At 66.1% G+C, this 57,443-nt stretch carries 47 protein-coding genes and 1 other RNA gene; 24 read left to right on the plus strand and 24 right to left on the minus strand.

All coding sequences use genetic code 11. From position 1 onward, the window contains the following. The 3 genes from ACYPXD_RS07340 to ACYPXD_RS07350 form a co-directional block, all read left to right on the plus strand. A partial coding sequence (locus ACYPXD_RS07340) for an aldehyde dehydrogenase family protein (RefSeq protein ID WP_459709180.1) occupies positions 1–1,247 on the plus strand: 1,247 nt, incomplete at its 5' end. 104 nt (positions 1,248–1,351) lie between these two features. After that, the gene (locus ACYPXD_RS07345; protein ID WP_459709182.1) at positions 1,352–2,110 is read left to right on the plus strand and encodes an SDR family oxidoreductase; all 759 of its coding nucleotides are present in this window, start codon (positions 1,352–1,354) and stop codon (positions 2,108–2,110) included. Positions 2,111–2,170: 60 nt separating this feature from the next. Continuing rightward, positions 2,171–3,490 (plus strand): MFS transporter, encoded by a 1,320-nt coding sequence (locus tag ACYPXD_RS07350; protein WP_459709185.1) that lies wholly within the window; start codon positions 2,171–2,173, stop codon positions 3,488–3,490. A 111-nt stretch (positions 3,491–3,601) separates the two neighbouring features. On the opposite strand, the gene ACYPXD_RS07355 is transcribed toward ACYPXD_RS07350, so the two are convergent. From ACYPXD_RS07355 to hemC, 3 genes are read right to left on the minus strand one after another with little or no spacing between them, the layout of a single operon-like run. Then, positions 3,602–4,792 (minus strand): heme biosynthesis HemY N-terminal domain-containing protein, encoded by a 1,191-nt coding sequence (locus ACYPXD_RS07355; RefSeq protein WP_459709188.1) that lies wholly within the window; start codon positions 4,790–4,792, stop codon positions 3,602–3,604. Positions 4,793–4,794: 2 nt separating this feature from the next. After that, the gene (gene hemDX, locus ACYPXD_RS07360) at positions 4,795–6,891 is read right to left on the minus strand and encodes a fused uroporphyrinogen-III synthase HemD/membrane protein HemX (protein WP_459709191.1); all 2,097 of its coding nucleotides are present in this window, start codon (positions 6,889–6,891) and stop codon (positions 4,795–4,797) included. After that, complete coding sequence (hemC, locus tag ACYPXD_RS07365; RefSeq protein ID WP_459709194.1) at positions 6,891–7,874, minus strand: hydroxymethylbilane synthase; 984 nt, start codon at positions 7,872–7,874, stop codon at positions 6,891–6,893. The genes hemDX and hemC overlap by 1 nt, the downstream gene beginning before the upstream one ends. A gap of 366 nt (positions 7,875–8,240) precedes the next feature. Here hemC and ppc point away from each other — a divergent pair, with 366 nt between their 5' ends. Then, positions 8,241–11,534, plus strand: a complete 3,294-nt coding sequence (gene ppc, locus ACYPXD_RS07370; protein ID WP_459709196.1) for a phosphoenolpyruvate carboxylase — start codon at positions 8,241–8,243, stop codon at positions 11,532–11,534. A 113-nt stretch (positions 11,535–11,647) separates the two neighbouring features. Here the strand turns inward: ppc and ACYPXD_RS07375 are convergent, their stop codons facing one another. Next, the gene (locus ACYPXD_RS07375; protein ID WP_459709199.1) at positions 11,648–12,709 is read right to left on the minus strand and encodes a methyltransferase; all 1,062 of its coding nucleotides are present in this window, start codon (positions 12,707–12,709) and stop codon (positions 11,648–11,650) included. Positions 12,710–12,940: 231 nt separating this feature from the next. Beyond that, entirely contained in the window at positions 12,941–13,693 is a 753-nt protein-coding gene (locus ACYPXD_RS07380) for a class I SAM-dependent methyltransferase (RefSeq protein WP_459709201.1), read from the minus strand. Between the two features lie 260 nt (positions 13,694–13,953). Here ACYPXD_RS07380 and ACYPXD_RS07385 point away from each other — a divergent pair, with 260 nt between their 5' ends. Further along, positions 13,954–14,826, plus strand: coding sequence for a helix-turn-helix transcriptional regulator (locus ACYPXD_RS07385; protein WP_459709203.1), 873 nt, complete (start codon positions 13,954–13,956; stop codon positions 14,824–14,826). A 222-nt stretch (positions 14,827–15,048) separates the two neighbouring features. Further along, a complete protein-coding gene (argH, locus tag ACYPXD_RS07390) occupies positions 15,049–16,455 on the plus strand; it encodes an argininosuccinate lyase (protein WP_459709207.1) in 1,407 nt (468 codons plus the stop codon). Between the two features lies 1 nt (position 16,456). Here argH and ACYPXD_RS07395 read toward each other — a convergent pair whose 3' ends face one another. The 5 genes from ACYPXD_RS07395 to apbC all read right to left on the minus strand — a co-directional run bounded on the left by ACYPXD_RS07395 (position 16,457) and on the right by apbC (position 22,209). Continuing rightward, complete coding sequence (locus ACYPXD_RS07395; protein WP_459709210.1) at positions 16,457–17,242, minus strand: lysozyme inhibitor LprI family protein; 786 nt, start codon at positions 17,240–17,242, stop codon at positions 16,457–16,459. 14 nt (positions 17,243–17,256) lie between these two features. Next, entirely contained in the window at positions 17,257–19,539 is a 2,283-nt protein-coding gene (locus ACYPXD_RS07400) for an Orn/Lys/Arg family decarboxylase (RefSeq protein ID WP_459709213.1), read from the minus strand. 90 nt (positions 19,540–19,629) lie between these two features. Further along, positions 19,630–20,199 carry a dCTP deaminase gene (gene dcd / locus ACYPXD_RS07405; RefSeq protein ID WP_459709217.1) on the minus strand — a complete coding sequence of 190 codons (570 nt, stop codon included), beginning with the start codon at positions 20,197–20,199 and terminating at the stop codon, positions 19,630–19,632. Positions 20,200–20,395: 196 nt separating this feature from the next. After that, positions 20,396–20,941, minus strand: a complete 546-nt coding sequence (locus ACYPXD_RS07410) for a superoxide dismutase family protein (RefSeq protein ID WP_459709219.1) — start codon at positions 20,939–20,941, stop codon at positions 20,396–20,398. Positions 20,942–21,120: 179 nt separating this feature from the next. Further along, on the minus strand, positions 21,121–22,209 hold the full coding sequence (gene apbC / locus ACYPXD_RS07415) for an iron-sulfur cluster carrier protein ApbC (protein ID WP_459709221.1): 1,089 nt from the start codon (positions 22,207–22,209) through the stop codon (positions 21,121–21,123). A gap of 337 nt (positions 22,210–22,546) precedes the next feature. On the opposite strand from apbC, the gene ACYPXD_RS07420 reads away from it, so the two are divergent. Further along, complete coding sequence (locus ACYPXD_RS07420) at positions 22,547–23,209, plus strand: OmpA family protein (RefSeq protein WP_075156555.1); 663 nt, start codon at positions 22,547–22,549, stop codon at positions 23,207–23,209. Positions 23,210–23,709: 500 nt separating this feature from the next. Here the strand turns inward: ACYPXD_RS07420 and ACYPXD_RS07425 are convergent, their stop codons facing one another. Continuing rightward, positions 23,710–24,486: a hypothetical protein gene (locus ACYPXD_RS07425; protein ID WP_459709224.1), complete on the minus strand. Its 777-nt coding sequence runs from the start codon at positions 24,484–24,486 to the stop codon at positions 23,710–23,712. Between the two features lie 430 nt (positions 24,487–24,916). Between ACYPXD_RS07425 and metG the strand changes: the two genes are divergently transcribed. Next, the gene (gene metG, locus ACYPXD_RS07430; RefSeq protein ID WP_459709547.1) at positions 24,917–27,109 is read left to right on the plus strand and encodes a methionine--tRNA ligase; all 2,193 of its coding nucleotides are present in this window, start codon (positions 24,917–24,919) and stop codon (positions 27,107–27,109) included. 76 nt (positions 27,110–27,185) lie between these two features. Here the strand turns inward: metG and ACYPXD_RS07435 are convergent, their stop codons facing one another. The 3 genes from ACYPXD_RS07435 to ACYPXD_RS07445 all read right to left on the minus strand — a co-directional run bounded on the left by ACYPXD_RS07435 (position 27,186) and on the right by ACYPXD_RS07445 (position 35,037). After that, entirely contained in the window at positions 27,186–28,226 is a 1,041-nt protein-coding gene (locus ACYPXD_RS07435; RefSeq protein ID WP_459709226.1) for a D-cysteine desulfhydrase family protein, read from the minus strand. A 68-nt stretch (positions 28,227–28,294) separates the two neighbouring features. Next, entirely contained in the window at positions 28,295–33,259 is a 4,965-nt protein-coding gene (locus ACYPXD_RS07440; protein WP_459709228.1) for a translocation/assembly module TamB domain-containing protein, read from the minus strand. 29 nt (positions 33,260–33,288) lie between these two features. Further along, positions 33,289–35,037, minus strand: coding sequence for an autotransporter assembly complex protein TamA (locus tag ACYPXD_RS07445; protein WP_459709549.1), 1,749 nt, complete (start codon positions 35,035–35,037; stop codon positions 33,289–33,291). Positions 35,038–35,548: 511 nt separating this feature from the next. Between ACYPXD_RS07445 and ACYPXD_RS07450 the strand changes: the two genes are divergently transcribed. From ACYPXD_RS07450 to panD, 4 genes are all read left to right on the plus strand, one after another. Next, entirely contained in the window at positions 35,549–35,734 is a 186-nt protein-coding gene (locus ACYPXD_RS07450; RefSeq protein ID WP_075156545.1) for a DUF3460 family protein, read from the plus strand. A gap of 113 nt (positions 35,735–35,847) precedes the next feature. Then, the gene (locus ACYPXD_RS07455; protein WP_459709551.1) at positions 35,848–36,690 is read left to right on the plus strand and encodes a segregation and condensation protein A; all 843 of its coding nucleotides are present in this window, start codon (positions 35,848–35,850) and stop codon (positions 36,688–36,690) included. A 203-nt stretch (positions 36,691–36,893) separates the two neighbouring features. Further along, entirely contained in the window at positions 36,894–37,727 is an 834-nt protein-coding gene (panC, locus tag ACYPXD_RS07460) for a pantoate--beta-alanine ligase (protein WP_459709231.1), read from the plus strand. Between the two features lie 89 nt (positions 37,728–37,816). Then, positions 37,817–38,203 carry an aspartate 1-decarboxylase gene (gene panD, locus ACYPXD_RS07465; protein WP_075156543.1) on the plus strand — a complete coding sequence of 129 codons (387 nt, stop codon included), beginning with the start codon at positions 37,817–37,819 and terminating at the stop codon, positions 38,201–38,203. A 31-nt stretch (positions 38,204–38,234) separates the two neighbouring features. On the opposite strand, the gene ACYPXD_RS07470 is transcribed toward panD, so the two are convergent. Next, complete coding sequence (locus tag ACYPXD_RS07470) at positions 38,235–38,864, minus strand: ParA family protein (protein WP_459709233.1); 630 nt, start codon at positions 38,862–38,864, stop codon at positions 38,235–38,237. A gap of 188 nt (positions 38,865–39,052) precedes the next feature. On the opposite strand from ACYPXD_RS07470, the gene ACYPXD_RS07475 reads away from it, so the two are divergent. Continuing rightward, positions 39,053–39,469: a PaaI family thioesterase gene (locus ACYPXD_RS07475; protein ID WP_459709235.1), complete on the plus strand. Its 417-nt coding sequence runs from the start codon at positions 39,053–39,055 to the stop codon at positions 39,467–39,469. 87 nt (positions 39,470–39,556) lie between these two features. On the opposite strand, the gene ACYPXD_RS07480 is transcribed toward ACYPXD_RS07475, so the two are convergent. Together ACYPXD_RS07480 and ACYPXD_RS07485 are read right to left on the minus strand one after the other, a co-directional pair. After that, on the minus strand, positions 39,557–40,000 hold the full coding sequence (locus tag ACYPXD_RS07480; protein WP_459709237.1) for a DoxX family protein: 444 nt from the start codon (positions 39,998–40,000) through the stop codon (positions 39,557–39,559). 149 nt (positions 40,001–40,149) lie between these two features. Next, positions 40,150–41,670, minus strand: a complete 1,521-nt coding sequence (locus tag ACYPXD_RS07485) for a cobyric acid synthase (protein WP_459709553.1) — start codon at positions 41,668–41,670, stop codon at positions 40,150–40,152. 182 nt (positions 41,671–41,852) lie between these two features. On the opposite strand from ACYPXD_RS07485, the gene cobU reads away from it, so the two are divergent. From cobU to ACYPXD_RS07510, 5 genes are all read left to right on the plus strand, one after another. Beyond that, positions 41,853–42,443, plus strand: coding sequence for a bifunctional adenosylcobinamide kinase/adenosylcobinamide-phosphate guanylyltransferase (cobU, locus tag ACYPXD_RS07490; protein ID WP_459709239.1), 591 nt, complete (start codon positions 41,853–41,855; stop codon positions 42,441–42,443). Between the two features lie 3 nt (positions 42,444–42,446). Beyond that, the gene (gene cbiB, locus ACYPXD_RS07495; RefSeq protein ID WP_459709241.1) at positions 42,447–43,385 is read left to right on the plus strand and encodes an adenosylcobinamide-phosphate synthase CbiB; all 939 of its coding nucleotides are present in this window, start codon (positions 42,447–42,449) and stop codon (positions 43,383–43,385) included. A 33-nt stretch (positions 43,386–43,418) separates the two neighbouring features. Further along, entirely contained in the window at positions 43,419–44,456 is a 1,038-nt protein-coding gene (cobD, locus tag ACYPXD_RS07500; RefSeq protein ID WP_459709244.1) for a threonine-phosphate decarboxylase CobD, read from the plus strand. Between the two features lie 4 nt (positions 44,457–44,460). Next, positions 44,461–45,372 carry a cobalamin-binding protein gene (locus ACYPXD_RS07505; RefSeq protein WP_459709246.1) on the plus strand — a complete coding sequence of 304 codons (912 nt, stop codon included), beginning with the start codon at positions 44,461–44,463 and terminating at the stop codon, positions 45,370–45,372. Positions 45,373–45,493: 121 nt separating this feature from the next. Next, the gene (locus ACYPXD_RS07510; protein ID WP_459709248.1) at positions 45,494–45,700 is read left to right on the plus strand and encodes a hypothetical protein; all 207 of its coding nucleotides are present in this window, start codon (positions 45,494–45,496) and stop codon (positions 45,698–45,700) included. Here the strand turns inward: ACYPXD_RS07510 and cobC are convergent. The 5 genes from cobC to ACYPXD_RS07535 form a co-directional block, all read right to left on the minus strand. Beyond that, positions 45,697–46,287: an alpha-ribazole phosphatase family protein gene (cobC, locus tag ACYPXD_RS07515; RefSeq protein WP_459709251.1), complete on the minus strand. Its 591-nt coding sequence runs from the start codon at positions 46,285–46,287 to the stop codon at positions 45,697–45,699. The two genes, ACYPXD_RS07510 and cobC, sit on opposite strands and share 4 nt — an antisense overlap. Then, a complete protein-coding gene (locus ACYPXD_RS07520; protein WP_459709253.1) occupies positions 46,272–47,030 on the minus strand; it encodes an adenosylcobinamide-GDP ribazoletransferase in 759 nt (252 codons plus the stop codon). The genes cobC and ACYPXD_RS07520 overlap by 16 nt, the downstream gene beginning before the upstream one ends. Before the next feature lie 168 nt (positions 47,031–47,198). Beyond that, positions 47,199–48,251, minus strand: coding sequence for a nicotinate-nucleotide--dimethylbenzimidazole phosphoribosyltransferase (gene cobT / locus ACYPXD_RS07525; RefSeq protein ID WP_459709257.1), 1,053 nt, complete (start codon positions 48,249–48,251; stop codon positions 47,199–47,201). Between the two features lie 22 nt (positions 48,252–48,273). Next, entirely contained in the window at positions 48,274–49,182 is a 909-nt protein-coding gene (locus tag ACYPXD_RS07530; RefSeq protein WP_459709555.1) for an ABC transporter ATP-binding protein, read from the minus strand. Then, complete coding sequence (locus ACYPXD_RS07535; RefSeq protein ID WP_459709259.1) at positions 49,182–50,195, minus strand: FecCD family ABC transporter permease; 1,014 nt, start codon at positions 50,193–50,195, stop codon at positions 49,182–49,184. Before ACYPXD_RS07535 ends, ACYPXD_RS07530 begins: the two co-directional genes overlap by 1 nt. A gap of 673 nt (positions 50,196–50,868) precedes the next feature. Here ACYPXD_RS07535 and ACYPXD_RS07540 point away from each other — a divergent pair. The 5 genes from ACYPXD_RS07540 (at position 50,869) to ACYPXD_RS07560 (ending at position 53,290) form a co-directional block, all read left to right on the plus strand. Then, positions 50,869–51,231 carry an ATPase gene (locus tag ACYPXD_RS07540; protein WP_459709261.1) on the plus strand — a complete coding sequence of 121 codons (363 nt, stop codon included), beginning with the start codon at positions 50,869–50,871 and terminating at the stop codon, positions 51,229–51,231. Then, complete coding sequence (locus tag ACYPXD_RS07545; RefSeq protein WP_459709263.1) at positions 51,228–51,542, plus strand: cell division protein ZapA; 315 nt, start codon at positions 51,228–51,230, stop codon at positions 51,540–51,542. Before ACYPXD_RS07540 ends, ACYPXD_RS07545 begins: the two co-directional genes overlap by 4 nt. A gap of 73 nt (positions 51,543–51,615) precedes the next feature. After that, positions 51,616–51,797, plus strand: a non-coding RNA gene (ssrS, locus tag ACYPXD_RS07550) — 6S RNA. 131 nt (positions 51,798–51,928) lie between these two features. Beyond that, the gene (locus tag ACYPXD_RS07555; RefSeq protein WP_459709265.1) at positions 51,929–52,399 is read left to right on the plus strand and encodes an EVE domain-containing protein; all 471 of its coding nucleotides are present in this window, start codon (positions 51,929–51,931) and stop codon (positions 52,397–52,399) included. Between the two features lie 156 nt (positions 52,400–52,555). Continuing rightward, positions 52,556–53,290 (plus strand): SIMPL domain-containing protein, encoded by a 735-nt coding sequence (locus tag ACYPXD_RS07560; protein ID WP_459709267.1) that lies wholly within the window; start codon positions 52,556–52,558, stop codon positions 53,288–53,290. Positions 53,291–53,434: 144 nt separating this feature from the next. Here ACYPXD_RS07560 and lgt read toward each other — a convergent pair whose 3' ends face one another. After that, the gene (gene lgt, locus ACYPXD_RS07565; RefSeq protein WP_459709269.1) at positions 53,435–54,340 is read right to left on the minus strand and encodes a prolipoprotein diacylglyceryl transferase; all 906 of its coding nucleotides are present in this window, start codon (positions 54,338–54,340) and stop codon (positions 53,435–53,437) included. 7 nt (positions 54,341–54,347) lie between these two features. Next, the gene (locus tag ACYPXD_RS07570; RefSeq protein ID WP_459709271.1) at positions 54,348–55,448 is read right to left on the minus strand and encodes a LysR family transcriptional regulator; all 1,101 of its coding nucleotides are present in this window, start codon (positions 55,446–55,448) and stop codon (positions 54,348–54,350) included. A 179-nt stretch (positions 55,449–55,627) separates the two neighbouring features. Between ACYPXD_RS07570 and ilvD the strand changes: the two genes are divergently transcribed. Then, on the plus strand, positions 55,628–57,301 hold the full coding sequence (ilvD, locus tag ACYPXD_RS07575; RefSeq protein WP_459709273.1) for a dihydroxy-acid dehydratase: 1,674 nt from the start codon (positions 55,628–55,630) through the stop codon (positions 57,299–57,301). Positions 57,302–57,443: the final 142 nt, after the last annotated feature.

A 57,443-nucleotide genomic window follows, 5' to 3' on the forward strand; every position in this document is an offset into this window, starting at 1 on the left:
AGCGCGGGCGCCTGCTCTACCGGCTCGCGATGCTCGCCAGCGCCTGCCACGAGGAGCTGGCGCAGCTCGAAGCGCGCGACACCGGCAAGCCGCTGCGCCAGGCGCGCGCGGACGCCGCGGCGCTTGCCCGCTACTTCGAGTTCTATGCGGGCGCCGCCGACAAGCTGCACGGCGAGACGCTGCCGTACCAGGCCGGCTACACGGTGTTCACGATCCGCGAGCCGCATGGCGTAACCGGCCATATCGTGCCGTGGAATTACCCTATGCAGATCTTCGGCCGCAGTGCCGGCGCGGCGCTCGCCGCGGGCAACGCGTGTGTCGTGAAGCCCGCCGAAGACGCCTGCCTGTCGGTGTTGCGCGTTGCCGAACTCGCCGCCGAAGCGGGCCTGCCGGCCGGCGCGCTCAATATCGTCACCGGCTACGGCCACGAAGCGGGCGCGGCGCTCGCGCGGCATGCGGGCATCGACCATATCTCGTTCACCGGTTCGCCGGAAACGGGCAAGCTCGTCGCGCAGATGGCCGCCGAGAACCATGTGCCGGTGACGCTCGAACTCGGCGGCAAATCGCCGCAAATCGTGTTCGCCGATGCGGATTTCGAGGCGGCGCTGCCGGTGCTCGTGTCCGCGATCGTGCAGAACGCCGGACAGACCTGTTCGGCAGGCAGCCGCGTGCTGATCGAACGAGCCGCCTATGAGCCATTGCTCGACCGGCTCGCGACCGCGTTCAATGCGTTGCGCGTGGGGCCGTCGCATGCGGATCTCGACTGCGGGCCGCTCATCAGCGCGAAACAGCAGCAGCGCGTGTGGGACTTTCTCTCCGATGCACAGCACGACGGCATCGCGATGGCCGCGCAAGGTCATGTGATTGCCGAAGCGCCGGAAAGCGGCTTCTATCAGGCGCCGACGCTCCTGCGCGACGTGCCGCCGCCGCATCGGCTCGCGCGCGAGGAAGTGTTCGGGCCCGTCCTCGCCGCGCTGCCGTTCGCCGACGAAGACGAGGCGCTCGCGCTGGCGAACGGCACCCCGTACGGGCTCGTTGCCGGCATCTGGACGCGCGACGGCGCGCGGCAATTGCGCGTTGCGCGGCGCGTACGCTCGGGGCAGGTGTTTATCAACAACTATGGCGCGGGCGGCGGCGTCGAATTGCCGTTTGGCGGCGTCAAGCACTCGGGACATGGCCGGGAGAAAGGCTTCGAGGCGCTTTACGGATTCACGGTGCTGAAGACCGTCGCGATCCGGCACGGATGACGGCGTACGGCGGGAGCGTGCTCCCGTCAGAACGCCGGAGACAGGACACAAGGCAGCACGCTGAAGCGCAACCATGAAGCACAACAAACAACCTTGGAGACATCATGCGACTGACAGGCAAAACTGCCGTCGTCACGGGCGGCGGCTCGGGCTTCGGCGAAGGCATTGCAAAGACCTATGCGCGTGAAGGCGCGAACGTCGTCGTCAACGATCTCAACGGCGCCGCGGCCGAACGCGTCGCAAGCGAGATCGCGCTGGCGGGCGGCAAGGCGATCGCGGTGAGCGGCGACATCACGCGCGGCGAGGACTGGCAGCAGTTGCGCCGCGCCGCGCTCGAAGACTTCGGCAGCGTCGAGATCATCGTCAACAATGCGGGCACCACGCATCGCAACAAGCCCGTGCTCGACGTCAGCGAAGCCGAGTTCGACCGCGTCTACGCGGTCAACGTCAAAGGCATCTACTGGAGCGTGCGCGAGTTCGTGCCGTATTTCCGCGAGCGCGGCGGCGGCGTGTTCGTCAATATCGCATCGACCGCGGGCGTGCGGCCGCGGCCCGGGCTCGTCTGGTACAACGGCAGCAAGGGCGCGGTGATCGTCGCGAGCAAGTCGCTGGCGGTCGAACTCGGGGCGGACCGCATCCGCGTGAATTGCGTGAACCCGGTGATCGGCGAAACCGCGTTGTTGCCCGAATTCATGGGCATGGAAGACACGCCCGAAAACCGCCGCACATTCCTCGCGACGATTCCGCTGGGCCGCTTTTCGACACCGCAGGACATCGCGAACGCGTGCGTCTTTCTCGCGTCCGACGAAGCCGCATTCGTTACCGGCGTGTGCCTCGAAGTGGACGGCGGACGCTGCGTGTAAAGGCGACATGAGGAGGCGACATGAAGAGGCGACACGACGACACTACACGAGGAGACGACCATGGCCAGTCCAGCGAATCCGCTTCATTCGCCCGGCGCGGGAGCGCCGCCCTCCACTTTCAAAGAAGCGACGTACCGGAAGGTGGCGTGGCGCCTCACGCCGCTTCTGATGCTCTGCTACGTGGTCGCCTACCTCGACCGCGTCAACGTCGGCTTCGCGAAGCTGCAGATGCAGGCTGACCTCAACCTCAGCGACGCGGTATATGGCTTCGGCGCGGGCATCTTCTTTCTCGGCTATTTCATCTTCGAAATTCCGAGCAACATTATTCTTCACCGCGTCGGCGCGCGCGTCTGGATCGCGCGCATCATGGTCTCGTGGGGCATCATCTCCGCGCTCACGATGTTCGTCACCACGCCAACCCTATTCTACGTGATGCGCTTTCTGCTCGGCCTCGCCGAAGCGGGCTTTTTCCCCGGCATCATCCTCTATCTGACGTACTGGTATCCCGCGCATCGGCGCGGCCGCATGACGACGTGGTTCATGACCGCAATCGCGTTATCAGGCGTGATCGGCGGCCCGATCTCGGGCTATATCCTGAAGGCGTGCGACGGCTTGAACGGCTGGCATGGCTGGCAGTGGCTGTTCCTGCTCGAAGGGCTGCCGTCGATCGTCGTCGGCATCGTCGTATTTATCGTGCTCGACGACCGCATCGGCAAAGCGCAGTGGCTCAGCGCCGAAGAGCGTCAACTGCTCGAACGCAATATCGCCGCCGAAGACGCGACAAAAGAAGACCCGTCGATCGGCACCGTGCTTGCGAGTCCGCGCGTGTGGCTGATGAGCCTCATTTATTTTTCGTTCGTCATCGGCCTCTATGGCGTGAGCTTCTGGCTGCCCACCATCATCAAGGCGACCGGCGTCACCGACGCGTTCGCGATCGGCCTGCTGTCGGCCATTCCGTTCGCGGCGGCGGTCGTCGCGATGGTGCTCGTGTCGCGCAGCGCGGACCGCACGCGCGAGCGGCGCTGGCACGTCGCGATTCCGGCGTTCGCCGGTGCGCTCGGACTCGTGCTGTCGGTGCTCTGGGCGCAAAGCACGCTGCTCGCGATGATCTCGCTCACGCTCGCGACGATGGGCATTCTGACCACCCTGCCGCTCTTCTGGAGCCTGCCCACCGCGTTTCTCGCGGGCACCGGCGCGGCCGCCGGCATCGCGATGATCAACTCGATCGGCAATCTCGCGGGTTTTCTCGGCCCGTATGCGGTGGGCTGGCTCAAAGAGACGACCGCGGCGAACGCCACGGGCATGTATCTGCTAGCGGCGTTTATGTTGCTCGGCGGGTTGCTCGCGGTCGGCGTGCCGAAGCGGCTCGTGAACCGGTAGCAAAAACCCGGCGGCCGTAGCAACGGACCACCGGGTTTTGTTCGACCGACGCGGTTCGATATGAGCGGCAAGCTCGCCAGCCGTGTTGCCGCTATTTTGCCGCCGTTTCGTTCAAGTCACATTCATCGCCAGCGCACTCTCGCGATAGTGTTCGCTGGCTTTCGCCGAATCGCCGAGCTGTTCGTGCAGTCGCGCAAGCGCGCGATGCGAGCGGATTTTCAGTGTCTCGTTGTCGGCACTCTTGAGCGCGGCTTCGAGGAACGACTGCGCCTTGCCCCACAACTGCTGATGCAGGCACAGCCGGCCGAGCGTAAACAGCAGATCGGCGTCGTCGGGGCGCTCCTTCTGCCATCCTTCGGCCTTCTGAATGAGCGGCAGCGCATCGCCGCCCGCGGTATCCGGATAGCGGCGCAGCAGCCGCGCGTCCCAGTTCTGCGCGAGCGCTTCCTCGACGATCTTGCGCGCTTCCTGCGGACGGTTCAGCGCGACCAGCAATTCGGCGGCGAGATCGGCAAGGCGCGGCGAATGCCGTTCCGTGGGCGACAAGGCGTTCCACAGCTCGAGCAGCGCATCGCCGTTATGACGGCGGTCACGCAGCAGGTTCTCGGCCGCGAGCTGCCGCAGCCGCACGGCGACCGCCGGATGAATCGCCTCGCGCTTTTCGAGCGTCTTCACGAGCTTCAGCACTTCGCCCCAATTCTTCAGCTGTTGCTGCGCGCGCAGCGCGATCTGCTGCGCGTGGATGCGCCGCCCGCCCTGCGACTGCATTTCGAGCAGCGCCGCAAGCGCGCCGTCCGCGTCGCGGCCATCCGCACGCATATCGGCGGTCGCCATCAGACGCGCGTCCTGCCAGTCGGGCGAATCGATCCTGGCGAGCCATTCGTCGCGGCGCGCATACTCGTGCATACGGTGTGCGGCATTTGCGGCGATCAGGCCGGCCGCCCCGCGGTTCTCGTCATGCGCGAGCGAATCGCGCGCCGCCTTTTCCGCGCGCGAAAAACGCCCCGCGTACAGATTGCCGATCGCCTCGCGCAATGCCGTATGCGCCTTCGCGATACGCGTGCGCGCACGATACGCGGCCACGCGCTGCGGCATGCGCCAGATATTGCGGACGATGCGCGTGGCCGCATACAGCACGATAAACACGACGACCAGCGCCACGATAAACAGATTCAGCGAGATATCGACGCGATACGGCGGATAGACGATCAGCACCTGCCCCGTATCGAAACGCCCGGCCAGCGCGAGCACGACCGCGATCACGAACAGGAAAGCGAGCCACAGGAGTCCTCGAAGCGCCATCGTCAACTCCGGCTACGGTATTGATGAACGGCTTGCAGGCTCGTGTCGAGGTTCGGCACTTCGACCGCGCCCGACGCATCGTCGACCTCCTTCACGAGGCCGCGCACGGTCTGCGTGTTTTTCGACGACGCATCGAAATAATGCGCGAGCGTCGCGTCGGCCGCGTGCAGGTCCGAGCGCAGCGTCGTCTGGTTGCGTGCGAGCAGCGCGAGGCGCGCGGACAGCAGGCGCAGCTTCAGGTTCTCGCGCAGGAAGTAGCCCTGATCCGGCGCCACCATCAAGGCGTCGGCATTGTCGATGCGGCGCACCTGCACGAGGCTCGCGAGCTGCTGACCGATGCCCGATACGAAGCCCTGCCACCACACTTTCCAGCGCGGTTCGCCCGTTGCGGCGGCGACCTTGCCGGTGTCGGCGGGTTCGGACGCGTGCGGCGTCGCATGCGCGATCGGCGCTTCGCCGGCAAGCGGCAGGCTGTCGACCATTTCGATCGCGTTGTCGAGCTTGATGGCGAGACCCGTCAGATCGGTGGACGGCGCGGCCTTCAGCTTGTCGATGTCCTGACCGATCGCCTTGCGCACCGCGAGCGCCTGCGGGTTGTCCGAGGCGGCAAGGCGCGTATCGGCGCTTTGCAGCGCGAAAAGCGCGAGCTGCGTGTTGCCGGTGAGTTGCAGCTGCTCGCTCGCGCTCGACAGCATCTGGCCGACTTCGGCCATGGTCCAGTCGTCGCGATTGCGTGCGAGATCCGAATATTGCTGCTGCAGCGCCTGCTGCGCATTCTGCGCGTCGGCGAGCTTGCCTTCGAGCTGCGACATCTGCGTATCGATGCCGCGTACCGTCGCGAGCGCCTGCTCGGTCTTCACGCGCAGTTCGGACGTTTGCGCGTCGTTGACCTGCTGGCGCTTCGTCAAGTCCTGATCGAGGCGGATCAGCTTGCGGTTCAACATAATGCCGCCCGCGGCCGCCGCCAGCACCACGACGATAATGACGAACCACAACAGCCCGATGCCGCCGCGACGGCGCGGGGGTTGCGCCTCGTACGGCGTGAACGGCTGGTTCGGCGGCAGTGGCTTTGCGGCCGCCGGCGGCGAAGAAGGGTTCGTGGATGCGGTCGAATCAGTCATGCGTGCTTGAGCCGGGTTGGTCTGAACCGGTTGAACTTCGGGAAGCGCGACGGCGGACAGCAACGCGCGGGCAATACGTTCGTCACCCGCGCCGGACACCGTAATGCTATCAAAACCCAATGCCCGCGCGGTCTCGGCGATGCGCGGATGGGGCGCGACGAACGGCGCGCGTTTCAATTGAGCGATTTCGCCGGCGGTCAGATGGTCGCGCGCAAGCTCGCTCAGATTGCGCACGCCTTCGGAACTCGTGACGAGCCAGACGTGCGGTTCGCCTGCCAGCAACGCATGAACGCGTTCCCACGTGCGCACCGACGGCTCCGGCACGATGCGCCGGTACGCCGCCACGGCCTCGACTTCGGCGCCCGCTTCGCGCAAGCGATCGGCGAGCCATTCGCGGCCGCCGTCGCCGCGCACGATCAGCACGCGCTTGCCCTCGAACGCGTTCGCGCCGAGCGTCGCTTCGAGAGCGGCATAGAGGCCTTCGGAATCGAAGCGCCCGCCGTCGATGTCACGGCCGTTGCCGTCGGCGCTGGTTTGGCTGCTTTCGTTGCCGCTTTCGTTACCGCTGCCGCCTTTGTTATCGCTGCCGCTTTTGCCGCTGTTGCCATTGTCATCGCCGACGCTGCCATGCGCAGCCGGGCTGATTACCCGATACGCGGGCGCTTCGACGCCGCGCCGCGCGAGCGCCGCGACGCTGCCCGGCCCCACGACACCGATCGGCAACGCATGCGGCCAGATCGCGTCGAAGCGCGCGAACGCGCAATCGATCGCGTTCGGCGAGACGAACACGACCAGCGCGTAATTCGCGAGCGAAGCAAACGCGGCATCGAGCGGCGCGGCGTCCGCGACGGGCGCGATGTCGATCAGCGGGAAAGCGACCGTGTCGACGCCTTCGGCGGCGAGGCGCGCGGCCAATGCTTCGGACTGGCCCGCGGGCCGCGTGAGGACGACGGTCAGGCGTCCTGTCGCGCGTTCCATCACGTATCGGACGCGGAATCGTCCGCGCTGCTGAGCGAGCGCACGATCTCGAGCGCGCCCTGGCTTTCGAGTTCGCGCGCGACTTCGCGGCCCAGTTCGATCGCGCTCTCGACGGTCGACGCGGGCGACGAGCCGTGCGCATGCAGCACGCGCTGGCCGTCCGGCGTCGCGACGAGCGCGCGCAGATGCAAGGCGCCGTCATGCCACGTCGCATACGCCGCGAGCGGCACCTGGCAGCTGCCGCCCAGCGCGCGCGACACCATCCGTTCCGCTTCGACCGCGGCCGCCGTATGGTCGTGATGGAGCGGCGCAAGCCACGCGGCGAGGTCCGCGCGATCGGCGCGAATCTCGATGCCGAGCGCGCCCTGGCCCGCGGCGGGGAGGCTATCGAGCGGATCGAGCAGCCCGCGGATGCGGTTCGCGAGGCCAAGGCGCTTCAAGCCCGCCGCCGCGAGAATGATCGCCGCGTAGTCGCCGCGATCGAGCTTCGCGAGACGCGTATCGAGGTTGCCGCGCAACGGCTTGACGATCAGGTCGGGAAAGCGTGCGCGCAGATTCGCCTCGCGCCGCAGGCTCGATGTGCCGACCACGCTGCCCGGCGGCAGCGCGGACAGCGCGTCGTAGCTGTTCGATACGAATGCGTCGCGCGCGTCCTCGCGTTCGAGGATCGTGCTCAACGCGAAGCCCGGCGGCAATTCCATCGGCACATCTTTCAGCGAATGCACGGCCAGATCCGCGCGGCCGTCCGCCAGCGCGTTTTCGAGTTCCTTGACGAAAAGCCCCTTGCCGCCGACCTTCGAGAGCGTGCGATCGAGAATCTGATCGCCGCGTGTGGTGAGCCCGAGAATTTTGACGTCGCAGGATGGATATAATTTGTGCAGCGCACACCGCACATGCTCGGCCTGCCACATCGCAAGGCGGCTTTCACGCGAGGCGATCACGAGCGTGCTGGGTGGGGTCGCTGAGAGCGTCTCGGGATTCATTGCTGAGTCAAAAGTGAATGACGGGATCGATAAAAAACAATGTTAGCACGCGCTTAAGCGCTGGCCCCGCGGTTCTGCCGCGCTCTGTCGTCCGGCCGCGCAGCCTTGCCCGACAACGCAAATACGGAGGAGACAGCGCACCCGCGCATTGCGTGACGCATTGCGCAATCCACGCGCATCGATCAGCATGAAAACCACATCGGGCAATACACGTGCACGGTCGTTCGCGCGCCCGCACGCGGCCTGCGCGATGATGCGATGCATTGCCGCCGGCAGCAGCAGGATGCGGCAACATCATGCAGCACCCGCAGTGGCAGTTCCTCTCTCTTTAGACCTATAGACCCTGGCTTTCCAAGGAAACCCATCGTGACGTCTTCCGGATCGGCGCGCCGCGCGCGCCGCAATACTGCATCGCTTGAAAGCGGCATCGAACCCGCCGCTCGCGCGCTCGCGCAATCGGCCGCGGCTGCTGAAGCGGCCCCGGCCAACGGCAATGGCAATGGCAATGGCAGCGCCAACGGCGCGAGCGCCGGCCGCGCGCAACGAACCACCCAGGCAGCACGCATCGAGAAAGCGGACAGGACCGCCAGGCCGGTCAAGCCGCCGAAGGCCGTGCAGCCCGCCAAGGTCGCCAAAGCCGTTAAAGCCGCCCAATCCGCCCCCGCGGATAAGCACCTCGCCGACAAAGAAAAAGCGCACAAAGGCAAGCACGCCAAACCGGCCGCCAACGGCGCCGCCGGACCCGCGGCCACGCTCGCCGGTCAAAGCCGCGCGAAGCCGCGCCAGGCGGCCCGCGCCAACGCGCTCGACGGCGCCACCGCCACGCTCGCCGCGGCCGCGCCGAAAGACGGCCGCACGCGCGAAGACAAGGACCAGCCGCTTTTCGAAGACATCCGCTATCTGGGCCGTCTACTCGGCGACGTCGTGCGCGAGCAGGAAGGCGATGCGGTGTTCGACGTCGTCGAAACGATCCGCCAGACGGCCGTGCGCTTTCGCCGCGAGGACGACAGCGTCGCCGCCCAGGCGCTCGACAAGAAATTGCGCGCGCTGAATCCCGCGCAGACCGTCAGCGTCGTGCGCGCATTCAGCTTTTTCTCGCACCTCGCGAATATCGCGGAAGATCGCCATCACAACCGGCGGCGCCGGATTCACGAGCTGGCGGGTTCGTCCGCGCAGCCGGGCACGGTCGCGCATGCGCTCGAGCGGCTCGACAAGGCCGGCGCCGCGCCGACACCGGTCGTGCAGCAGTTCTTCGACGACGCGCTGATCGTTCCCGTGCTGACCGCGCATCCCACCGAGGTTCAGCGCAAGAGCATTCTCGATGCGCAGCACGATATCGCGCGCCTGCTGGCCGAACGCGACCAGCCGCTGACCGCGCGCGAGCGCGCGCAAAACGACGCGCTGCTGCGCGCGCGCGTCACGTCGCTGTGGCAAACGCGAATGTTGCGCGACTCGCGCCTGACCGTCGCCGACGAAATCGAAAATGCGCTGTCGTATTACCGCGCGACGTTCCTCGCCGAAATTCCCGCGCTCTATGCGGATATCGAAGCGGCGCTTGCCGAGCATGGCCTCGCCTCGCGTCTGCCGCCGTTCTTCCAGATGGGCAGCTGGATCGGCGGCGACCGCGACGGCAATCCGAACGTGACGGCCGAAACGCTCGAGCTCGCGATTTCGCGTCAGGCGGCCGTGATTTTCGAGCATTACCTCGAAGAGATTCACCAGCTCGGCGCCGAACTCGCGGTGTCGTACCTGCTCGCCGGCAGCAGCGACGCCTTGAAGGCATTGGCCGACGCGTCGCCGGACCGCTCGCCGCATCGCGTCGACGAGCCGTACCGTCGCGCACTGATCGGCGTCTACGCGCGCATGGCGGCCACCGCGCGCGAGCGCCTCGGCGAAGGCGTCGTCGCGATGCGGCAGGCGAGCCGCGATGCGCAACCGTACGCCGACGCCGACGAGTTCGTGCGCGATCTCGACGTGCTGACCGAATCGCTCGCGCAGCATCACGGCGAATCGCTCGCGACACCGCGGCTATCGCCGCTCGTACGCGCCGCCGAAGTGTTCGGCTTCCATCTCGCGTCGATCGATCTGCGCCAAAGCTCCGACGTACACGAAGCGGTGATCGCGGAACTGCTGCGGCGCGCGGGCGTGGTGGAAAACTATGCAGCGCTGTCTGAAGCCGAAAAGCTCGAAGTACTGCTCGCCGAGCTGGCGCAGCCGCGCCTGTTGCGTTCGCCGTACATCGACTATTCGGATCTCGTCAAAAGCGAGCTCGGCGTGCTCGAGGAAGCGCGCGTGGTCCGCCAGAAATTCGGCATTCGCGCGGTGCGCAACTACATCATTTCGCACACCGAGACGGTCAGCGATCTGATCGAAGTGATGCTGCTGCAGAAGGAAACCGGTCTGCTGCAAGGCCTCTTCGGCGCCGCGCATGCGCCGGCTCGCGCGGGCCTGATGGTCATTCCGCTCTTCGAGACGATCCCCGACCTGCGCAACGCGCCGCACATCATGCGCGACCTGATGGCGCTGCCCGGCGTCGAGGCGATCATCGAGCATCAGGGCAACGAGCAGGAAGTGATGCTCGGCTACTCGGACAGCAACAAGGACGGCGGCTTTCTGACGTCGAACTGGGAGCTGTACCGCGCGGAGCTCGCGCTCGTATCGCTCTTCAACGAACGCGGCGTCACGCTGCGGCTTTTCCACGGCCGCGGCGGTACGGTCGGCCGCGGCGGCGGCCCGACCTACCAGGCAATTCTGTCGCAGCCGCCGGGCACCGTCGACGGGCAGATCCGCCTCACCGAGCAGGGCGAAGTGATCGCGAGCAAGTTCGGCAATCCGGAGATCGGCCGGCGCAATCTCGAAACCGTGATCGCGGCCACGCTCGAAGCGTCGCTCGCGCCGCACGGCCATGCGCCGGCGCAGTTGCCCGCGCAACTGTCCGTCTTCGAGGAAACCATGCAAAGCCTCTCCGATGCGGCGATGCAGGCGTACCGCGCGCTCGTCTACGAGACGCCCGGCTTTGTCGACTACTTCTTCGCGTCGACGCCGATCACGGAAATCGCCGAGCTCAATATCGGCAGCCGGCCTGCGTCGCGCAAGCTGCAAGACCCGAAGAACCGCAAGATCGAAGACCTGCGCGCGATTCCATGGGGCTTTTCGTGGGGACAATGCCGCTTGCTGCTGACGGGCTGGTATGGCTTCGGCAGCGCGATCGGCGGCTGGCTCGAGGCATCGGCCAACGACAGCGAACGCACGCGCCGCGTGCAGCAGCTGCGCCAGATGCACAAGACGTGGCCGTTCTTTTCGAACCTGCTGTCGAACATGGACATGGTGCTCGCGAAGACCGACCTTGCGGTCGCGTCGCGTTACGCACAGCTCGTCGAAGACAAAAAACTGCGCAAGCTCGTATTCGAGCGCATCGTCGCGGAATGGGAGCGCACGTCGAACGTCCTGTCGGAAATCACCGGCAAGAAAGATCGGCTCGCCGATAATCCGCTGCTCGCGCGCTCGATCAAGAACCGCTTCCCCTATCTCGATCCGCTGAACCATCTGCAGGTCGAGTTGCTGAAGCGCCATCGCGCGGGCGACAAGAACACGCGTTTGCGGCGCGGCATTCATTTGACGATCAACGGAATCGCAGCCGGTTTGCGCAATACCGGTTAAGTACGGCTTCCGCGGTTATCGTTGCAAGGCACGCGGTGGCGCACACGCACCGCGTGCCTTTTTGCTTTTCCGCCGTCCTGCGAAGGGAGCGGACGAGCGGCTGCCGCAACCGTCTATCGCTTTCTGGCCTCGATCACGGTGGTGGTGCCGAGCGGCGAAACGACCTCGGCGGTCGCCGATCGAACGAGCCCCACGTGGCCGAGCAGCCGCTCGAAATCCTGCATGGTTCGCTCGCGGGCCCCGAAGTGGACGAGCATATTCAGATCCTGCAGCATCACGCGCGGCTCGTTGCCGTGCGGCTTGACCACCATCTCGATCACCGCGAGCCGGCTGTCCGGCCGCATGGCCCGTGCGCAGTTCGCGAGAATCTCCACACATCGTTCGTCGTTCCAGTCGTGCAGGATGTGCTTCAGCATGTAGAGATCGAACCCTGCGGGAACGTCTTTGAAGAAGTCTCCGCCGACAAACGAGAGCCGCGGCGCCAACGCGGTATTGACCGGATCGCGCGACGACTGCTCGACCGATGCGGGCGTATCCATCACGACGCCGTTCAAATGCGGCGTCTTCGCCAGCATCGGCCTGATCAGTTCGCCGGAGCCACCGCCGATATCCGCGACGGTGGCGATCGACGATGTGTCGATCGCTTGCGCGATCTGTTCGCCCACCGCATCCGATATGTCGGTCATCGCCCGAATCAGTACGGCGAGATCGGCCGGCGCACGACCGAGGTAGTCCCAAAAGTTTTCGCCTAGCGCCGCGGTATCCTGAGCGGCGCCGCTACGGATCGCCATCGGAAGCCGCCCCCAGATCTGCCAGGTGGCGGGGCCGCCCAGCAGACGCGACAGGCCGCGCACCGAGCCCGGCGCGCCTTCTTCGAGGGTCCGCAGCAGCGGCGTCGATGAATAGCGGGCGTTGGCATCGACGGTCACGAGTTCGAGCGGCACGGCGGCGTTCATCAAGCGGCGTGTCGTCTCTTCATCGGCTTCGATGCGCCGCGCGATGTCCGCGGCCGCCAGCGGACCGCTCGCGAGATGATCGGCAATGCCGAATTCGGCGAACGTGCGCACGACCTGACTGACAGCGAACCCATAAATCATCTGCATCATGCGCTCGGTGTTCGGGTCGAGCGCATGAGGCGGGCGTTGCAATGGCGGCTTCAAGGAGCTTGCACTCATTTACGTGTTCCCCACGGGAGAGGTTGGGACAGGAGGACCCTGTTCAGACACCGGCGCGATACAAAGTGATGAAGCGAATCGTGTAACCGGTGAACCCGTACTATGAGACGCGTGCTGTCGGTCCCTCGCTGCGTGCCGCGAAGCGGCACGTCAACGGGCGAACCAATATTGAGTGATGCGCTTGCCTGAGATAACGAGGTTCTTCCCTCTATTGCAAACTCGCGAACTTCGTTAATGCGCTTCGATCATCAGCGTATCGAGTTCGAAAGACCCATCCGTCTGCACCGCGAAGTACTCCCTCACTTCCTCCGGCGCGCTCTCCCACAGCGAACGGATTGCACTGACGCGCAGCGGCGGCGTGCGCATCCGCGTCACCCATGCGTCGAATTCGATCGGCAGCCGCCAGCGCTCTCTGACCTTCGCGGTAAAACCGGCCCGCTCGAAGAACGCCAGCCATTCGTCGGCGCGGTAGTCGCGGATATGCGATCCGTCGCGCAGCACCTCGACCGCCTGCAAGTGCGTATCGACAAGCGGATGATCGGCGCCCGCGATATCGATAAAGAGCGCATGGCCACCGGGCTTCAGCACGCGCCGCGCTTCGGCGAGCGCCTGTGGCACGTCGTGCCAGTGATGCGCGCTGAAGCGGCTCACCACCCAGTCGAACGAAGCATCGTCGAAAGGCAGGCTTTCGGCGGCGCCCTGCTGCGTGCGGATATTGGCCAGACCGCGATCGATCGCGGCCGTGTCGACTGTGGCGAGCATCGGGCCCGCAAGGTCGTACGCGACCACCGACTCGGCGTGCGGCGCCACCGCAAAGCTTGCGTGGCCCGCGCCGCAGCCCATGTCGAGCACGGCGCCTTTCGGCGCTTTGGCGACGAGTTCCGCGAGCGTTTGCAGATCCTTGCCCGTCGCGTGGACCGTGCTCGTCAGGTAGTGGGCGGCGGTCGCGCCGAATGCCTCGGCGACCTGGTCTCGATGTCTCATGGTTGACTCCTTGCTGGTTTCCTGGCCCGCGATTGGTGCTTCACGGTTCTGGTATGACGCATTTGTAAGGTATGCGTAAAATGTCGGCCCCTTGCGTGCGCGCTCTCGTATGCGTGGTGCGGACGCTTTCGTACGAATCGCCTTCGATGGCGCCGCGCGGCGCGCGCACGCGTGGCCCGAATCGCTACAATAGAGCGCCGCCTGTACCGGTACAAGGCAAGCAGCTATTCTGGTATCGACAACACCTGCCTCCCCCGCCCATGACCTCGCCGTCCGACGCCCCGACACCCGAACCACAGCAGGAACCTGAGCAGCAACCTGAGCACGACCCCGCGTACGACACAACGCCCGCGCTCGATGCGACGCCCGCCCGCGCGCTCGGCGACTTCATCCGCGCGCATCGCGAACGGCTTTCGCCGCTCGCGGTCGGCTTGCCGCCGGGCCCGCGCCGCCGCACGCCCGGGTTGCGCCGCGAGGAAGTCGCGCAGCTGTGCGGCGTGAGTCCGACGTGGTACACGTGGATCGAACAAGGGCGTCCGGTGTCGGCCTCGGCCGATGCGCTGGCGCGCATCGCGGTGGCCCTGCAGCTGTCGCGCGCCGAACGTGCGTATCTGTTCGAGCTCGCGGCGCAGCGCGACCCGGCCGAACCCGACACGGGCGGCACCGACGCGCCCGCCATGCTGCTCAAGACCGTCCAGCTCGTCCAGTCGCCTGCCTACGTGCTCGACCGCCAATGGAACGCGATCGCATGGAACGCGCCGGCGGCGGACCTGTTCGTCGGCTGGCTCGACGACGACCACGACCGCAATCTGCTGCGCTATACGTTCCTGTCGCCGGTCGGGCATGCGCTGATCGTCGACTGGGAATCGCGCGCGCAGCGCCTCGCCGCCGAATTCCGCGCGGACTCGATCCGCCATCTGAACGATGCGCCGACGCGCGCGCTGATCGACGCGCTGGTCGGCGAAAGCGATGCATTCGCGCATTTCTGGGCATCGCAGGACGTCGGCGAGCGCGAAGGCGGCCGCCGCGAGTTCGACCATCCGCGCCATGGGCGCATCGCCTACGATCAGATCACGTTCAAGCCCGCGCATCGCGAGGACTTGAAGCTTGTGGTGCTGGTGCGCGAAGGCTAACGGCCGGGCGGAACACGACCCACTGACGCGGCTCGCCAGGCGCGCCGCGATTGCCACGCGAAGCAGATTTCTGCTCGCCGGATGCTAAAATCTGCTTTTTCGCCAACGCGCGCGGCGCAAATCTGCTCCACAGGCAGAATGCAAGCAGAATGATCGGGCACCCACGCGCCGCGCCGTCCGTGTTCCTCCACCCGCATTGATCGCCACTCGCGTCCTCACATCATGACGTCCCAACTGCACAAAAAAGGCGAAGCCTGGTCGGCTCGCTTCTCGGAGCCGATGTCGGAACTCGTCAAGCGCTATACGTCGTCGGTTTTCTTCGACAAGCGTCTCGCGTTCGTCGATATCGAAGGGTCGCTTGCGCATGCATCGATGCTCGCCGCGCAGAAAATCATCTCCGCCGCCGACCTCGCGGCCATCGAGCGCGGCATGGCGCAGATCAAGGGTGAAATCGAGCGCGGCGAATTCGAATGGCTGCTCGATCTCGAAGACGTGCATCTGAATATCGAGGCGCGCCTCACGGCGCTGATCGGCGATGCAGGCAAGCGCCTGCATACGGGCCGCTCGCGCAACGACCAGGTCGCCACCGACATCCGCCTCTGGCTGCGCGGCGAAATCGACCGCATCGGCGGCCTGCTGAAGGATCTGCGCGGCGCGCTGATCGACCTCGCGGAACAGAACGCCGCCACGATCATGCCGGGCTTCACGCATCTGCAGGTCGCGCAGCCGGTCACGTTCGGGCACCACCTGCTCGCCTACGTCGAAATGTTTTCGCGCGACGCCGAGCGCATGCGCGATTGCCGTACGCGCGTGAACCGCCTGCCGCTCGGCGCGGCGGCGCTCGCGGGCACCAGCTATCCGATCGACCGCCATGCGGTGGCGAAGACGCTCGGCTTCGACGGCATCTGCGCGAACTCGCTCGACGCGGTATCCGACCGCGACTTCGCGATCGAATTCACGGCGGCCGCGGCGCTCGTCATGACGCACGTCTCGCGCTTCTCCGAAGAACTCGTGCTGTGGATGAGCCCGCGCGTCGGCTTTATCGATCTCGCCGACCGCTTCTGCACGGGCTCGTCGATCATGCCGCAGAAGAAGAACCCTGACGTGCCCGAACTCGCGCGCGGCAAGACGGGCCGCGTGAACGGCCATCTGATGGCGCTGCTCACGCTGATGAAAGGCCAGCCGCTCGCCTACAACAAGGACAACCAGGAAGACAAGGAACCGCTGTTCGATACCGTCGATACGGTGGCGGATACGCTGCGCATCTTCGCGGAAATGGTGGCCGGCATCACGGTCAAGCCGCAGACAATGCGCGCCGCCGCCCTGCAAGGTTTCTCGACGGCAACCGACCTCGCCGACTACCTCGTCAAGCGCGGCCTGCCGTTCCGCGATGCGCACGAAGCGGTCGCGCATGCGGTGCGGATCTGCGTCGATCGCAACTGCGATCTCGCGGACCTCTCGCTCGACGAAATGAAGCGCGAACTGCCGAACGTCGCGCATCTGATCGGCGACGATGTGTTCGAGTATCTGACGCTCGAGGGCTCGGTCGCGAGCCGCAACCATCCGGGCGGCACGGCGCCGGATCAGGTGCGCGCGGCAGTCAAGGCTGCGCGCGCGGCGTTGAAATAAGCTAGTCGTTGCCCGCCGTCTCGGCGAGCTTCTTCAGCGTCGCGACGCGCGCGCCGATCAGATCGATGCGCTGACGCGCATCGCCGAGCGGCGCGGTGGCATCGCGATACGCGAGCCACGCCTGTTGCGCGCGCCACAGCACCGGCCACGAGCGCTGCGGCATCTTGTTCACGAGGCGCCGGTAGTACTGGTTGACGTCGGCGCTCGCATGCACGCACTGCGGGTCGGCCAGACAGGCGCGCAGCGGCGGCGCATCGAGCCCGCCCGTCCTTGCAACGACCGCGCGCAACGCAAGCGCGCGATCGCGCACCGGCTGCAAACGCAAATCGCCTTCCGAGAGCTGGTAGCGTGTGCCGTGCGTCGTCGCGGTGACGGCGGCGAGCATCTGCATCTCCGCTTCGCGCCATGCCTTCCAGCTGTCTTCGCTCGCTTGCCAGCGCTTGCGCTGCGCGGGCGGCACTTTCGCGAGCAGCGTCTGGAACGATTGATCGATCGACGCTTGCCATGCAAGCCGCGCCGTATCCATGCACTGCAGTTGCCCCGACGTCGACGACATGTCGGCGCGCGCGAGGCACGTGCGCATGGCCGCATCGATCGGATCGGCCGCGGCCACTTCGGCAAGCGCGGCCGACGGCCACGCGGCAAGGCCAACCCATACCGCAGCAGCAACTGATATCGCAGCCGCCGATGCCCGCGCCAATCTCGCCAACCACGCGCGACCGACCGCGACCGCCGGCGCCACTGCCAAACCCGTCAAACCCGTCAAACCCATCGCACCCTTCACCATCCGCCTGCCCGCCGTCAGTTGCGCACGCAATCGACGAAGTACTCGACGCGGCCGTTGATCACTTCGCCGACCAGCCCGTGGATATCGGTGTGGAAACCCGGGAAGCGCTCGTTGAATTCGCGCGCGAACTGCAGATAGCTGACGATCGTCCGGTTGAAACGCTCGCCCGGGATCAGCAGCGGAATACCCGGCGGATACGGCGTGAGCAGGATCGACGTGACGCGGCCTTCGAGTTCGTCGATCGGCACCCGGTCGATCTCGCGGTGCGCGAGCTTCGCGAACGCGTCGGACGGCTTCATCGCGGGCTCCATGTTCGACAGGTACATCTCGGTCGTGAGGCGCGCGATGTCGTTCGCGCGGTAGACGCTGTGAATCTGCTCGCACAGATCGCGCAGGCCGATGCGCTCATAGGCCGGATGCTGCGCGACGAATTCGGGCAGCACGCGCCACAGCGGCTGGTTGTTGTCGTAGTCGTCCTTGAACTGCTGAAGTTCGGTGACCATCGAGTTCCAGCGACCCTTCGTGATGCCGATCGTGAACATGATGAAGAACGAGTAGAGCCCCGTCTTCTCGACAATGATGCCGTGCTCGGCCAGATACTTCGTGACGATCGCGGCCGGAATGCCGGTTTCGCCGAACTCGCCGTCCACCGTGAGCCCCGGCGTGATGATCGTGGCCTTGATCGGATCGAGCATGTTGAAGTTGTCGGCGAGCGCGCCGAAGCCGTGCCAGTGATCGTTCGGGCGCAGCATCCAGTCTTCGCGCGAGCCGATGCCCTCTTCGGCGAGTTCGTCCGGGCCCCAGACCTTGAAAAACCAGTCGGCGCCGAATTCGTCGTCGACCTTGCGCATCGCGCGGCGGAAGTCGAGCGCCTCGGCAATCGATTCCTCGACCAGCGCCGGGCCGCCCGGCGGCTCCATCATCGCCGCGGCCACGTCGCACGACGCAATGATCGCGTACTGCGGACTCGTCGACGTATGCATCAGGTACGCCTCGTTGAAGCGATGGCGGTCGAACGTGCTGTTCTCCGAGTCCTGCACGAGAATCTGCGACGCTTGCGAGATGCCCGCGAGCAGCTTGTGCGTGGAGTGCGTCGCGAACACGAGCGCGCCGGTGCGCGGGCGGCCTGCGCCGATCGCGTGCATGTCCTGATAGAACTCGTGGAACTCGGCGTGCGGCAGCCACGCTTCGTCGAAATGCAGCGTGTCGAGCAGATCGCCCAACAGGTCCTTGATCATCTCGACGTTGTAGATCACGCCGTCGTACGTGCTTTGCGTGATGGTCAGAATGCGCGGCTTGAGGTTCGGGTTCTTCGCCAGCGCCTCGCGTGCGAACGGGTTCGCCTCGATCTTCTTGCGAATGTTTTCCGGCTTGAACTCGTCGCGCGGAATCGGCCCGATGATGCCGAAATGATTGCGCGTCGGCGTGAGAAACACCGGAATCGCGTGCGTCATGGTGATCGCGTGCAGGATCGACTTGTGGCAATTGCGGTCGACCAGCACGATGTCGCCCGGCGCGACCGTCGCATGCCAGACGATCTTGTTCGACGTCGACGTGCCGTTGGTCACGAAAAACAGATGGTCGGCGCTGAAGATGCGCGCCGCGTTGCGCTCCGATGCGGCGACCGGGCCCGTGTGATCGAGCAGCTGGCCGAGTTCGTCGACCGCATTGCAGACGTCCGCGCGCAGCATGTTCTCGCCGAAGAACTGGTGGAACATCTGGCCGAGCGGGTTCTTCAGGAATGCGACGCCGCCCGAGTGACCCGGGCAGTGCCACGAATACGAACCTTCTTCGGCATACTGCACGAGCTCCTTGAAGAACGGCGGCGCGAGCGAATCGAGATACACCTTCGCTTCGCGAATGATGTGCCGCGCAACGAATTCCGGCGTGTCCTCGAACATGTGAATGAAGCCGTGCAACTCGCGCAGGATGTCGTTGGGCAGGTGGCGCGAGGTGCGCGTCTCGCCGTACAGGAAGATCGGAATATCGGCGTTGCGGCGTCGCACCGCGGCGACAAAAGCGCGCAGGTCGACGATCGCCGGCGCGAGCTCGGGCGCGTCGCTGTCGGTCGTGTTTTCGACGTACGGCAAGAGCTCGTCGTCGTCGATCGACAGGATGAAGCACGAGGCGCGGCTCGACTGCTGCGCGAACGAGGTCAGATCGCCATAGCTCGTCAGCCCGAGCACTTCCGCGCCTTCTTTCTCGATCGCTTCGGCAAGCGCCCGGATGCCGGAACCCGAGATGTTCTCGGAGCGGAAATCTTCGTCGATGATGACGACGGGAAAACGAAACTTCATGGGGCGATTCTCCAAAAAGAACGACCGCTGCCTGTCCATGTTGTCAGCAGCGGTCCCCGTATTGCGGTCAGTCAGCGCGCGATGGGAGCGTCACGTTTTCGGCAACGTCACGCCGTGCTGACCTTGGTATTTGCCGCCGCGATCCGCGTACGACACGTCACAAATTTCGTCGCTCTCGAAAAACAGCACCTGCGCGACCCCTTCGTTCGCGTAGATTTTCGCAGGCAACGGTGTCGTATTCGAGAACTCGAGCGTGACGTGCCCTTCCCACTCCGGCTCGAACGGCGTCACGTTGACGATGATGCCGCAGCGCGCATACGTCGACTTGCCGAGACACACGGTCAGCACGCTGCGCGGAATGCGGAAGTACTCGACGGTGCGCGCGAGCGCGAACGAGTTCGGCGGGATGATACAGACATCGCCCTTGAAATCGACAAACGACTTCTCGTCGAAGTTCTTCGGATCGACGATCGTCGAATTGATGTTCGTGAAAATCTTGAATTCGTCTGCGCAGCGGATATCGTAGCCGTAGCTCGACGTGCCGTAGCTGACGATCTTGCGGCCGTCCTCGGACGTACGGATCTGCGACGGCTCGAACGGCTCGATCATCTTGTGCCCGGCGGCCATGCGCCGGATCCACTTGTCGGACTTGATGCTCATAGGGTGAACGCTGACGTGACGGTGGTAACGGGTAGACCCGGGGGTTTCACCAGAGGTAAAACCGGGGATGAACGCCGCGCCGGGCCGGTTTTCGAAAGCCTTGCCGGTGCCGGATGCGGGATCGGACAGGCCTCGACCGGCGGCCGCGGTCGGACGAAAGGCGCTTATTTTACGCGAAGGGAGCGGGGCGCCGCGCTTACTGCGTGCGGATCAATCCGCACGCGATCGCCGAGCCTGGGCCGCGCTGCGGATACGCGTAAGGGTCGGTCGGATCGTGATGCAGCAGCACCGAGCGCTGCAGCACCGAGCGCACGCCGTCGAGCGAGACGTCCGGCGCGACGATAAAGCCCGTTGCGCCACCGGTGCTGTCGGCGTGGATGTTGCCGAGGTCGCCCTCGACGCGTGCGCCGTTCTTCAGACGCTCGGCGGCCGGCGAGAAGACGGCGCCGGCGCTCGAGCCGTCGGCGGCGTTGCAATCGCCGCGCTCATGCACCTGCAAGGCGTGATCGCTGCCGGGCGGCAAGCCGATCAGGTTGTAGGTGACCTGCACGCCGTCCGAACGCTCGATGAACGTGACGGTGCCGCGCGCCTGGTTGCCGAGCGTAGGCAGCAGTTGCGCGACCGCCCGCTTCTCCTGCGGTTGCAGGAAGGACGTGCAGCCGGCGAGCAGCACGCCAGTGGCAGCCATGACGATAAGCGCTATGAAGGCTTGCATCGCACGGCCGTCGATTCGTTTTCTCATGCGATCCTCTTGTCGAGCGCCGGCCACCCCTGCGGCCGCCTTGCCAGACCTGATGAAGACCACATGATACCGCGAGCAGCCTTGCAAAACGCCGTACGAGGCGTCCGGACCGCTCGCGCACGGCTCGCGATACACGCGTGCCGCGCACGAACGCGAAAGGCCTGCATGCCCGATCGGGCTCAGGTGTTCTGCACGACGATCGTCGGGAACTTCGACGACATGTCGCGCGCCCGCTCGGCGATATGGATCGCGACCTTGCGCGCGATGCTGCGATAGATTTCGGCGACGCGGCCCTCCGGATCGGCGACGACGGGCGGCTTGCCGGAGTCGGACTGCTCGCGAATCGCGATATCGAGCGGCAGGCTGCCGAGCACATCGACACCGTACTCCTTGCCCATGCGCTCGCCGCCGCCCGCGCCGAAGATATGCTCTTCGTGACCGCAGTTCGAACAGATATGCACGGCCATGTTTTCGACGATGCCGAGAATCGGAATGCCCACTTTCTCGAACATCTTGAGGCCCTTCTTCGCGTCGAGCAGCGCGATGTCCTGCGGGGTCGTGACGATCACCGCGCCCGTCACCGGCACGCGCTGCGAGAGCGTCAGCTGGATGTCGCCGGTACCCGGCGGCATGTCGACGATCAGGTAATCGAGCTCGCGCCAGTTCGTCTGGCGCAGCAGCTGTTCGAGCGCGGAGGTGGCCATCGGGCCGCGCCACACCATCGGGTTGTCCTGCTCGATCAGAAAGCCGATTGAATTCGCCTGCATGCCGTAGCCCGTGAGCGGATGCATCGACTGGCCGTCGGGCGACTCGGGGCGGCCCGTGATGCCGAGCATCATCGGCAGCGACGGGCCGTAGATGTCCGCATCGAGAATGCCGACCGACGCGCCTTCGCTGGCGAGCGCAAGCGCCAGATTGACCGCGGTCGTGCTCTTGCCGACGCCGCCCTTGCCCGACGCGACGGCGACGATGTTCTTCACGTTCGGCAGCAGCTTCACGCCGCGCTGCACGGTATGCGCGGCGATCTCCTGCGACACCTGCACCTCGGTTTGGGCGACGCCCGGCACCGCGGCGAGCGCGCCGGCGACAAGCGCGCGGATCGCGTCGAACTGCCGTTTGGCCGGATAGCCGAGCACCACATCGACGCTGACCGTGGCGCCCTCGACCTTGATGTTCTTAAAGCTCTTCGCGGCGGCGAACGGCCGACCCGTGTTGGGGTCGGTGATGGCCGCGAGAGCGGCATCCACCTGGGCCCGATCGATACTCATTGAGACTCCGTGGGAACGCTGGGCGCGCGGCGGAATCGAAATTTCGCCAGCGGCCGGAATTGAAATAAATTGTTATCCAGGATTGCGTAAAACCGGTCGCGCAGGCACGCTTGCCGCGCGACCAGCAAGAGGGCCGAATCGCTGGTGCTTCAATCGTCATTGTAGTGGCTGGTGTCGGCACATGCCGGAAGACCCTTTTTGGTTGTCGGTCCGCGCATGAGTGGGCGCGATGCGGCTTCGGGCCGGGCTCTTGCCCGGCGCGACAAGACCGCCACCGCCGCCGCATGCCAGCCGTCTCTTGTTGCCGGCTTGTTTGACTCAAAGAAAGGACCTGAAAATGAATGCGAAAATCATGACTCGCCTCTCCGTAATCGCCATCGCGGGCGCGCTCGTCACCGGCTGCGCCACGCAGCAAGGCACCAACACGGCGGTCGGCACGGGCGTCGGCGCGGGCACGGGCGCCGCGCTTGGCGCGATCTTCGGCGGCGGCAAGGGCGCGGCCATCGGCGCCGGTGTCGGCGCGGCCGTCGGCGGCATCACGGGCTACAACTGGGAGAAGATCCATAACAAGCTCTCCGGTGCGACGAAGGGTACGGGCACGCAGATCACCGAGCAGCCGGACGGCTCGCTCAAGCTGAACATCCCAAGCTCGGTCACGTTCGATACGAACAGCTACGCGATCAAGCCGTCGTTCCAGCCGGTGCTCGCCCAGGTTGCGCAAACGCTGAACCAGAACCCGGAAGTGATCGCGCAAGTGGTCGGCCATACGGACAGCACGGGTCAGGCGGCCTACAACCAGACGCTATCGGTGAACCGCGCGGAAAGCGTGACCAGCTACCTTGCCTCGCAAGGCGTCGCGCCGCAGCGTCTGTCGGCGACCGGCATGGGTGCAAGCCAGCCGATCGCGGACAACAACACGGAGGCGGGCCGCGCGGCCAACCGCCGCGTCGAAATCTATCTGCGCGCAACGGCGCAGCCGGGTCAGGCGCGTCCGCAATAACCGCAATAAGCGCATTAGCCGCAGTAACGATCGGGAGCGGGCGGCGCGGGCAAGTTGCCGGGAGATCGGTAAGACGACTCGGCCGGATCGCCCGGAAGCCTTGGCTGCAGGGGTTTTCCGCCGCCCGAAAAAGCGGGACTGAAGGGTTCGTCTAAGGCGAACGAAAATTTTTCGAACTCTTGGGCTCGACCGCTGTCTTTATTAACGGTACGTGTGCGGTTCGTCCGCCGCGTCACCATTCTCCTCTTGTCGTTGTTGCTCCGGGGCCCATTAGCCCCGGTTTTTTTTGGTGCGTCCGGACCGCTGAAAGCCTTTGCCGGCGCCGCTGCGCGGCCCTTCGGCGAAGCCTGGCGGAACGCCTCCCACGCATGTGTGCCGGACGGCGACACAGCATCAGCCGGCCGGTCCCCGCCTTCCCTCTTTCTGCGCATCCGCCCAATTATCGGGACGGACACGCCGAGAACCCGTTTGGGAGAATGAAAGCCTTCGGCATCGCGAACCTATTTCGCGAGCCGTCTGAGGTTCGCGCGTGCACGCGCCTGGCTCAGCCGCTTCAGGACGCTGTTTTCGTGCGGGTCGCCGTAGTGGAACAGCGCCGTGCTGCGAATGCTGGTCGGCAGGCAGGCCTCGTTCGCATGCAGCGAGCGCATTCCCCAGAAGAAATAGATATTGCCCGGTTCGAGCGGCACCGGCTTCGCGCCGAGCCGGCGCTGCACCGCCGGCGCGCGCCAGAAGCGGCAGGCGGTCCGGCTTTCGATAATCGCCTTCTCGAGAATGTTCAGCATGACCGGGCCGCGTACATGCCGCATGTTCGGGTACATCACGAGGTCGCCGCGCGGTTCGTTCGGCTGGTTCGGAATCAGCACGGGAACCAGTGCGGTCACCACATACGAGTCGTAGTGGAACAGGTTCGCGTGACGCAGGCCGTGCGTGCCGGCCAGCACGCGCAGCACGGGCAGGATCCGCTTGCTGAGCGGGTCTTCGTGCATCGCACGGTGGTAAAGACCCTCGAGCACCATCCGGAAGCCGCGCGCGCTGAAGATCGCGTTGAGCGGGCTGTCGGCGATCCAGTCCTGACCGCGCAGGCCGAAGTACTGGCCGCCGCGCTCGACGAGCTCGGCGGTGATGAATTCCCGCATCGGCGCGAGCACCGAATCGGGCACGACATTGTGCAGGACGCCGAACCCCTGCTGATTGATCGACGTGAACAGGTTCTCCACGTCCGTCATGTCGACGGACGCAAGCAGCTCGTGATCGAGCGCCGCATTGGCCATCATTCTTAACTCCTTCGTTCGCGTCACGCGGCGCTCCCGCTGCGCGCGTAACGTGGCGACCGGATCAACGCGGTTGATGCCGGCTCGCTTATCGGTGACTTCGGTTGACTATGGCGGACCGCATGGGAAGCGCGAATCGCATAAGAAGCGGAATGCATACGAACAGTAAGATCGCGCATGGGGCCGCACTGTGCGCTCGCCAACGCAGGCGGGGGGAACAAACCGATGACGCGTGGAATAACGCGGTCTCGCGCACGTTGTCGAGCAACCGTTTCCGACGGCAACGCGCAACGATCCTGCATTCAGGGACACGCTGGTAAAATCGGTTGAATCAAAGCTGGTTCCGTCTTCCCTCGGCAGAACCCCACCTCCCCGCAGGCCGGACAATTCCCGTATATCACCCCGTATGTCAGTCTCTACCGATATCAACGCCGTGGACCTCAACGCCACCGACCTCGCCGCCGGGCTAAAGCCCGCCGGTACGCCGCCCGCCCGCCGCCAGATCCTCGTCACGTCGGCGCTGCCCTATGCGAACGGCCAGATCCATATCGGCCACCTCGTCGAATACATCCAGACGGACATCTGGGTCCGCGCGCTGCGCATGCACGGGCATGAGGTCTACTACGTCGGCGCCGACGATACGCACGGCACGCCGATCATGCTGAAAGCCGAGCAGGAAGGCGTCACGCCGAAGCAGCTGATCGAGCGCGTGTGGAACGAACACACGCGCGACTTCAACAACTTCGGCATTTCGTTCGATCACTACTACACGACCGACTCCGAAGAAAACCGCGTGCTGTCGGAATCGATCTATCTCGCGCTGCGCGACGCGGGGCTCATCGATGCGCGCGAAATCGAGCAGGCGTACGACCCGGTCAAGGAGATGTTCCTGCCCGACCGCTTCATCAAAGGCGAGTGTCCGAAGTGCGGCTCGAAGGACCAGTACGGCGACAGCTGCGAAGTGTGCGGCTCGACCTATTCGCCGACCGATCTGATCAATCCGTATTCGGTCGTGTCGGGCGCGACGCCGGTGCGCAAGAAGTCGACGCACTACTTCTTCCGCCTGTCGGACCCGCGCTGCGAGGAATTCCTGCGCGGCTGGGTCGGCGGCCTCGCGCAGCCCGAAGCGACCAACAAGATGCGCGAATGGCTCGGCGCGGCCGGCGATGCCAGGCTCGCCGACTGGGACATCTCGCGCGACGCGCCGTATTTCGGCTTCGAGATTCCCGATGCGCCGGGCAAGTACTTTTACGTATGGCTCGATGCGCCGGTCGGTTACTACGCGAGCTTCAAGAACCTGTGCGACAAGCGCGGCATCGACTTCGACGCGTGGGTCCGCCAGGGCTCGAGCACCGAGCAGTATCACTTCATCGGCAAGGACATTCTGTACTTCCATACGCTGTTCTGGCCCGCGATGCTCGAGTTCTCGGGCCATCGCACGCCGACCAATGTTTTCGCGCACGGCTTTCTGACCGTCGACGGCGCGAAGATGTCGAAGTCGCGCGGCACGTTCATTACCGCGAACAGCTATATCGAAGCGGGCATGAACCCCGAGTGGCTGCGCTACTACTTCGCGGCGAAGCTCAATGGCACGATGGAAGACATCGACCTGAACCTCGAAGACTTCCAGGCGCGCGTCAATAGCGACCTCGTCGGCAAGTACGTGAATATCGCGAGCCGCGCGGCGGGCTTCCTGCTCAAGCGCTTCGACGGCCGCGTGCAGGACAGCGCGATGCATCATCCGCTGCTTGGCACGCTGCGCGCCGCGCTGCCGCAGATCGCCGCGCATTACGAAGCGCGCGATTACGGCCGCGCGCTGCGCCAGACGATGGAACTCGCCGACGCGGTGAACGGCTACGTCGATACCGCGAAGCCTTGGGATCAGGCGAAAGACGCGGCCAACGCAGTCGCCTTGCACGAGACGTGCAGCGTCAGCATCGAGGCGTTCCGTTTGCTGTCGCTTGCGTTGAAGCCGGTGCTGCCGGATGTCGCGCAAGCGGCCGAAGCGTTCCTCGGCATCGAACCGCTCGTGTGGGCCGATGCGCAGCGGCCGCTGTCGTCGGCGCACCCGATCAATGCGTACAAGCATCTGATGACACGCGTCGATCCGAAGCAGATCGATGCGCTGCTCGAAGCGAACCGCTCGTCGCTGCAGGCGACGACGTCGGCGCCCGCGCCGGCGGACGCGAATCGCGCTGCTGTTGCGCCGGCGCAGGGCAAAGCCGCCAGGGCCGCCACGGTCACGCAGAACGGCGTGGACGCGAACGGCAAGGAAGCGGAATCGTCGATCATCTCGATCGACGACTTCGCGAAGATCGATCTGCGCATCGCGAAGATCGTCGACTGCAAGGCCGTCGAGGGTTCGGACAAGCTGCTGCAACTCACGCTCGACGTCGGCGAAGAAAAAACGCGCAACGTGTTTTCGGGCATCAAGTCCGCGTACCAGCCGGAGCAGCTGGTCGGCAAGCTCACGGTGATGGTCGCGAACCTCGCGCCGCGCAAGATGAAGTTCGGCCTTTCCGAAGGGATGGTGCTCGCGGCATCGGCCGCCGATGAGAAGGCCGAACCCGGCATTTATGTGCTCGAGCCCGACAGCGGCGCAAAGCCGGGTATGCGCGTGAAGTAACGAAGCAACCGGCGCCCCGTGCATGCGTACGGGGCGCGCATGCGGTGCGCCGGGTGGGCGCCACCGCTGTACGTGATCAATCCGCCTGGCGGAAAACCGACTGATACACGTAAAGCCCGGGTGTCCCGCCCGTCATCACGAACAGCACGCTGTCTCCCGGCGTGTAACGTCCCTGCCGGATTGCCGCCAGCAAGCCCGCGAAAGCCTTGCCCGAATACACGGGGTCGAGCAGCAAACCTTCGTGCGCGGCAAGCAGCCGTACGGCTTCGATCATCGGATCGGTCGGTAACCCGTAACCGGGGCCGCGAAATGCTCCGTCGACGTCGATCGTTTCCTCGCCGGGCAAACGGGAATCGCCGAGCAGCTGCAGCGTGTCGCGCGCGAGCTGCAAGGTTTTTTGCCGGGTCGGCTCCGGGTCGGCCAGCACCGAATACGAACGCACCGTCGCCGCGCCGCGATCGAGCATCGTGAAGCCGGCCGCCAGTCCCGCATGCGTGCCGCCGCTGCCGTTCGCGACCACGACCTCGCGAAAACACTCGCCCAGCGCCTCCTCCTGCCCGACGATTTCGAGCGCGCAGCGCACATAGCCGAGCGCACCCAGCGCGGTCGAGCCGCCGGAAGGCATCACATACACCTTGCGGCCCGCCGCGCGCAACGCCTTCGCGCGCTGCTGCGCGAGCGCGAACGGATCCGAGCCGGCTGCCGAGATGCTCACGTGCGCGCCGAACAGATGGTCGAGCAGCACATTGCCGTTGTCTTCGTAGCCATCCTCCGCGCGCGGCACCGCGCGGCTCAGCATCAGTTCGCACGCGAGGCCGAGCTTCGCCGCGGCCGCCGCGGTCAGCCGCGCGTGATTCGACTGCACGCCGCCGACGGTGATGAGCGTATCCGCGCCCTCGGCTTGCGCCGCGCCCAGATGGAATTCGAGCTTCCGCAGCTTGTTGCCGCCGCCCCCGCCCAGCTCCATATGATCGTCACGTTTGACAAAGATCTTGATGCCCCGGCAGGCATCGCCGAGCCCATGCTCGAGACGCTCGAGCCGCTGGATCGGCGTGGGTGCCGTAAAGAGCGCAATGCGCGGAAACCTCGCGAGCGCGGTCTGAATCGATACTGTCATCTGAATTCCCCATAAGTGAACACCCACGCGAGGCCCGCCCCGACAGGCTGCGGGCCACATCCGCGCGATCACCGCCACGGCCACCGGTCAAAACGCCGCGTATAGAGCAGATCCATGCCCTGGAACGTGCCGCCATACGCGGCCACGGACCAGTAGCGCGTGAGGTTCAGCGTCGCCTTGATCGCATTGCTCGCCGACTGCAAGCCCTGCTCGTAACCGACGACAAAGCGCTCGTTGATCGCCTTCGACACCATCACGACCTGCGGGTCGGTCAGGCCGACCTCGCTTCGCCCGATCGAAAACTCGTCGAGTCCGAAGGTCTGCGCGATGCGCTTGCCGCTCGCGCTGCCGAGCAGCGCGAGCGCGGTTGTCATGGTGCTCTGCTGGCCCAGGTTGTTGCCCTGATCGGTGCCGTGGCCGAACAGCAGCCACGACAGCTTTTCGTTGTCCGGCACGGTCGGCTCGGAGACGAGCTTCGCGACCGGCGACTGGATCGTGCCCGTTACCTGCACGCCCGCTTCGACCTCCTGATTGCGGCGCATCGCAAGGATATTGATGCCCGGATTCGCCACCGGTCCGTTGAACGTGAAGAAGCCGTTCTCGATCGTCAGCTTGCGGCCGAACGCCGTATAGCTCGACCCTTCGGTCACGCGCACGTTGCCGATCGCGCGCAGCGGCATGTTCGGCGCGGACAGCGCCGTAATCGTGCCGCGCAGCCCGACGTCGGCGCCCTGGCCGCGGAAGCGGAAGTCGTTGCCGAGATTGATATCGATATTCGCGCGCGGCGCGAACGTGCCGACCGGCCTGTTCGAATTGCCGACCTCGGGCGCTTTGCCGCCGATCACCGAACCGTCCGGCCGCACGATCACGACATCGTCGCCAAGGCTCGGCGCGCCCTGCTCGGGCATATCGAAGAGCGCATGCTCGACGTTGAACTTGCCGTTGATCTCAAGCCCGCCCTGCTGGCCCGCATTCGCGACGCTCGCGCTGCCCGATAGCGTCAGTTGCCGTTCCGGCGAGGCGAACAGTTCGAGATGATCGGCGACGATGCTCGCGGTCAGATCCGGCTCGGCGTTATCGAGCCGCACGCGGCCGGTCGCGCGCAGCGTGCCGTCCCCGCCGTGAAACTCGACCTGCTGGAACTCGACGAGATTCTCCGACAGCGCGATGCGCACGACGCCGTTTTTCAACTGCACGCCGAGATCGACCGCGGTCGCGGACAGGCCGTCGCCGATCAGCGAGCCCGACAGATTCGGCTTCGCCACCGTGCCGCCGAGCGCGAGACGCAGCGCGAGATGGCCGTCGAGCAGATAGCTCGGGCCGAGCAGGCCGCCGGTCGTTTTCAGCGACGGCACGTTGGCGTCGATCTTGCCCGTCAACGGCGCGTTTTCGTCGAGCGTGAGCGTGCCGTCGCGCATCGCGAGCGCCGTGTGCGCCTCGGCATCGATCACGCCGAGGCGGCTTGCCTGTGCGTGCGCGGTCAGGTTCACGCGATTGCCGGCGGCGAAGTCGGCGCGCGTCGAGATATCGGTGATGCCGAGCGACGCGAGGCCGCGTCCGACCTCGACCGTCACGTCGCCGGTGCGGCGCTTCAGCTGGATATGGCCGCTCGAGGTGTCGCCGAGCGCGAAATCCCAGTCGCCGTCGAACACGAGGTCGGTTTTCGTCAACGGCGCCGCGCCGGTGAACTCCTGGCGCAGCTGCTGCAGGCGCGTGACCGAGATGCCCGTGAGCGTGCCGGCCGAGCGCACGCGCCCGTGGTCGTAGGCGAGCGACTTCAGATCGAGCACCGCGCCTTCGAGCGTGATGCGCGTCGCGCCGAGCGTGAGACGCTGCGGGCCGGTGCTGACCCTCAGCGGCGACTCCATGTTCAGCGCGGGCGTGCCGCGGTTTTGCAGCCGCGTGACCGTGCCGTCCCAATGCGTGCCGTCGCGCGCGTCGGTGAGGCGCCCGTTGGCCGCGAGCGTCAGATCGAGCGGCCGGTCGCGCAACGAGCCGGCAGCGGCCGCTTCGAAGGTGTGGCTCGCGCGCGTGCCGTTCAGGCGCGCGGTCAGCGTCTTGAGTTCGATGCCCGCGGTGCTCAGATTGCGCGCGTCGGTCGTGAACACCATCGCGCCGTTCGCGCCGTCGCGCAGCTCCGCATGGCCTTCCGCGTGACCGAGGCGATTCGCGCCGAACACGACGCTGTCGGCCTTGTAGTTGAGCGTGACGTTCGGATGCGCGAAGGTGCCCGTGAGATCGCCGTCGGCAGCGACGAGGCCGGCGACGCCGAAGCCGAGCCGATCGAGCTCCGGCGCATCGACGTGAAAGCGCAGCCGGTCGCCGCGTCCGCCGAAGCTGCCCTGCAGATCGACCTGATTGCCGGCCACCGACAGGCTCGCGTGGCTGGGCAGGATGCGCGAGCCGGCCAGCTGGATCGTGCCGCCGCCCGTCATCGGCAGGTTGTCGTACGTGCTGTCGCCGAGCTTGAATTCGGCCTTGGTCGTGAAGGTCGGCGCGAGCAGGCCCGTCGCGGTGATCGTGCCGTTGATGCGGGCTTCGATTTTGCGGGCCGGGTCGCGTCTGGCGGGCGCGGCGGCTTGGGCCGGTGTGGCGGATTTGCCGGGCGCCGCGGCATGAACGGCTACGGCGGCGCTCGCGGGCGCAGGGGCCTGAGCGGTTGCGGCAGCGCTCGCGGGTGCGGCGGCACTGGCGGCTCGTGCGTCGGCGGCTTGAGCGGACATGGCGGCACTGCCCGGCGCCGCGGCTTGCGCGGCCGTGGCGGCACTGCCCGGCGCGGCGGGATGAGCGGCCGTAGCGGCACTGCCCGGCGCGGCGGCTTGCGCGGCCATGGCGGCACTGCCGGGCGGGGCAGGTCGAGCGGCCGTAGCGGCACTGCCCGGCGCGGCAGGTTGAGCGGCCGTAGCAGCACTGCCAGGAGCGGCAGGTTGAGCGGCCGCCGCGTCTCTGCCGCGCGCCGGACCGTCGGCCGGCGCTGCCGCGGGCTTCGGACCGCGCCGCGCCAGGTCCACGGCGCCGCGCCTCGCGCCGGCTGCGGTCTTTCTGGCCGCCGCCGCGGTCGCCCCCGGTTTTGGCGTCATCAGCGATGTCAGCGATAGCGGATCGAAGTCGGTCAGCGCCGCCTTCAGGTTGTATGTCGAACTCGCGTCGTTTTTAATCGCGCCGGACAGATCGATGCGCCCTTTGCCCGAGGTCAGCCGCACGTCGTTGAAGCTCGTGCGCGCGGGGTCGAGCGTGACCTTGCCCTGCACACGCAGCGCCGCCTGCGGATCGGCCAGATCGAGCTGGACGGTGCGGATATCGTCGTTCAGACGAATCGCGATCGGGCCGGCGAACTGCGTCGGCCGCACGCTCGCGACAAGCGCGTTCAGATCGAGTTTCGCGACCTTCAGATCGAAGCGGCCGCGCTTGCCGGCCAGCGACCCGTCGCCCGTCACCGTCGCGTTTTTCACGAGCCGCACGTTCAGGTTCGAGATGTGCTGCGCTTGCGCGTCGAGCCGCACGTCGGCGTGCGCGTCGATCAGCGGCAGCAGATGCGCGTCGATCGCGCCCGGTTTTGCGTTGACGATCGACACCGAGCCGATGACGGCGAAGCCGCGCGGGCGGCTCGCGGGGTTGGTGGGAGCGGCGGACGCGGCGGCGCTGGCGGCACTGGCAGCACTCGCGGCGCTCGCTGCATGCGTCGAGCTTGCCGCCGTGATCGCGCCGCTCGCCGTTGATGCGCCTGCGGCGCTGACGGTTGCGGCGGCGCTCGCCGCCGGCTCCGGGCGCGCGCCATCGTGTGCCGTAGCGTCGCTTGCCGCCTTGCCCTGCGCTTTCCGGCGCGCGCCGCCAGCCTTGCTGGCCGGCTTCGCCGCACTCGCGGCTGGCACACCGCTCGCCGCGCCCATCGCACCGGCAGACGCATCGCTGGCCGCCCGCACACCCGCGCCAGCCGGCCCGGCCGCCGCACCCACCCCACCCGGGCCGCCCCGCACAGCGGCCGCATCAGGCGCCTGCTCCCCCGCCGGCCGCAAATCGGCGCGCACCGCCAGATCCGCCGCTGGCGCGCCCGGCGAAAACGCCTGCGGATTCGCGTGATCGAAGCTCAAGGTCGCGCGCTGCAACGGCACGTCGGCGAACGGCGTCGCTTCGACGCGCGCATGACCGTCGAGCTTCATCCCGCTCGCATCGAGTTCGGCGACGAGCGTCTCGAGCGTGCCCGACACATGCCCCTGAACCTGCACCGCTTCGTCGTTGACCTTGCCCGCATAGCTCGCCTCGCCGGTCAGCGGAAACGGCCGCACGCCATCGAGCTTCGCCCGCGCGGTCACCGCACCGAACGGCGTATCGAGGCGCTCGACCGCCGCCTCGTGATGCCGCCCGTCGCTGCGGCCATGAAACAGCAGCCCGGCGTACTCGTTCGTCGACGCGCCGTCGTGCAGCAGCAGCCTGTCGACGCTCAGATCGCGCACTTCGAGCTGCATCGGCAGCTGCAGGTCGTCCGGCAAGGCAAGCGGCTTCGACGGCTCGTTCGACGGCGCGATACGCGCATCGATCGTGCCGACATGCAGATAGTCGACGGTGAACTTCCACGGCCGGTCCGACAGCGCCCATTTGCCCGAGGCGCGGTCGACGCGAATCTCGGTGCCGCTGCCGTCGAGGCTGCGCCACTGCACGTTGGCAAGGCGCACACCGGTCGCCAGCGTGCCGCCTTCGAGCGTGCCCGCGAGCCGGCCGCCCAGCAGCTTCACCGCGGCCTGCCACGCGTAAGCCGTGCCGCGCTCCGTGACGACGACGCCATATAACGCGCCGGCCAGCAGCGCGATGATCAGCGACGGGATGAGCGTCGCCCACAGCAGCGCGCGCCACAAGCGCCGACGGCGCCTCGGCGGCGGCGGCGTTGCCGCGCCACCTTGCCCACCGCCGCCCCCAGCGCCGCCGACATCATCCGGACCACCCCGGCCAGCCGCACCGCCCGCGCCACCCGACGCGCCAGGCGGCACATCGCCCGGGCGATCCGATGAGAGCTTGGCGAGACGGTCCGTGGTCATGCGTCGAGTGCAATCGGATTCAAGGTTGATCAGAACGCAATGCCGAGCGTCAGATACGGACGCACGTCGCGATTGCGAATGCCATAGGCGAGGTCGAGGTTCACCGGCCCGACGGGGCTGCGCCAGCGCGCGCCGAAACCGACGCCGGGAAAGAACTCCTTTTCGTGCCAGTTGTCGGTCGCCGTGCCGATGTCGAAGAACACCGCCGCGCCCCAGTCGTGGCTGAACCAGTGCTGATATTCGGAGCTGCCCGTTATCAGGTATTTGGTCGGCAGCACCGAGCCGCCGACGTTGTTACCGATGCTCTGGAAGCCATAGCCGCGCACCGAGTTCGAGCCGCCGGCGCGGAATAGCAGCGACGCCGGCACGCCGCTCGACGGCCCGCTCGTCAACACGCCGCCGACTTCCGCGCGAAACAGGACGAGATCGCGCTGACCGACCGGGAAGTATTGCTGGCCGCGCGCATAGCCGCGGATAAAGGTCTGATCGGAAAGCACGCCTTTGACCGCGAAGCCCGCTTCCGCGTGAATCAGATTGCCCGAGCGCGGAAACAGCGGATCGTCGGTATTGCGGCGCGTCCAGGACCACGCGGGCAACAGCGCGCGCGCCGTGGTCGGCGCGGCCGTGTTCTGGTCCAAACGGTCCTGGTAGTACAGGAGCGAGTAGTTGTAGTCGATGTACTGCGACGTGCGCGCGCGCTGCACACCCGCGCGCAGGCTGTAGATGCGCGTGTCGGATACATCGGTCGTGGTGTACGACGCGAGCGCGCTGTTGGTCCAGCCGCGTTTGCCCGGCTGCATCGACAGCTGGAGCTGCCCGTACTGCTGGATCTGGTCGAGCCGGCCCGATACCGTGAACGGCCACGCGGCACCGAACGTGTCGAGATACGTGTACGAACCCTGCACGTGCGCGCCGGTGTCCGTCGCATAGCCGACGCCGCCGCGCACGCTGTTGTACGGGTATTCGCTGACCTTCACGTGCATCGGGGTATCGACCGGCCTGGCCGGATCGTTGTCGACGTCGATCGCGACGCTCGCGTAGTACGGCGTGTTCTGCAGCTGGCGCTGCAGTTCGGTGACGCGCTGCACGTCGTAGATCTCGCCCGGCGAAATCGGGTTCACGTTGTCGACGATGCTTTCCGGATAACGCCGCGTGCCCGAGACGTCGAGCTTGCCGAGCGTGAAGGTCGGGCCGCTGTCGAAGGTCACGGACAGTTTCGCATCGTGCGTCTGCGGATCGATGCGCGCTTCAGACTGATAGATTTTAGCGCCCAGGTAGCGGCGCGCCTGCAGCGCCTTCAGCGCCGCGTTCTTCGCGCCGTCCCAGCCCGATTGCGTGAACGGGTCGCCGTCGTGCAGCGAGAAGGCAAAACGCGTTGCGTTTTCCTGCGCGGGGTCTTCCGTCTCGACCGGACCGCGAAACGATAGCGTGATCGACGAGATCGTGGTGAGCGGACCCGGGTCGACATGCACGGCGACCGTGCGCCTGCCGTCGACGGTGCGCACGTCCGTGCGCACCACCGGCGAAAAGTAACCTTGCGTCGCTGCAAGGTCGCGCACCTGCTGCGGCGCGGCCGTCACGAGAAAGTCGAATTGCTCGCTGCTGATGTCGTCGTGCTTCGCAAAGCGCGCCAGGTCGAGGTGCTCTTCGAGGAGCTTGCGCAGCGAGCGCGGCGTCGCATCGACGTCGACGTCGTAGGACGCGCGCTTTTTCGCCGCGTGCGCGGCGGGCGCGCCGGCCGCCGCCAGCAACAGGACGGCGACGATCGCGAGAACCAGCCATGCGCGCGCAGGCCGCGCAGCGGGCGGCGGCCATGAGGCGCGGCGCCGCGGCAGACCGGCGTTGCGCTGACTGAGCAGCGGTATGAGCAGCGGTATGAGCCGCTGCACGAGCCGCTGCACGAGCCGCGATTGCGACGGTTCGATTGACCACCCCGCCAAACACGACCTCCGGCAATTGTTGATATCGACAGTTTCTGGCTCGGCCAGTCCACGGCAGGACTGAAGCTCGTTATTTGACCACATCGGCGCGGCCGCGCATCCCGAATTCAGGGCGCGTTCGGCAACCGGCGCCCGCCTTGGACGGCTTCCGCCCGCCGATGTTCCACCGATGTTTCGCCACGTCACCGCCGCTATTTTCCGCCGCTGTGCGGCCGGGCTCCGCGCGCACCGAAGCACGGCGCATGCCTTTCTCGTCAGAATCGCTTACGGCTCGCGCGCTTGCGTTAAAATTACGTCCGACCCGCACGACCGTCTGCGCGGCGCCCTTTTCTTCAATGGATTTCGAGCCATGTATCAGTCGGACATCACGCAATTCCTGAATCAGCTGAAAGAGCAGAAGCCGCAACTCGAAGACGAACAGCGCCGTGGCCGCGCGCTTCTGTGGGACAAGCAGCCGATCGACCTCGACGAGCGCTCGGAGCAGCAGGCGGCACGCGTGAAGCAAACGCCGTACGTCTACTACCAGAATTTCTGAACGTGTCTTCCGCCGACGAGGCACCTGGCGCTCATTTGCCGGCTCAGTTGCCCAATCAGTTGCCAACCAGGTCAGCCGCGGCGCAGGCCCATGCCGCTGCATTGCATGGCCCGATTGCGCCAGGCAACGCCGCACTCACCGCGCCGGCGACCGATTCGACGCCCGACACCGTGGACGGCATCGCTTTCGCACGCCTGTATGGCGAACCGCTCTTCAAGCTTCCGCAGGATCTCTACATCCCGCCGGACGCGCTCGAAGTCTTCCTCGAGACGTTCGAAGGCCCGCTCGACCTGTTGCTGTATCTGATTCGCAAGCAGAACTTCAACGTGCTCGACATTCCGATGGCCGACGTGACCGCGCAGTATCTCGGCTACGTCGAACAGTTGCGCAAGTCGAACCTCGAGCTTGCTTCGGAATATCTGCTGATGGCCGCGATGCTGATCGAGATCAAATCGCGGATGCTGCTGCCGGTGAAGAAGGCCGACACCGGCGAAGAAGCGGAAGACCCGCGTGCGGAACTCGTGCGGCGCCTGCTCGAATACGAACAGATGAAACTCGCCGCGCAACGGCTCGATCATCTGCCGCAACTGGGCCGCGACTTCCTGCGCGCCGAGGTCTATATCGAGCAGAGCATCACGCCGCGCTTTCCGGACGTCAATACCGACGATCTGCGCGCCGCGTGGGCCGATGTGATCAAGCGCGCGAAGCTCGTCCAGCATCACCGAATTTCGCGCGAAGAACTGTCGGTGCGCGAACATATGAGCGTGATCCTGCGCAAGCTGCAGAATTCACGGTTCATGGAGTTCTCGGAACTGTTCGACGTGTCGCGCGGCGTGCCGGTCGTCGTCGTGAACTTCATCGCCATGCTCGAGCTGTCGCGCGAGTCGCTGATCGACATCACGCAGGCCGAACCGTTCGCGCCGATTTACGTGCGGCTTGCATACCTGCCTGCGTAAGCCTTGTCTTTCACGCCGCCTCGCTCACTTGCCCGCGCGTGCCCCCAGTGGGTGCGCGGCGCCGGCAAATCCTCTACAATCCGGCGCTTCAAGCCCGGCCGCCCGTCCTTCGAAACCCGCGCAGGCACAACCGATGCGCCGCGCCGGACACTGCGGCGAGGCACTGCGCACCGCGCGCTCCGCGTGAGGACTCATACCCGACCATGAAAGTCATCAGCTCGATCCAGGAATTGCGCGACCAGTTGCGCGGCCAGAACCGCACCGCGTTCGTGCCGACCATGGGCAACCTGCACGAAGGTCATCTGTCGCTGATGCGGCTGGCGCGCCAGCATGGCGATCCGGTCGTGGCGAGCATCTTCGTGAACCGTCTGCAGTTCGGACCGAACGAAGACTTCGACAAATACCCGCGCACGCTCCAGGACGACATCGAGAAGCTGCAGAAGGAAAACGTCTATGTGCTGTTCGCGCCGACCGAAAGAGATATGTACCCGCAGCCGCAGGAATATCGCGTGCATCCGCCGCACGATCTCGGCGACATTCTCGAAGGCGAGTTCCGGCCGGGCTTTTTCACCGGCGTCTGCACGGTCGTGATGAAGCTGATGTCGTGCGTGCAGCCGCGCGTCGCCGTGTTCGGCAAGAAGGACTACCAGCAGCTGATGATCGTGCGCGCGATGACCGAGCAGTTCGCGCTGCCGACCGATATCGTCGCCGCGGAAACGGTGCGCGACACCGACGGCCTCGCGCTCAGCTCGCGCAATCGCTATCTGCAACAGGCCGAGCGTGCCGAGGCGCCGCGCCTTGCCGGCACGCTCAACGGAATTCGCGACGCGATCCACGCGGGCCGGCGCGACTTCGACGCGCTCGAGCGCGAAGCGATGGCCTCGCTTGCCGCGCGCGGCTGGAAGCCCGACTACATCGCCATCCGCAAGCGCGCCAATCTGCTGCCGCCCGCGGCGCACGAAGGCGAAGCGCCGCTGGTCGTGCTCGCGGCCGCGAAGATCGGCGCGACGCGCCTGATCGATAACCTCGAAATCTGACGCGCGCCGCCGCAGTTCACACGCGGGTCATACCCAGGTCACACCCGGGTGTGACCCGGCACCGCCGCCCGCGCAACAAGGGAGTCGCCATGCAACGCCATATGCTCAAATCGAAGATCCATCGCGCCGCGGTCACGCACTGCGAACTGCACTACGAAGGTTCGTGCGCGATCGACGAGAACCTGCTCGAAGCCGCGAATATCGTCGAAAACGAGCGCATCGACATCTGGAATATCAACAACGGCGAGCGCTTTTCGACCTACGCGATCAAGGGCGAACGCGGCAGCGGGATGATTTCGCTGAACGGCTCGGCGGCGCGGCGCGCGCAATTGGGAGACCTCGTGATCATCGCGGCGTTCGCGATGATCGACGAGGCGGAATTGCAGGCGGGCTGGAAACCGGATCTGGTGTTCGTCGACGAACAGAACCGCATCAAGGGCAACCGCGATCACGTGCCGACGCAAAGCTGGACCTGAAGCCGCCGCGTCAGGCAGCGTCGGCCTGGCGTCAGGCCTTGCCGTTGGTCCACTTGAGGATCGGCTCCCACTGGTCCAGATCCTTCTCGACACGGCTCTTCGCGACGTCCCACAGCGTGAGCCCGTGTGCCGCGAGTTGCACATAGTTCTGCGTATCGCGCAGATAGCCGAGCACCGGCAGATTCAAGCCTTCGACGAACCGATGCAGCTGATCGGCCGACTTGGTCCGCGCATCGACGCGCATGCCGACCACGCCGACTTCGATCGAACCCTTGCGCACCGCCTTTTCCTTCGCCAGACGCTCGAGAAATTCCTGCGTCGCGAGAATATCGAAGATCGACGGCTGCAGCGGCACGATGACCTTGTCGGCGAGACTTAGCGCGACATTGAGCCGGTTGCCGTGCAGACCGGCCGGCGTATCGATGACGGCGCGCTCGAGGCCCTTCGGCGGCTTGACGGGCAAATCGGGATCGACATTCCATGTTTCGATCGCGGGCAGGCCGCTTGGGCGCAGGTCGAGCCACGCGTGCGCGGACTGTTGCCGGTCGAGATCGGCGAGCGCGACCCACTCGCCCTCGGCCGCGAAATAGCCTGCCAGGTTGGTGGAGAGCGTGCTTTTGCCGACGCCACCCTTAGGATTCGCCACCACGATTACCGTCATGAATACTCCCGGGAAGAAGGCCCACTAATTGTCGAATTATCTCAAATGGCCTTGCCGGCATGGCGCGGGGGCCCCAACGGGCACCCACCTGGCCGGCACAGGCGTTGATAATATCGGCAAATCCGCCAGGCTCGAAAGCCCCGGGCGGCCGATTGGACAAACCCCTTCCCTTTTTGCGGGAGGTGACGATGGGTATCCGACCCGAGCGCAACCTCGAATGGATGCGCGGACTGCAGGCCGGCACGCTGCCGGAGCTGATCGGCTTTCAGGCGACCGGGCTCGACGAGGGCAGGCTCAGCGCGGAATTGACCGTGCGGCCGCAGTTGCTCGCGCCGAACGGCTTTCTGCACGCGGCGACGGTGATCGGCCTTGCCGATACGGCATGCGGCCTCGCCTGCCTTGCACACCTGCCGCCCGACGCGCGCAGCTTCACGACCATCGAGCTGAAGAGCAACTTCCTCGGCACGGCGACCGAGGGGACGATCCGCACGGTCGCGCACGCCGTGCATCTGGGGCGGACGACGCAGGTGTGGGACGCGACCGTCCATGGGCCGGAAGGCAAGACGATCGCGCTGTTCCGGTGTACGCAGATGGTGCTGTACTGAGCGACGCGTGACGTGGGTGGCGCGGCGTGGCGCGGGTGACGTGGGCGGCGCGGATCGCGTGATTGGCGCGTGCGCCTCACGCCACAATCAGGCGCCGGCGCGCCCTGCGACCTGCGGTGCGCGTGCGTTACCGAGCGCAAAGCGTCCATTGCCGAGCAACGACTGCACGACGAGTGCGGCCGCCCAGAAGGCCGGATACTCCCATCCGCCGTTCGGCGACGCAAAGCCCCAGCCATTGCGGAAGTGCACCGACAGCGCGCCGAGCATGAACGGCAGCAGGACGAGCGCGACCCAGCGCACCTGCACGCCGAGCAGCAGTGCGATGCCGCCGAACAGTTCGACGAAGGTCGTCACGTAGGCGAGCCAGCCCGGAAAGCCGACCGACACGAAAAACTGGGCGGCGCCCGGCAGCGTGAACACGAAGATCTTTTGCAGGCTGTGCGCGAGATAAAGCACGCCTAACGCAACGCGCAGCAGCAAGGCGGCAAGCTCGGGATGGGCGCTGCGCGCGGCGATGGCTGGACGGTTCATGGCGGTTCCTTGTCTTTTCGGAAGTAGAAGACGGATGACGCAACCCCGCGTCATCGCTGGAATCGACTTTATTCGAACCTATGGGCGCGAAAAATGGCGATTGAGGCTTAGATTATTTCCCATCAGGAACGAATCGCCTCCGGCTCCCATCAAGCGATCGAGCCGAACAGCCGCTCCAGATCGAGATGCGCCGCCAGCGTATCCGCGAGCCGATCGAGCGATGCTTCGCGCAGCGCCGGGTAGTCGAGCGGCGGCGCATCGGCGAGGCCGGCCCAGCCGAGCAGCGCCGCGCACGCATCGGGCGTATCGAACAAGCCATGCACGTAGGTCGCGAAAATCTGCCCATCGGCCGACAACGCACCATCGGGCCGCCCGCCCACGCTGCCGTCGCCCCCCTCGCCCCCCTCGCCCCGTTCGGCACCGTCCGTCGCAAGCCGCACCGCCGGCCATTCCAGGGCCGGCCCCTGCGTCTCGCCCATATGGATCTCGTAGCCGGCCAGCGCCGGCGCGCCCGGCAGCGCGAGCCGGCCCGTTACGTTCTTCAGCGTCTTCTCGCGTGTCAGCGTCGTCGAGAAATCGAGCCAGCCGAGGCCCGGCACGCTGCCCGGCGGCCCTTCGACGCCGTGCGGGTCCGCCACCGCGCGGCCGAGCATCTGCATGCCGCCGCATACGCCGATCACGCGGCCGCCGTAGCGCAGATGCCGCCGCAGCACCGCATCCCACCCCTGCGCGCGCAGGAACGCGAGGTCGCCCTGCACGTTCTTCGAGCCGGGCAGAATGATGAGGTCCGCGGCAGGCGGCCGCGCGCCCGCTTTGACATAGTGGAAATCGACGCGCGGATGCGCGCGCAGCGCGTCGAAGTCGGTGTGGTTGCTGATGTGCGGCAGCGCCGGCACGACGACACGCAGCACGTCGCCGACACCTGCGTTATCACCTTCCGCGCCCCGCGCTCCCGAGCGCAACTCGCGCGGCAACATGTCTTCCGCGTCGAGCGTGAGCCCATGCAGATACGGCACGACGCCGAGCACCGGCTTGCCGGTACGCGCCTCGAGCCAGTCGAGCCCCGGCTTCAGCAAGCCCGGATCGCCGCGGAAGCGGTTGATGATGAAGCCGCGCACGCGCGCCTGTTCGCTCGCCGAGAGACACGCGAGCGTGCCGGTCAGATGCGCGAACACGCCGCCGCGATCGATATCGGCGACGAGCACGACCGGGCAATCGACCGCTTCGGCGAAACCCATGTTCGCGATATCGCGCTCGCGCAGATTCACTTCGGCCGGACTGCCCGCGCCTTCGACGAAAATCGTCTCGTACGCGGCCTGCAGGCGCCGGTACGATTCCAGCACCGCTTCGAACGCGACCGGCTTGTAGTCGTGGTACGCGCGCGCATCGAGATTCATGCGCGCCTTGCCGTGAATGATGACCTGCGCGCCGCGATCGCTGGTCGGCTTCAGCAGCACCGGGTTCAGGTCCGTGTGCGCATCGATGCCGGCTGCGACCGCCTGCAGCGCCTGTGCGCGGCCGATCTCGCCGCCGTCGACCGTCACCGCGCTGTTGAGCGCCATATTCTGCGGCTTGAACGGCGCAACGCGCACGCCCGCGCGTCGCGCGAGCCGGCACAGGCCCGCGACGAGCGTGCTTTTGCCGGCATCGGACGTGGTGCCCTGGATCATCAGCGTGCCGCGCGGCGGCTTGTTGATCGGCGGATCGGGCTGGTCGCGCGGTTCGGGCTGGTCGGATAAAGAAGAGGAAATGGTCGACAAGGTCACGAGGCAGTGTGTGCAACGGCCAGGCGTCGCGTACCGAAGACAGGGGGAAGGCCGCATTATCCCATCGCGCCGGTACAATCACGCGCATGATTTCACCCGACGTTACCTTTATCGTCGGCGGCGCGCGCTCGGGCAAGAGCGCGCACGCCGAACAGCTGGCGAGCGACAGCGCGCGTCCCGTCGTCTACATCGCGACCGCGCGCGTCGCCGACGACGAATTCGCGGCGCGCGTCGAACTGCACCGCGCGCGGCGGCCCGCGCACTGGCGTCTCGTCGAGGCGCCGCTCGATCTGGCGGGCGCGATCGCGGCCGCCGATGCGCCCGGTCATTGCATACTCGTCGACTGCCTGACGCTGTGGCTCGCCAACCTGCTGTGCCCGCCGGACGGCGCGGCGCCCGCCGCCGACTATCAATGGCGCTTCGATGCGCTCGATACGGCACTGGCCGCGGCGCAGGCGAAGGTGATCGTCGTCAGCAACGAGATCGGACTGGGCGTCGTGCCGCTTGGCGCGGCGACGCGGCTTTATGTCGATGAACTCGGCCGGCTCAATCAGCGCCTCGCCGCGCGCGCCGCGAATGTCACGATGATGGTCGCGGGCTTGCCGCTGGCGCTGAAGACGGCGCCGCCGAACACTGCAACGCCGAACCACGCGTCGCCGCACGCAAAGGGCCATTGAACGATGCTGTCGATGCCTCTGATCGCCGCCTGCGCGACTGCCGGAATGATCGTCGACCGCTGGTTCGGCGAGCCGCGCCGTCACCATCCGCTCGAAGCATTCGGGCGCATCGCGATGCGGCTCGAAGCGCACTACAACACCGGCCGCCGCGGCCGCCCCGCGGGGCTGGTCGCGTGGCTGCTGGCCGTGGTGCCGCCGGTCGCGATCTCGTGGCTGCTCGTCGCGATTCTGCCGCTGACGCTCGCGTGCGTGCTGCACGTCGCGCTGCTGTGGTTCGCGCTCGGCGCGCGCAGCCTGCGCGAGCATATCGCGCCGATCGCGCAGGCGCTCGGGCGGCGCGATCTGGACGCGGCGCGCGAACTGACGTCGCGGATCGTGTCGCGCGAAACCGCGCATGCGGACGAATCCGCGCTATCGCGCGCCGCCGTCGAATCGGCGCTTGAAAACGGCAACGACGCGGTGTTCGGCGCGCTCTTCTGGTTCGCGCTGCTCGGCGGCCCGGGCGCGCTCGCATTCCGTCTCGCGAACACGCTCGACGCGATGTGGGGCTACCGCACGCCGCGTTATCTGCGCTTCGGCTGGGCTGCCGCACGCATCGACGATGTGCTCAACTGGGTGCCCGCGCGTCTTACCGCCGCGAGCTACGCGCTGCTCGGCGACACGCGCACCGCGTGGCGCTGCTGGCGCGAGCAGGCGCCGCGCTGGGACAGCCCGAACGCCGGCCCGGTGATGGCGTCCGGCGCGGGCAGCCTCAATGTGCTGATCGGCGGGCCGGCCGTCTATAACGGCACAGTCGAACGGCGGCCGACGCTCGGCGCAGGAGAACCGGCGAGCGCGCCACACGTGCATGCCGCGCTTGCGCTGGTCGAGCGCACCGAAATTCTGTGGCTCGCGGTGCTGATCGTGCTCGCCTTGTTGAGCGTGCCGTTTCTTCAGGCGTGACGGCGTGACGCTCCGCTCGCGCTAACCGACTCCATGACCGACACTTCCGCTCCCCCGATCACTCACGGCGGCAACCTGCACGAAGCCGCGCGTCGCTATCGCATTCCGTACGACGAGTGGCTCGATCTGTCGACGGGCATCAATCCGCACGGCTATCCGGTGCCGCCGGTTCCGGCCGACGCATGGCGCCGTCTGCCCGACGACGGCGACGGCCTTGCCGCGCTGGCCGCGCGCTACTACGGCGCGCCCGATGCATCGCACGTGCTGCCGGTGGCGGGCAGTCAGGCGGCGATTCGCGCACTGCCCGCGTTGCTGCCGCGCGCGACCGTCGGCATCGCGCCGCTCACGTACAGCGAGTACGCACCCGCGTTCACGCGGGCCGGACACGAAGTCGTGCCGCTCGACACGACATGCGCGACGCCGCCGGAAACGATCACGCATGCGGTGATCGTGAACCCCAACAACCCCACGGCCGATTACGCGAGTGCAAACACGCTGCTCGACTGGCACGCGAGGTTGTCGGCACGCGGCGGCACTTTGCTGATCGACGAAGCGTTCGCCGATGCGATGCCGGCGCCCTCGGCGTCGCTCGCATCGTTGACGGCACAGCCAGGGCTCGTCGTGCTGCGCTCGCCGGGCAAGTTCTTCGGTCTCGCCGGCGTGCGCGCCGGCTTCGTGCTCGCCTCGCCCATGCTGCTCGGCGCGCTGCGCGAGACGCTCGGCGCATGGACAGTCAGCGGCCCCGCGCGCCATGCGGTATCGGCTGCGTTTGCCGACACGGCATGGCAACGCGAGACGCGCGAGCGACTCGTTAAAGAAGGCGAACGGCTCGCCGCCATGTTGCGCGCGCAACGTTTTGGCGTGAAGTCGACGCCGCTCTTCTGCTGGACGGCCGATTCGCGCGCGCACGCGTTGCATCGCGCGCTCGCGCAACGCGGCATCTGGACGCGTTATTTTGCGCAGCAGGCAAGCGTGCGCGTCGGCCTGCCCGCATCGGAAAACGAGTGGATGCGGCTTGAACGCGCGCTGTCGGAAACCGTGCGTGAGATCGATGCGCGTGCTTCGCAATAAAGCCATGCACATCGCCGATGTGGCCCGCATCGCGATTGCGGTCGCGCTCGCCTGCACATCGATCGCCCACGCAGCGCCCCTTACCGTCACCGACGACACCGGCGCTGCCGTCACGCTCGATGCTCCCGCGCAACGCGTCATCAGCCTCGCGCCCCACACCACCGAACTGCTTTACGCAGCAGGCGGCGCAGCGAAGATCGTCGGCGCGGTCAGCTATAGCGACTATCCACCCGAAGCGAAGCAGTTGCCGCGCGTCGGCGACAACAAGGCCCTCGATCTCGAGCGCATCGTTGCATTGTGGCCGGATCTGATCGTGGTGTGGCGGCATGGCAATGCGCAGCGGCAGATCGAACAGCTGCGCGATCTGCATGTGCCGCTCTTTTTCAGCGAGCCCCGCCATCTCGACGATATCGCGACCACACTGACGAAGCTCGGCGCGCTGCTCGGCACATCGTCCGTTGCGAACAAAGCCGCCAGCGATTATCGACAAAACATCGCGCGATTGCGTACGCGCTATGCGGACAAACCGCCTGTCGGCGTGTTTTACGAAGTATGGGATCGCCCGTTGATGACCCTGAACGGCACGCATCTGATCAGCGACGTGATCGCGCTATGCGGCGGACGCAATGTGTTCGCGCAGCTTGAACCGCTGGTGCCGACCGTATCGACCGAAGCGGTGCTGGCCGCCAACCCCGAAGCGATCGTGACGGCGGCGCCCGGCGCGAGCGCGCCGGACACGTCGCTACCGCAGCTCGACGCCTGGCGGAAGTGGCCCGCGATCACAGCCGTTGCACGCAACAATCTGTTTGCGATCGACGGCGATCTGATCAATCGGGCCACACCACGTCTTGCGCAAGGCGCCGCGCAATTGTGCGAAGACCTCGAGCTTGCGCGTTCGCGCCGGTTCAGGGATTGATCAACGCGGACCAACGTGAACCGACACCCACGGCCATATTGACGTGAACGGATGAGACGGGCCGACCATTTGCGCCGAAAAACGCCGCGACGAGACGCGGCACGATGCGCCGGCCGGCAGAATGCCGAACTTCACCGTCGTGCCCCGGTGCGAAGCTGACCGTTGCGGTTTCCTTTCCGTCCCGGTCCCGGACACTATCGATGCGGTGCCGCCTGATTTTTCCCGCGTCACGACCGTCGTGCCCGAATCCATCCAGAAAGTCTCGCGCTCGGGAAAATATCCTGGCGCGGGCCTCACGAACGCGCTGCGCGACAGCATTCGCCATTAAGCATTCCAGCGCACGATCGCCCACTTCATCGTCATATCGTTACGCCTCAACCAGACGACGGCGGCAAGATCGAGCGCCCATTGCAGACACACGTCGACCGTCAGCCCCAACGTCAGCGCCGCGATCACGCGCATCACGCCCGCATGCGTGACCACATAGGCGGGGCTCAGCTCGCGCGTCTGCTCGAACACGCCGAACCACGCGCGCACGCGCGTCACAAATTGCGCGACGCTCTCGCCGCCATGCACGCGCGCGCCTTCGAAATCGGCGGCCCACGCGTCGATCAGCGCGCGGTCGATATCGTCCCAGCGCTGCAATTCCCACGTGCCGAAGTCCATCTCCTTCAGGCTGTCGTCGCTGCTTGCCGTGCAGCCGAAGTTGCTCGCAAGCGCCCCCGCAACCGTCGCGCAGCGCGTCAGCGGACTCGTCAGCACGACGCGCGGCGCAGGCACCTGCAAGGTTGCGAGGCGCACCGCCAGCGTTTCGGCCGATGTCTCGGGGCCGGCCGCGAGCGGCACGTCGCTGTTGCCGTAACAGATACCCGCATCGACATTGACAGCCGGGTGACGAATCAGGACCACATCCATGCAACCCCCGTCAGATAAATAGCCAGTTCGAAGACCTGCTGCGCGAAGCCGAGGCAATCGCCGGTATAACCGCCGATGCGCCGCACGAAATAGCGGCCGAGCGCGATGCGCAGAACAAACAGCACCGCTGCAATCAAGCAACCTCCACGCCAGTCGGGCCAGAAAAGCCATGGCACGCCGAATACCAGTGCACAGGCGAACGCGCCATGCGTCATCCGTTGCGCGACCGGTTTTGCCTTGCCTTCGGCGCGCACGTAATCGAGCGTGACGAGATAGCTGATCGCGCACGCGCGGCTTGCCGCGTGCGCGGCGATCATCAGCCACGCCGCGCGCAACGGCGGCAACACCGCAAGCGCCTGCCATTTGAGCGCGAGTGAAATGACCAGCGCGATGGCGCCGAAAGCGCCGATCCGCGAGTCTTGCATGATGCGTAATACATCTTCGCGCGAATAGGCACCACCGAACGCATCGATGCAATCCGCAAGACCGTCCTCGTGAAACGCGCCGGTGACGAACAGCGTCGCGGCCATCGACAGCAGCACGGCAATGCCCGGCGGAAAAAAACGCAATGCCGCGAGATAAACGAGCGCACCGAGCGCCCCGACGATCACGCCGACGAGCGGAAAGTAACGCGCCGCGCCATTCAGATAGTGGGGCTCGTAGCCGACCCAGCGCGGCACCGGCACGCGCGTGAAGTAACCGAGCGCGGTGAAGAAATAGCGCAGTTCAGCGAGCGGATTCATCGACGTGCACCTTCGTACGATTCAGTGCGCGTGCGGTGCGAGCGGTGTTGCGTGCGCTTGTGCGTGCGTTTATGCGTGCGCCTGTTAGTGCGCCTGTGCGTACATTCGTGCGTCCGTTCGTGCGGACGCTCACACGCACGCTCGTGCGAGCGTCCAACATATGACGGATCACACATCGCGATTCGCCACACCCGCCGATTCGAAACTCGCCATCTCGTTGATAAACGCGACGGCCGCGCGCAGCAGCGGCACGGCGAGCGCCGCGCCGGTCCCTTCGCCGAGGCGCAGATCGAGGGCAAGCAAGGGCTTCGCCCCCAGATGGTCGAGCATGCGCCGATGCCCGGTTTCATTCGACGCATGCGCGAACACGCAGTAGTCGCGCACGGCCGGCGCCAGTCCAAGCGCAACGAGCAAGGCGGCGCTTGCGATAAAGCCGTCGACGAGAACCGTCATGCGCGCCTGCGCCGCCGCGATATACGCGCCGACCATCATCGCGATTTCGAAGCCACCGAAGGTCGCGAGCACGTCGAGCGGTTCGGTCGCGTTCGTATGACGTTCGAGCGCCGCCGCGAGCACGTCGCGTTTTTTCGCGAGGCCCGCATCGTCGAGGCCGGTGCCGCGTCCGACGCACGCATCGACCGGCAGCGCGCACAGCCGGCTCATCACGCACGCGGCCGCCGAGGTATTGGCAATCCCCATTTCACCAAAGCCGATCACGTTCGTGCCGAGCGATGCGTGATGCCGCACGCGCGCCGCGCCCGCCTGCATCGCGCTGAGCGCTTCTTCGCGCGTCATGGCCGGCTCGTGCGCGAAGTTGCGCGTGCCGCGTGCGACCGGAATATCGACGAGCTGCGCCGCGGACGGAAGCGGCGTCGCGACGCCCGCGTTCACCACTTCGAGCGTCATGCCCGCGACGCCGCTCAACGCATTGATCGCCGCGCCGCCCGCAAGAAAGTTCAGCACCATCTGCGCGGTGACGGCCTGCGGATACGGACTCACGCCCTCGGCCGCAATGCCGTGATCGGCAGCGAACACGATCATCACCGGACGTTCGATATGGGGCCGCGCCGTGCGCTGGATCAGGCCCATCTGCAGCGCGAGCGCTTCGAGCTGGCCGAGGCTGCCGGGCGGCTTCGTCTTCGTGTCGATGATGTGCTGCAGTTCGGCACGCATCGTTTGATCGAGCGCTTCGACGGCCGGCAGGGAGTACGCAAGTGTCATGGATGGAATCGGGTAAGGATCGTCAATAGGAAGTGGGGGGGTGGCCGTCGCGCGAAGAGCGCGGGTCGCCGCGGACTCCAGTGTAGGGCCGCAACGCGGGGACCAGCGCTTCGTGATCGCCATCGCGAATCAGCGTGAGCGGATAGCCGAACGCGCGCGTCGCGAGTTCCGGCGTCAGCACGTCGCGCGCGGGGCCCGCGTCGATTCCGCCGCGGCCGTCGAGCAGCAACGCATGGGTTGCGAAGCGCCGCGCGAGATTGAGGTCGTGACATGAAAACAGAATCGTGCCGGCCGACGCGCCGGGGTCGTGACCTGTCCCACTGCCCTTCGCGTCGCGCTTCGCTTGCGTCCATTGCGCGAGCGCTTCGAGGCAGTCGATCTGATGATGCAGATCGAAATGCGCGAGCGGCTCGTCGAGCAACAGCAGCGGCGCATCCTGGCACAGCACGGCGGCAAGCGCGACACGCTGGCGCTCGCCGCCCGAAAGCGACAGCACGTCGCGGCGCGCGAAGTCGGCAAGACCCAGCAGCGCGAGCGCCGCCTGCGCGGCCGCGCGATCGGCGGCGCGCTCCCAGCCCCAGCCCGTCAGATGCGGAAACCGGTTCAGCAGCACGACGTCGAGCACGCTTGCGCTAAACGCATCGTGCACGCTTTGCGGCATCAGCGCGCGACGTTGCGCGAGATGCGCGGGCGACCAGTCGGCCACCCGCGCGCCATCCATTTCCACGTGACCGGCAGCCGGGCGCATGAGGCCCGCGAGCGTCGCGATCAAGGTCGTCTTGCCCGCGCCGTTCGGTCCGGCGATGCACCAGATCTCGCCCGGATAGAACGTATGCGTGAAGTCTTCGACGAGCGTGCGCAGGCCCGCGCGCAAGGTCAGGTTTTGCGCGCCGAGCGTGGCGGCGGACGTCGTGTTCGAATGCGTATCCATCATCGCCGCCTGTGCAGCAGCATCCACAGGAACACCGGCACGCCCGCGAGCGCCGTAATCACGCCGACCGGCAATTGCGCGGGCGCGATCGCCGTGCGCGCGACGAGGTCGGCGCCCATCACGGCCGCGCCACCGCCGAGCGCGGCCGCGGGCAGCAGCATCCGCTGGTCGTTGCCGAACGCGAGCCGCAGCATATGCGGCACGACCAGTCCGACGAAGCCGATCGTGCCGCCGGTCGTCACGGCCGCGGCGGTCGCCAGCGATGCAACGAGGTACACGCGCAGGCGCAGCCGCACGACCGGCACCCCGAGCGCGCGCGCGGGCGCATCGCCGCGCAGCAGCACGTTCAGTTGCGGCGCGACGGGCACGATCGCGGCCATCGCCAGCATCACGGCCGCGAGCGCAGCCCACGGCAGCGTGCCGCCGTTCAGATCGCCGGTCAGCCAGAACAGCATGCCGCGCAAGCGGCTTTCGGGCGCGACGGTCAACAGCAGCGTGATGACCGCGCCCCAGCCGGCGGCAATCACGGCGCCTGTCAGCAGCAAGCGCGGCGAGGTGTCCTGCGGTTCGCCGCGCCACAGTTCGCCGCGCGCAAGTCCCAGCACGAAGAGGATCGATGCGAAGGCGCCCGCGCACGCGCTCGCATCGACCACCCACCACGCGCAGCCGGCCATCATCGCGAACAGCGCGAAGGTCGCGGCGCCGCCCGACACGCCGAGCACATACGGCTCGGCGAGCGGATTGCGCAGCAGCACCTGCAGCAGCGCGCCCGCGAGCGCGAGCAAGGCGCCGCATGCGAAGCCGGCCAGCGCGCGCGGCAGCCGCAGCGCGCGGACGATCTCGCCTGCCAGGTCGGCCGGCGCGTCATGTGCCGGGATGGGCGTCGGCACGAGCGCAGCGAGCACGCGCGCGGGCGAGATCGATACGCTGCCGAGCGCAAGCGACGCGACGAAGACAACGAGCGCGAGCGCCGCGAGCATGGCCCAGATCGCGGCGGCGCGGCGCGCGGTCATTGCGTGCGCAACTTTCCGCGCTGAACGGTTCGTTTGAGCGAAATCAGGCACGGTGGGCCGATGCCCTGGCGAGGGTGCTACGTGAAGGCGAATTCATCGTCGTTGTCGAACGGGTTTGACCGGACGGGTTGAGCTGTTTGCGCTCGCGATCGGATCGGGTTGCGAGACACCTTGCCGCGATTCTCCGGGACGGCTTGCAGTCGCCTTCTAGCCGCCTGGCCCCTGGCGCCGCCCGTAGCCGAGATAGTAACGGTTTGCGCCGCGGCAGCCGGAATACCGGGACGACGTGCATGTGCGATGGACATTCGCGATGTGCATGCGAGCGCGCTTGCGAAGCGCATGCGAGCGCGCTTGCGAAGCGCATGCGATAGGTCGGCAGGACGAATGGATCGGCGCGCATCGTCTTGCGGTCCGTAACCTGCTTTGTGTTCGTCGAAGCGCACCGCTACCCGCGCGGCACTCGGCGCCCCCCAATCCTCAGTCCCATAGAACATTGCCTCACGCGAAAAACGCGTATACGTTGAGTGTTTTGCGCATCGCGTGCTCCGCATCGACGACGCGCCATGCGAGCAAAACCCGCAGAAAGCGCTGCTGTTACGTCTCGAAACGAGACAAATGCCCGAACGTCGTGCATTCCGCGCTAAAATGCGGGGTCTCTAGAGGACGCAGCCCCATGCTCACCGAACTCGAAACCCTGTCAAAGAACATCGGCCGCCTGATCCAGATCAGCCAGCGGCATCAGGAAGCACGCGTCTCACTCGAAGCGCAGCTCGCCGACGCTCGCGCCGAATGCGATGCCACACGCGCCGAACTCGAACAGCTTCGCGAAGAGCGCAACGCGTTGCAAGCCGAACGCGATACGCTGTCGGCCAAGATCGACGACGCGCAGGTGCGCCTTAACGCCATCCTCGAAAAACTGCCGCGTGCGCGTGCTCATGCCGAGCCGGATAACCAGCTCGACCTGCTCAACCCCGAGCAACACGACGAGCACGAAACCGCGCACAGCGACGTGACCCGCCACGGAGAAAACGCATGACCACGAAGCAGATCGAAGTGTCGATTCTCGGCCAGGTGTATCGTCTTGCCTGCTCGCCGGAAACCGAGGCCGAACTGCTTGAAGCGGTCGCGCGTGTCGACGCCGAAATGTCGAAGATTCGCGCGAACAGCAACGTGCGCGGCCAGGACCGTATCGCAGTGATGGCAGCGCTCTCGCTGGCATCGGAACTGCTTCAGTTGCAAACGAGTGTTCGCCACGGAGAATCTTTTCCCGCCGAGGAAATCCGGCGTACAATGGCGCAAATGAATGAGCAGCTCGATACAGTCATCGAGCAATACAGCGCTCATTAAAGTGTCCACTGCAGTGACCACTTCGGTGCTCATAGCAGTGATCGCCAAGCATCTTTAAGCTTCACCGGTTTAAGCTTCCCTGCCTGGTTCGCCAAGGTCATATATTCCTTGAACCAATGCCATGTGCACGGTTGCGGAAATTTGTAGCACGGGCGTGCGCGTCACTCTGTCTGATGTACCCGAAGTGCTGCTAACTGCGACCAATTCTGAACCTCCGGTTCAGGATGCCGGCCTAGCGGCTAAGGCGGGGACCTATATCGAACGGCATCGGACAATCGTCCGGTGCCGTTTTTCTTTGGTGGCTCGCTTATTGAACTGCCTCATTGAACTGCCCCATCGAACGCCTCCTGCCGTTGGACGCTCATTGAACTGTTAGATCTAGATCTATGCGCTACTGGCTGATGAAGTCCGAACCGGACGAAGCAAGCATCGACGATCTCGCGAACGCGGCAAAGCGCACGTTGCCGTGGACCGGCGTGCGCAACTATCAGGCGCGCAACTTCATGCGCGACATCATGCAGATCGGCGACGGCGTGCTGTTCTATCACTCGAGCTGCCCCGAGCCCGGTATCGCGGGCCTCGCGGAAGTCTCGTCGACGCCCTACCCCGACCCCACTCAATTCGATCCGAAGAGCCCGTACTACGACGCGAAGTCGTCGCAGGAAACGCCGCGCTGGATGCTCGTCGATGTCGTGTTCAAGAAGAAGCTCGAACTGATTCCGCTGGCCGCGCTACGCGAACACGAAGCACTCGCCGATATGCGCGTGCTTGCCAGGGGCAATCGCTTGTCCATTACGCCCGTGAGCGACGCCGAGTGGAAGTTCATTACGAAGCGGCTCGCGAAACCCGCGGCATGACGGGTGTGTTCGGGAACCAGATCGGCAAGGTTACCGCCTAACGGGATCGCAAGGGTCCTGCAAGCTCGTATGCGCATGCATTCGATCGCATCGCCGCATCGGCAGACGCCGGCGCATTCCCGCTTGTGCCCTCGCCTAACCAAGGAGTCGAAACCCATGACCACAAAAACCAGGCTCGCATGGGCCATTACCGGACGCTGTGCGGTCCCTCTGTTCATCGCGCTTCAAGCCGGCGCGGCGCATGCGCAAACCATCGTGCCTTATCAGCCGTCGGGCGTGCTGTCGCTCAATGCGCAGGCGAGCGCCGAAGTGCCGCAGGACGTCGTCGATATCACGCTGTTCTACGAGCAGGAAGCAAGCGACCCGTCGACATTGACGGCCACCCTGAACCAGCGCGCGGACGCCGCGTTGCAAAAGGCCAAAGGCGTGTCGGGCGTCACCGCGCGCACGGGCTCGTTCTCGATCTTCCCGTCCACCGATCGCGACGGCCGCATCTCCGCATGGCGCGGACGCACGGAGGTCGTACTCGAATCGCACGATTTCACGGCCGCCTCGAAGCTCGCCGGACAGATGGCCCCGGCGATGCAGGTCGGCAATGTGCAGTTTTCGTTGTCACCCGAAGCGCAGCGCGCCGCCGAGCAGAAGCTGACCGGCGAGGCGATCGCGTCGTTCCGCAAGCAGGCTGCGTCGTCCGCGCAGGCGTTCGGCTATGTCGGCTATGCGATTCGCGAAGTCAACGTCGGATATGGCGGTCCGATCCCGCCGCGGCCCGTGATGATGATGAGCGCGCGCGCAATGTCCGCCGATGCGAAGATGGCGCCGCCAGTGCCGCTCGAAGGCGGCACGTCGACGGTGACGGTCAATGTGTCGGGGTCGGTCCAGATGAAGTGATAGGCGTGCCGTCACGACGCCCGGCGACGCTTGCCTGACGGATAAGCGTACAAACGCATCAATGCGCGCGCGTCACGAAGCGTCCCGCAGCAGCGCAAACGCCACGGCATGCCGTGGCGTTTGTTCATTGATGTTGCAGCAAGCTCAACTCGCATTCATCGGCTGCTGTGCCTGCCGGCCAGCACGCCGATACGACCACACGAGCATCGCGATGCCGGCGATGATCATCGGCAGCGACAGCCACTGCCCCATCGACAACCCGAGCGCAAGCAGACCGAGGAAGTCGTCCGGCTCGCGCGCGAACTCGACGATAAAGCGCGCGAGTCCGTAGCCGATCAGGAACACAGCCGACACTGCCCCCACCGGCCGCGCCTTGCGCGAAAACAGAATCACCACGAAAAACAGCACGACGCCTTCGAGCGCGATTTCATAGAGCTCGGACGGATGGCGCGGCAGCAGATGATATTGCGCGAACACCTCGGTAAGATGCCATTGCGCGGCCTGCTGCGGATGCGTGGCGAGCCACGCGGCGTCGTCGGGCGCGGCGCCCGGAAACAGCATCGCCCAGGGCGCCTTCGGATCGGTCACGCGCCCCCACAGTTCGCCGTTGATAAAGTTGCCGAGGCGCCCCGCCGCGAGTCCGGTCGGCACGAGCGGCGCGACGAAGTCCGTTACCTGCAGCCAGGTGCGGTTGCGCTGCCAGCCGAAGATCGTCATCGCGATCACGACGCCGAGAAAGCCGCCGTGGAACGACATGCCGCCTTCCCATACCTTGAAGATATCGAGCGGATGCGCAAAGTAGAAGCTCGCCTTGTAGAACAGCACATAGCCGAGCCGGCCGCCGAGAATCGTGCCGAGCACGCCGTAGAACAGCATGTCGTCGATGTCTTTCGCGGTCCAGCCTTGTGCCGCGACATGCGGCAAGCGCAGCCGCAAGCGGCCGATCACGATCGCCGCGATAAACGCGACGAGATACATGAGGCCGTACCAGCGCACGGCGAGCGGACCGAGATGAATGGCGACGGGATCGAAATTCGGGTGAATGAGCATCGTGTGATTATCGGAGTTCGGTTCTGACAGATTCGGATTGCGGGCCGAAGTTTCGGAGATGCCGGGCATGCGCGCGCGCAATCTCGATGAAGCCGGCAAGCACCGGGCTGACCGCCTGGGTGCGCCATACGAGCCCCGTTTCGATGGCGGGCACCGCTTCGGTCAACGGCCGGTAGACGACACCGGTGCGCCGCAGATTACGCAACGATTGCGGCACCAGTGCGACGCCCATGCCCGCCGATACGAGGCTGACGATGGTCTGCATCTGGATCGCCTCCTGGCCGATACGCGGCGTGAGGCCGGCGACGCCGTAGCAATCCATAATGATGTCATAAAAGCTCGGCGCCAAACGCCGCGGGAAGATGACAAGCGGCGCATCGGCGGCGTCGCGCAGACTGATCGCGGTATCGCGCCATTCGGGTACGGCTGCGCTCGCGTATTCGCCTGCTTCGGGCGCAGCGGCTTCGCTGCCCGATTCATGGGCCGCCTCACCGCCAGCCTCACCGCCCGCTTCACCGCCCGACCCACAGCCCGCTTCACCGCCCGCTTCGATGCGCGCCGCCTGCTGCGCGGACATCGCGATCACGAGCGGCTCGCGCGCGATCGACAGCCACGACAACTGCGTCGCGTAGCGCGGCGGCAGCGGGCCGATCACGAGGCCCGCATCGATATGGCCCGCGACGAGTTCCTCGAACTGCACGTCGCTCGTCGCTTCGGCCAGTTGCAGCCGCACGCGCGGATGACGCACGCCGAAGTCGCGCAGCAACGGCGGCAGCAAACCGTAATCGGCCGTCGATACGAACGACAGCGACAGGCCGCCCGACTCCCCGCGCGCAAGACTTTGCGCGAGCGGCCGCAGCGCCTCGGCGCTCGCCAGCAGCCGCCGCACCTCGGGCAGCAGGTCGGCGCCGACCGGCGTCAGTTCGACCGAACGCTTCGTGCGCGCGAACAGTTCGACGCCGAGCGTTTCCTCGAGCGCGCGGATCGCCTGCGACAGCGGCGGCTGCGTCATCGACAGGCGCGCCGCCGCGTGGCCGAAGTGCTTCTCTTCGGCGACGGCGACGAAGTAGCGCAGCTGACGCAGATCCGGAACGACAGGGACGGACATGGATACCCCTTTTTAATACATTTCACGACCTAATAGACCATCAATAATATATTGGACATTCTTTCGCGGAAACTGCATTCTTGCGCCACGCGCCCGGCCTACACTGCATTGACGCCCGATTCACCTGTTCACGCGCACCCGCCGGCGCACCGCACACAACAAACCGGATGGAGCTCCCCATGTCGTACAACCGTCGTTCGAAGAACATCACGCAAGGCGTCGCCCGCTCGCCGAACCGTTCGATGTATTACGCCATCGGCTACAAGAAGGATGACTTCGACAAGCCGATGATCGGCGTCGCCAATGGCCATTCGACGATCACGCCGTGCAACGCCGGCCTGCAGCGCCTCGCGGACGCGGCCGTCGCGGCGGTCAAGGGCGCCGACGCGAACCCGCAGATTTTCGGCACGCCGACCATTTCGGACGGCATGTCGATGGGCACCGAAGGCATGAAGTACTCGCTCGTCTCGCGCGAAGTGATCGCGGACTGTATCGAGACCTGCGTGCAAGGCCAGTGGATGGACGGCGTCGTCGTGGTCGGCGGCTGCGACAAGAACATGCCGGGCGGCATGATCGGCCTCGCGCGCTCGAACGTGCCCGGCATCTACGTATACGGCGGCACGATCAAGCCGGGCAACTGGAAGGGCCAGGCGCTCACGATCGTCTCGTCGTTCGAGGCGGTCGGCGAATTCACCGCGGGCCGCATGTCCGAGGAAGATTTCGAAGGCATCGAACAGAACTCGTGCCCGACCACCGGCTCGTGCGGCGGCATGTACACGGCAAACACAATGAGCTCGTCGTTCGAGGCGCTCGGCATGTCGCTGATGTACTCGTCGACGATGGCGAACCCGGACCAGGAAAAAGTCGACTCGGCCGCCGAATCGGCGCGCGTGCTCGTCGAAGCAGTGAAGAAGGACCTCAAGCCGCGCGACATCATCACGAAGAAGTCGATCGAGAACGCGGTCTCGCTGATCATGGCAACCGGCGGTTCGACCAACGCGGTGCTGCACTATCTTGCGATCGCGCACGCGGCCGAAGTGGAATGGACCATCGAAGACTTCGAGCGTATCCGTCAGCGCGTGCCAGTGATCTGCGACCTGAAGCCGTCGGGCAAGTATGTCGCGACCGATCTGCATCAGGCCGGCGGCATTCCCCAGGTGCTGAAGATCCTGCTCGACGCAGGCCTGCTACACGGCGACTGCATCACCATTACCGGCCGCACGCTCGCCGAAGAACTGAAGGACGTGCCGTCGAAGCCGCGTGCCGACCAGCAGGTGATCTTCCCGATCGACAAGGCGCTCTACAAGCAAGGTCACCTGGCGATCCTGAAGGGCAATCTCGCCGAGCACGGCGCAGTCGCAAAGATCACGGGCCTGAAGAACCCGGTCATCACGGGCCCGGCGCGCGTGTTCGACGACGAGCAAAGCGCGATGGAAGCGATTCTCGCCGACAGGATCAAGGCCGGCGACGTGCTGGTGCTGCGCTACCTTGGCCCGCAAGGCGGCCCGGGCATGCCTGAAATGCTCGCGCCCACGTCCGCGATCATCGGCAAGGGTCTTGGCGAAACGGTCGGGCTCATCACCGACGGCCGCTTCTCCGGCGGCACGTGGGGCATGGTGGTCGGTCACGTCGCGCCGGAAGCGTTCGTCGGCGGCACGATCGCGCTCGTGCAGGAAGGCGACTCGATCACGATCGACGCACACAAGCTGCTGCTGCAGCTGAATATCGACGACGCCGAACTGCAGCGCCGCCGCGCCGCATGGAAGCAGCCGAAGCCGCGTTACACGCGCGGCGTGCTCGCGAAGTACGCGGCGCTCGCGCTGCCGGCGAACAAGGGCGGCGTGACGGGGTAACGAGCTAACAGCTAACAGCGGACCAACAGCGTGCCACTGGCGCATTCACGGCCAGCCCAGCACGCAGTCCGCAATATCCGCCTGCACACTAAGGGGCACACTAAGGGGCACACCGGAGAGATTCCGGGTGCCCCTTTGCTCT

This window comes from Paraburkholderia sp. 2C (assembly GCF_054589215.1).

What these genes read in the sequence shown, in the direction of transcription:
- ACYPXD_RS07545 (WP_459709263.1), top strand. Translation starts at nt 51,228, where the DNA reads ATGACCACGAAGCAGATCGAAGTGTCGATTCTCGGCCAGGTGTATCGT.
- ACYPXD_RS07535 (WP_459709259.1), bottom strand. Translation starts at nt 50,195, where the DNA reads ATGACCGCGCGCCGCGCCGCCGCGATCTGGGCCATGCTCGCGGCGCTC.
- ACYPXD_RS07420 (WP_075156555.1), top strand. Translation starts at nt 22,547, where the DNA reads ATGAATGCGAAAATCATGACTCGCCTCTCCGTAATCGCCATCGCGGGC.
- ACYPXD_RS07410 (WP_459709219.1), bottom strand. Translation starts at nt 20,941, where the DNA reads ATGAGAAAACGAATCGACGGCCGTGCGATGCAAGCCTTCATAGCGCTT.
- ACYPXD_RS07355 (WP_459709188.1), bottom strand. Translation starts at nt 4,792, where the DNA reads ATGGCGCTTCGAGGACTCCTGTGGCTCGCTTTCCTGTTCGTGATCGCG.
- ACYPXD_RS07425 (WP_459709224.1), bottom strand. Translation starts at nt 24,486, where the DNA reads ATGATGGCCAATGCGGCGCTCGATCACGAGCTGCTTGCGTCCGTCGAC.
- cobD (WP_459709244.1), top strand. Translation starts at nt 43,419, where the DNA reads ATGACCGACACTTCCGCTCCCCCGATCACTCACGGCGGCAACCTGCAC.
- ACYPXD_RS07345 (WP_459709182.1), top strand. Translation starts at nt 1,352, where the DNA reads ATGCGACTGACAGGCAAAACTGCCGTCGTCACGGGCGGCGGCTCGGGC.
- ACYPXD_RS07435 (WP_459709226.1), bottom strand. Translation starts at nt 28,226, where the DNA reads ATGACAGTATCGATTCAGACCGCGCTCGCGAGGTTTCCGCGCATTGCG.
- ACYPXD_RS07450 (WP_075156545.1), top strand. Translation starts at nt 35,549, where the DNA reads ATGTATCAGTCGGACATCACGCAATTCCTGAATCAGCTGAAAGAGCAG.
- apbC (WP_459709221.1), bottom strand. Translation starts at nt 22,209, where the DNA reads ATGAGTATCGATCGGGCCCAGGTGGATGCCGCTCTCGCGGCCATCACC.
- ACYPXD_RS07485 (WP_459709553.1), bottom strand. Translation starts at nt 41,670, where the DNA reads ATGATCCAGGGCACCACGTCCGATGCCGGCAAAAGCACGCTCGTCGCG.
- ACYPXD_RS07375 (WP_459709199.1), bottom strand. Translation starts at nt 12,709, where the DNA reads ATGAGTGCAAGCTCCTTGAAGCCGCCATTGCAACGCCCGCCTCATGCG.
- ACYPXD_RS07505 (WP_459709246.1), top strand. Translation starts at nt 44,461, where the DNA reads ATGCACATCGCCGATGTGGCCCGCATCGCGATTGCGGTCGCGCTCGCC.
- ACYPXD_RS07380 (WP_459709201.1), bottom strand. Translation starts at nt 13,693, where the DNA reads ATGAGACATCGAGACCAGGTCGCCGAGGCATTCGGCGCGACCGCCGCC.
- ilvD (WP_459709273.1), top strand. Translation starts at nt 55,628, where the DNA reads ATGTCGTACAACCGTCGTTCGAAGAACATCACGCAAGGCGTCGCCCGC.
- ACYPXD_RS07470 (WP_459709233.1), bottom strand. Translation starts at nt 38,864, where the DNA reads ATGACGGTAATCGTGGTGGCGAATCCTAAGGGTGGCGTCGGCAAAAGC.
- ACYPXD_RS07395 (WP_459709210.1), bottom strand. Translation starts at nt 17,242, where the DNA reads ATGGTGAAGGGTGCGATGGGTTTGACGGGTTTGACGGGTTTGGCAGTG.
- hemDX (WP_459709191.1), bottom strand. Translation starts at nt 6,891, where the DNA reads ATGGAACGCGCGACAGGACGCCTGACCGTCGTCCTCACGCGGCCCGCG.
- ACYPXD_RS07540 (WP_459709261.1), top strand. Translation starts at nt 50,869, where the DNA reads ATGCTCACCGAACTCGAAACCCTGTCAAAGAACATCGGCCGCCTGATC.
- cobT (WP_459709257.1), bottom strand. Translation starts at nt 48,251, where the DNA reads ATGACACTTGCGTACTCCCTGCCGGCCGTCGAAGCGCTCGATCAAACG.
- ACYPXD_RS07440 (WP_459709228.1), bottom strand. Translation starts at nt 33,259, where the DNA reads ATGACCACGGACCGTCTCGCCAAGCTCTCATCGGATCGCCCGGGCGAT.
- ACYPXD_RS07475 (WP_459709235.1), top strand. Translation starts at nt 39,053, where the DNA reads ATGGGTATCCGACCCGAGCGCAACCTCGAATGGATGCGCGGACTGCAG.
- ACYPXD_RS07350 (WP_459709185.1), top strand. Translation starts at nt 2,171, where the DNA reads ATGGCCAGTCCAGCGAATCCGCTTCATTCGCCCGGCGCGGGAGCGCCG.
- dcd (WP_459709217.1), bottom strand. Translation starts at nt 20,199, where the DNA reads ATGAGCATCAAGTCCGACAAGTGGATCCGGCGCATGGCCGCCGGGCAC.
- panD (WP_075156543.1), top strand. Translation starts at nt 37,817, where the DNA reads ATGCAACGCCATATGCTCAAATCGAAGATCCATCGCGCCGCGGTCACG.
- cobU (WP_459709239.1), top strand. Translation starts at nt 41,853, where the DNA reads ATGATTTCACCCGACGTTACCTTTATCGTCGGCGGCGCGCGCTCGGGC.
- hemC (WP_459709194.1), bottom strand. Translation starts at nt 7,874, where the DNA reads ATGAATCCCGAGACGCTCTCAGCGACCCCACCCAGCACGCTCGTGATC.
- ACYPXD_RS07530 (WP_459709555.1), bottom strand. Translation starts at nt 49,182, where the DNA reads ATGGATACGCATTCGAACACGACGTCCGCCGCCACGCTCGGCGCGCAA.
- ACYPXD_RS07385 (WP_459709203.1), top strand. Translation starts at nt 13,954, where the DNA reads ATGACCTCGCCGTCCGACGCCCCGACACCCGAACCACAGCAGGAACCT.
- ACYPXD_RS07400 (WP_459709213.1), bottom strand. Translation starts at nt 19,539, where the DNA reads ATGAAGTTTCGTTTTCCCGTCGTCATCATCGACGAAGATTTCCGCTCC.
- ACYPXD_RS07570 (WP_459709271.1), bottom strand. Translation starts at nt 55,448, where the DNA reads ATGTCCGTCCCTGTCGTTCCGGATCTGCGTCAGCTGCGCTACTTCGTC.
- cobC (WP_459709251.1), bottom strand. Translation starts at nt 46,287, where the DNA reads ATGGATGTGGTCCTGATTCGTCACCCGGCTGTCAATGTCGATGCGGGT.
- ACYPXD_RS07555 (WP_459709265.1), top strand. Translation starts at nt 51,929, where the DNA reads ATGCGCTACTGGCTGATGAAGTCCGAACCGGACGAAGCAAGCATCGAC.
- panC (WP_459709231.1), top strand. Translation starts at nt 36,894, where the DNA reads ATGAAAGTCATCAGCTCGATCCAGGAATTGCGCGACCAGTTGCGCGGC.
- ACYPXD_RS07520 (WP_459709253.1), bottom strand. Translation starts at nt 47,030, where the DNA reads ATGAATCCGCTCGCTGAACTGCGCTATTTCTTCACCGCGCTCGGTTAC.
- ACYPXD_RS07480 (WP_459709237.1), bottom strand. Translation starts at nt 40,000, where the DNA reads ATGAACCGTCCAGCCATCGCCGCGCGCAGCGCCCATCCCGAGCTTGCC.
- ACYPXD_RS07560 (WP_459709267.1), top strand. Translation starts at nt 52,556, where the DNA reads ATGACCACAAAAACCAGGCTCGCATGGGCCATTACCGGACGCTGTGCG.
- ACYPXD_RS07510 (WP_459709248.1), top strand. Translation starts at nt 45,494, where the DNA reads ATGCCGAACTTCACCGTCGTGCCCCGGTGCGAAGCTGACCGTTGCGGT.
- argH (WP_459709207.1), top strand. Translation starts at nt 15,049, where the DNA reads ATGACGTCCCAACTGCACAAAAAAGGCGAAGCCTGGTCGGCTCGCTTC.
- lgt (WP_459709269.1), bottom strand. Translation starts at nt 54,340, where the DNA reads ATGCTCATTCACCCGAATTTCGATCCCGTCGCCATTCATCTCGGTCCG.
- cbiB (WP_459709241.1), top strand. Translation starts at nt 42,447, where the DNA reads ATGCTGTCGATGCCTCTGATCGCCGCCTGCGCGACTGCCGGAATGATC.